The 44,289-nt window shown below is 38.7% G+C and carries 48 protein-coding genes; 2 read left to right on the forward strand and 46 right to left on the reverse strand.

Going from position 1 to position 44,289, the window contains the following annotated elements:
- The 15 genes from H027_RS18560 to H027_RS0116620 form a co-directional block, all read right to left on the reverse strand.
- Positions 1 to 614: restriction endonuclease (locus H027_RS18560; protein ID WP_161632475.1), on the reverse strand; the 614-nt coding region annotated here is incomplete at its 3' end.
- 557 nt (positions 615 to 1,171) lie between these two features.
- Positions 1,172 to 1,987: an HNH endonuclease gene (locus H027_RS18565; RefSeq protein WP_024873542.1), complete on the reverse strand. Its 816-nt coding sequence runs from the start codon at positions 1,985 to 1,987 to the stop codon at positions 1,172 to 1,174.
- A 164-nt stretch (positions 1,988 to 2,151) separates the two neighbouring features.
- Complete coding sequence (locus H027_RS0116555; protein ID WP_024873543.1) at positions 2,152 to 2,451, reverse strand: HigA family addiction module antitoxin; 300 nt, start codon at positions 2,449 to 2,451, stop codon at positions 2,152 to 2,154.
- Positions 2,451 to 2,729 (reverse strand): type II toxin-antitoxin system RelE/ParE family toxin, encoded by a 279-nt coding sequence (locus tag H027_RS0116560; protein WP_024873544.1) that lies wholly within the window; start codon positions 2,727 to 2,729, stop codon positions 2,451 to 2,453. Before H027_RS0116560 ends, H027_RS0116555 begins: the two co-directional genes overlap by 1 nt.
- A 93-nt stretch (positions 2,730 to 2,822) precedes the next feature.
- Positions 2,823 to 3,275 carry a hypothetical protein gene (locus H027_RS0116565; RefSeq protein ID WP_024873545.1) on the reverse strand — a complete coding sequence of 151 codons (453 nt, stop codon included), beginning with the start codon at positions 3,273 to 3,275 and terminating at the stop codon, positions 2,823 to 2,825.
- Between the two features lie 295 nt (positions 3,276 to 3,570).
- On the reverse strand, positions 3,571 to 4,002 hold the full coding sequence (locus H027_RS0116570) for a T6SS immunity protein Tdi1 domain-containing protein (RefSeq protein ID WP_202593507.1): 432 nt from the start codon (positions 4,000 to 4,002) through the stop codon (positions 3,571 to 3,573).
- A gap of 507 nt (positions 4,003 to 4,509) precedes the next feature.
- Complete coding sequence (locus H027_RS0116575; RefSeq protein WP_024873547.1) at positions 4,510 to 5,457, reverse strand: sce7725 family protein; 948 nt, start codon at positions 5,455 to 5,457, stop codon at positions 4,510 to 4,512.
- Positions 5,458 to 5,474: 17 nt separating this feature from the next.
- Positions 5,475 to 6,323 (reverse strand): sce7726 family protein, encoded by an 849-nt coding sequence (locus H027_RS0116580; RefSeq protein ID WP_024873548.1) that lies wholly within the window; start codon positions 6,321 to 6,323, stop codon positions 5,475 to 5,477.
- A 192-nt stretch (positions 6,324 to 6,515) separates the two neighbouring features.
- On the reverse strand, positions 6,516 to 7,232 hold the full coding sequence (locus H027_RS0116585) for a hypothetical protein (RefSeq protein ID WP_024873549.1): 717 nt from the start codon (positions 7,230 to 7,232) through the stop codon (positions 6,516 to 6,518).
- Between the two features lie 82 nt (positions 7,233 to 7,314).
- Positions 7,315 to 8,379 (reverse strand): TonB C-terminal domain-containing protein, encoded by a 1,065-nt coding sequence (locus H027_RS0116590; RefSeq protein ID WP_024873550.1) that lies wholly within the window; start codon positions 8,377 to 8,379, stop codon positions 7,315 to 7,317.
- Positions 8,380 to 8,530: 151 nt separating this feature from the next.
- Positions 8,531 to 8,821, reverse strand: a complete 291-nt coding sequence (locus tag H027_RS19040; protein WP_024873551.1) for an excalibur calcium-binding domain-containing protein — start codon at positions 8,819 to 8,821, stop codon at positions 8,531 to 8,533.
- Between the two features lie 22 nt (positions 8,822 to 8,843).
- Positions 8,844 to 9,260: a DUF3465 domain-containing protein gene (locus H027_RS0116600; protein WP_081741593.1), complete on the reverse strand. Its 417-nt coding sequence runs from the start codon at positions 9,258 to 9,260 to the stop codon at positions 8,844 to 8,846.
- Between the two features lie 305 nt (positions 9,261 to 9,565).
- Complete coding sequence (locus H027_RS0116610; protein WP_024873554.1) at positions 9,566 to 9,970, reverse strand: NUDIX hydrolase; 405 nt, start codon at positions 9,968 to 9,970, stop codon at positions 9,566 to 9,568.
- A gap of 76 nt (positions 9,971 to 10,046) precedes the next feature.
- Positions 10,047 to 10,523: a 2TM domain-containing protein gene (locus H027_RS0116615; RefSeq protein WP_024873555.1), complete on the reverse strand. Its 477-nt coding sequence runs from the start codon at positions 10,521 to 10,523 to the stop codon at positions 10,047 to 10,049.
- 1,681 nt (positions 10,524 to 12,204) lie between these two features.
- A complete protein-coding gene (locus tag H027_RS0116620) occupies positions 12,205 to 12,936 on the reverse strand; it encodes a sulfite exporter TauE/SafE family protein (protein WP_024873556.1) in 732 nt (243 codons plus the stop codon).
- 481 nt (positions 12,937 to 13,417) lie between these two features.
- Here H027_RS0116620 and H027_RS0116625 point away from each other — a divergent pair, with 481 nt between their 5' ends.
- Positions 13,418 to 13,669, forward strand: coding sequence for a hypothetical protein (locus H027_RS0116625; protein ID WP_024873557.1), 252 nt, complete (start codon positions 13,418 to 13,420; stop codon positions 13,667 to 13,669).
- Positions 13,670 to 14,099: 430 nt separating this feature from the next.
- On the opposite strand, the gene H027_RS0116630 is transcribed toward H027_RS0116625, so the two are convergent.
- The 14 genes from H027_RS0116630 to H027_RS0116700 all read right to left on the reverse strand — a co-directional run bounded on the left by H027_RS0116630 (position 14,100) and on the right by H027_RS0116700 (position 26,144).
- On the reverse strand, positions 14,100 to 14,504 hold the full coding sequence (locus tag H027_RS0116630; protein ID WP_024873558.1) for an NUDIX hydrolase: 405 nt from the start codon (positions 14,502 to 14,504) through the stop codon (positions 14,100 to 14,102).
- 66 nt (positions 14,505 to 14,570) lie between these two features.
- A complete protein-coding gene (locus H027_RS0116635; protein ID WP_024873559.1) occupies positions 14,571 to 15,203 on the reverse strand; it encodes an EcsC family protein in 633 nt (210 codons plus the stop codon).
- Positions 15,204 to 15,315: 112 nt separating this feature from the next.
- Positions 15,316 to 16,191 carry a hypothetical protein gene (locus H027_RS0116640; RefSeq protein WP_024873560.1) on the reverse strand — a complete coding sequence of 292 codons (876 nt, stop codon included), beginning with the start codon at positions 16,189 to 16,191 and terminating at the stop codon, positions 15,316 to 15,318.
- A 1,796-nt stretch (positions 16,192 to 17,987) separates the two neighbouring features.
- Positions 17,988 to 18,338 (reverse strand): DUF3147 family protein, encoded by a 351-nt coding sequence (locus tag H027_RS0116645; protein WP_024873561.1) that lies wholly within the window; start codon positions 18,336 to 18,338, stop codon positions 17,988 to 17,990.
- A gap of 77 nt (positions 18,339 to 18,415) precedes the next feature.
- Positions 18,416 to 18,811, reverse strand: coding sequence for a GFA family protein (locus tag H027_RS0116650; RefSeq protein ID WP_038150153.1), 396 nt, complete (start codon positions 18,809 to 18,811; stop codon positions 18,416 to 18,418).
- 99 nt (positions 18,812 to 18,910) lie between these two features.
- Positions 18,911 to 19,198, reverse strand: coding sequence for a type II toxin-antitoxin system RelE/ParE family toxin (locus tag H027_RS18145; protein WP_038150155.1), 288 nt, complete (start codon positions 19,196 to 19,198; stop codon positions 18,911 to 18,913).
- The gene (locus tag H027_RS0116660) at positions 19,198 to 19,467 is read right to left on the reverse strand and encodes a type II toxin-antitoxin system Phd/YefM family antitoxin (protein ID WP_024873563.1); all 270 of its coding nucleotides are present in this window, start codon (positions 19,465 to 19,467) and stop codon (positions 19,198 to 19,200) included. The genes H027_RS18145 and H027_RS0116660 overlap by 1 nt, the downstream gene beginning before the upstream one ends.
- A gap of 153 nt (positions 19,468 to 19,620) precedes the next feature.
- Positions 19,621 to 20,619 carry a hypothetical protein gene (locus H027_RS0116665; protein ID WP_024873564.1) on the reverse strand — a complete coding sequence of 333 codons (999 nt, stop codon included), beginning with the start codon at positions 20,617 to 20,619 and terminating at the stop codon, positions 19,621 to 19,623.
- 92 nt (positions 20,620 to 20,711) lie between these two features.
- Positions 20,712 to 21,173, reverse strand: a complete 462-nt coding sequence (locus H027_RS0116670) for a MarR family winged helix-turn-helix transcriptional regulator (protein WP_024873565.1) — start codon at positions 21,171 to 21,173, stop codon at positions 20,712 to 20,714.
- Positions 21,151 to 21,585, reverse strand: coding sequence for an SRPBCC domain-containing protein (locus H027_RS0116675; RefSeq protein WP_024873566.1), 435 nt, complete (start codon positions 21,583 to 21,585; stop codon positions 21,151 to 21,153). The genes H027_RS0116670 and H027_RS0116675 overlap by 23 nt, the downstream gene beginning before the upstream one ends.
- A 127-nt stretch (positions 21,586 to 21,712) precedes the next feature.
- Positions 21,713 to 23,221: an ATP-dependent nuclease gene (locus H027_RS0116680; RefSeq protein WP_024873567.1), complete on the reverse strand. Its 1,509-nt coding sequence runs from the start codon at positions 23,219 to 23,221 to the stop codon at positions 21,713 to 21,715.
- Between the two features lie 599 nt (positions 23,222 to 23,820).
- Positions 23,821 to 24,129: a hypothetical protein gene (locus tag H027_RS0116690; RefSeq protein WP_024873569.1), complete on the reverse strand. Its 309-nt coding sequence runs from the start codon at positions 24,127 to 24,129 to the stop codon at positions 23,821 to 23,823.
- A gap of 91 nt (positions 24,130 to 24,220) precedes the next feature.
- A complete protein-coding gene (locus H027_RS18150; RefSeq protein ID WP_024873545.1) occupies positions 24,221 to 24,673 on the reverse strand; it encodes a hypothetical protein in 453 nt (150 codons plus the stop codon).
- 556 nt (positions 24,674 to 25,229) lie between these two features.
- A complete protein-coding gene (locus H027_RS0116700; RefSeq protein WP_024873570.1) occupies positions 25,230 to 26,144 on the reverse strand; it encodes an AraC family transcriptional regulator in 915 nt (304 codons plus the stop codon).
- Between the two features lie 333 nt (positions 26,145 to 26,477).
- Here H027_RS0116700 and H027_RS0116705 point away from each other — a divergent pair, with 333 nt between their 5' ends.
- Positions 26,478 to 26,786: a copper-binding protein gene (locus H027_RS0116705; RefSeq protein ID WP_024873571.1), complete on the forward strand. Its 309-nt coding sequence runs from the start codon at positions 26,478 to 26,480 to the stop codon at positions 26,784 to 26,786.
- Between the two features lie 336 nt (positions 26,787 to 27,122).
- Here H027_RS0116705 and H027_RS18570 read toward each other — a convergent pair whose 3' ends face one another.
- The 17 genes from H027_RS18570 to H027_RS0116795 form a co-directional block, all read right to left on the reverse strand.
- Positions 27,123 to 27,956, reverse strand: coding sequence for a restriction endonuclease (locus H027_RS18570; RefSeq protein ID WP_024873572.1), 834 nt, complete (start codon positions 27,954 to 27,956; stop codon positions 27,123 to 27,125).
- A gap of 1,348 nt (positions 27,957 to 29,304) precedes the next feature.
- Positions 29,305 to 30,066, reverse strand: coding sequence for a DUF2971 domain-containing protein (locus tag H027_RS0116715; RefSeq protein WP_024873573.1), 762 nt, complete (start codon positions 30,064 to 30,066; stop codon positions 29,305 to 29,307).
- A gap of 481 nt (positions 30,067 to 30,547) precedes the next feature.
- Positions 30,548 to 31,354: a hypothetical protein gene (locus H027_RS0116720; protein WP_024873574.1), complete on the reverse strand. Its 807-nt coding sequence runs from the start codon at positions 31,352 to 31,354 to the stop codon at positions 30,548 to 30,550.
- Positions 31,355 to 32,038: 684 nt separating this feature from the next.
- A complete protein-coding gene (locus H027_RS0116730; protein WP_024873576.1) occupies positions 32,039 to 32,623 on the reverse strand; it encodes a hypothetical protein in 585 nt (194 codons plus the stop codon).
- Between the two features lie 552 nt (positions 32,624 to 33,175).
- Complete coding sequence (locus H027_RS0116735) at positions 33,176 to 33,628, reverse strand: hypothetical protein (RefSeq protein ID WP_024873545.1); 453 nt, start codon at positions 33,626 to 33,628, stop codon at positions 33,176 to 33,178.
- A 301-nt stretch (positions 33,629 to 33,929) separates the two neighbouring features.
- The gene (locus H027_RS0116740) at positions 33,930 to 34,334 is read right to left on the reverse strand and encodes an NUDIX hydrolase (protein ID WP_024873577.1); all 405 of its coding nucleotides are present in this window, start codon (positions 34,332 to 34,334) and stop codon (positions 33,930 to 33,932) included.
- A gap of 86 nt (positions 34,335 to 34,420) precedes the next feature.
- Complete coding sequence (locus H027_RS0116745; RefSeq protein ID WP_024873578.1) at positions 34,421 to 35,293, reverse strand: hypothetical protein; 873 nt, start codon at positions 35,291 to 35,293, stop codon at positions 34,421 to 34,423.
- Between the two features lie 79 nt (positions 35,294 to 35,372).
- Positions 35,373 to 35,849: a GNAT family N-acetyltransferase gene (locus tag H027_RS0116750; RefSeq protein WP_024873579.1), complete on the reverse strand. Its 477-nt coding sequence runs from the start codon at positions 35,847 to 35,849 to the stop codon at positions 35,373 to 35,375.
- A 1,089-nt stretch (positions 35,850 to 36,938) separates the two neighbouring features.
- Complete coding sequence (locus tag H027_RS0116755) at positions 36,939 to 37,598, reverse strand: hypothetical protein (RefSeq protein ID WP_024873580.1); 660 nt, start codon at positions 37,596 to 37,598, stop codon at positions 36,939 to 36,941.
- Positions 37,599 to 37,811: 213 nt separating this feature from the next.
- Positions 37,812 to 38,321: a hypothetical protein gene (locus H027_RS0116760; RefSeq protein WP_152536784.1), complete on the reverse strand. Its 510-nt coding sequence runs from the start codon at positions 38,319 to 38,321 to the stop codon at positions 37,812 to 37,814.
- Between the two features lie 73 nt (positions 38,322 to 38,394).
- Positions 38,395 to 39,033, reverse strand: a complete 639-nt coding sequence (locus H027_RS0116765; RefSeq protein WP_024873582.1) for an RDD family protein — start codon at positions 39,031 to 39,033, stop codon at positions 38,395 to 38,397.
- Positions 39,034 to 39,112: 79 nt separating this feature from the next.
- The gene (locus H027_RS0116770; RefSeq protein WP_024873583.1) at positions 39,113 to 39,655 is read right to left on the reverse strand and encodes a cysteine hydrolase family protein; all 543 of its coding nucleotides are present in this window, start codon (positions 39,653 to 39,655) and stop codon (positions 39,113 to 39,115) included.
- A 107-nt stretch (positions 39,656 to 39,762) separates the two neighbouring features.
- The gene (locus H027_RS0116775) at positions 39,763 to 40,026 is read right to left on the reverse strand and encodes a Txe/YoeB family addiction module toxin (protein WP_024873584.1); all 264 of its coding nucleotides are present in this window, start codon (positions 40,024 to 40,026) and stop codon (positions 39,763 to 39,765) included.
- Complete coding sequence (locus tag H027_RS0116780; RefSeq protein WP_024873585.1) at positions 40,019 to 40,273, reverse strand: type II toxin-antitoxin system Phd/YefM family antitoxin; 255 nt, start codon at positions 40,271 to 40,273, stop codon at positions 40,019 to 40,021. The genes H027_RS0116775 and H027_RS0116780 overlap by 8 nt, the downstream gene beginning before the upstream one ends.
- 1,010 nt (positions 40,274 to 41,283) lie before the next feature.
- Positions 41,284 to 41,952, reverse strand: coding sequence for a hypothetical protein (locus H027_RS0116785; protein ID WP_152536786.1), 669 nt, complete (start codon positions 41,950 to 41,952; stop codon positions 41,284 to 41,286).
- An 86-nt stretch (positions 41,953 to 42,038) separates the two neighbouring features.
- Complete coding sequence (locus H027_RS19045) at positions 42,039 to 42,329, reverse strand: excalibur calcium-binding domain-containing protein (protein WP_024873551.1); 291 nt, start codon at positions 42,327 to 42,329, stop codon at positions 42,039 to 42,041.
- Between the two features lie 22 nt (positions 42,330 to 42,351).
- The gene (locus H027_RS0116795) at positions 42,352 to 42,768 is read right to left on the reverse strand and encodes a DUF3465 domain-containing protein (protein WP_024873587.1); all 417 of its coding nucleotides are present in this window, start codon (positions 42,766 to 42,768) and stop codon (positions 42,352 to 42,354) included.
- Positions 42,769 to 44,289: the final 1,521 nt, after the last annotated feature.

The raw sequence follows: 44,289 nt of genomic DNA on the forward strand, positions 1-44,289 counted from the left end.
AATAAATTCACATTTTCAATGATGTTTTCACCTTCATTCTTTACGTGACTTCGTATTAGGTCTGCTATCTTAATGACAGGATTGTTATTTTCATCTAATAAAAAATCATTGCCGTTTATCATGTAGTTAAAATTTAATTCAGTAATATTGTTTCTTTTTAAGGCGCTAACGATGCTATCTCTGCTAAATTGGAATTGTAAATTATCAATGTTGCTTTGTGTCGGATTCATCGTTAAATGGATAGATTGTAATAAGTGGTTAACTGTAACTAACCTGATATTATTTTCTTTCGCTAAGAGTAAAGCTCCTTTTTGGAATGATGATGTTGTTGCAATTATGCCGTTTGCATTTCCAATGTCATTTAAAACTGACGCAAATGCTGCAACATGAAGTTTCTTAACTGAAGATGAGTAATTTTTACATTCCACACAAGTTCTATAAGTAGTACCTGCGGCTTTAAACTCCCAGAATACATCAATTTGATGTTTGGCTCCGCTTTTGCCGATTAGAGTGATATTGTGTTCAACTCGTAAATTGTCAAAGCCATCATAGTTGAGCATTCCTTGATGTATTGTGGCCACTAATTTTTCATATTCAGTATTTACATTCGTCAAATAGGTAACCTCTTTGAGCATAACTATAAGTTAAACGGCGGCACGCAGTGCCGTCCAGTGAGCAACGCGAACGTGTTTAAACGCCTTGTTAGGTAGGAGAACAAAAGAAATATCTTTTATTCATCACCACTGGACTGGCTAATTGGTACACAGACTTCAATGCTGCCACTGCACCCGCTTTAAACCACCGCTCGGAATTACCCACCGACAGATTTGAAACTGCCGGTTTACGTTATGTTTCACTGACATCATTCAGGAAACGGGCAGTGGTCGTTTCAAACCAAAACGCCCGGATGATGAGCCGCTCCAGGCGTACACACCGACGGCCTTGAAGGTTGCCGAAGACATAACCAGTGCGGATTTGAATTACACACTGTAGTGAGATCATGCGTTATGCAAGGCAACCATTTCACCGGAAGTGAGCCGCAAACAACATGGAACCCTCATACCAGCCGCTGTAAGGCTCGAATTTTCCGTAAAAAATTAAGAAAATTAATTACCTAACTTTTACTTATGGGGCGGTTGAAAACCGTCCCACATTAAGTTTTTGTTAGGCGTTACCCCTGAAATTTATATTTACGATGCCAATCGAGATACTCATGATGGCCAAGTTCTATTTTTTCTAATCGTAATGTATTGGTAAGATGCAAATGGGAAATCTGATCACTAATTTTTTCACTCAATAAGATAAAACCTGCCGCATCAAAACTGATATAACCTAATTCAAATAACAAGTCTAATGTTGGGTTTAATAATAGTCCATTATAGACATCTAAACGCTCAGTGTCAGTTGATTCACACCAAGGCTTTATATGTGATGCTCGTAATAATGATTGGTTGGTGACATTAGATACGGCGCATTTCCCCCAATAAGAAACTAATTTAGCTCTAAATACATCTTGACCAATTCTAGTGTTTTGTGTGGAACTACCTGTCGTATTTTTTGGATTATCACTTGTCGCTATATCTACATCACTATCACCGTTACCGGTTGAATTGCTTGCCAGATAATTTATCAGGTCATTTAACGATTTTTCATGAGATATATTTATGTTAATGCCAAATTCTATATCCTTTTTTCCTTTTCGAGATCTCAATTCAAAACCTTTAAGGTTAGAATTATGATAAAAATTATCCCAATCAATTTCAATGCCAGAAATTTTATCTAAATCATGCTTTAGAGATTGATAATTTGAGTGAATAACAAGAGGTGATTTGGCTACAAAACCTTGTTTTGATTTTTTATCTGGAGTTTTTGTGTAAATTGGGTGTTTGATGTTTTTTATTTTAAAACCATTTATTCTTTCGTGTTTTATATGTTGTGTAAAACCATATTTTATTAATAACTTTTCTATTTCTATTGAGTTTAGCATGTTAAGTCTTCTATGAAGTGTTTAGGTCACAGTAAGATAAAATCTGTATTTAGGCTTTTCTAGCGTTTTCGTTGGCTATTTGTCGAAAAAGATGAAACTAGTGGTTTAGCGCCTAACTATTACTTATGGGGCAGCACGTAGTGCTGTCCGCCATTAAGTTTTTGTTAAGCTGTAAGCGAGGTAAGATTCAGCGGATGAACATTTGAAAGATTCAGTGTTTGACGGGCTTGCCATAATTCATAGTTATCTTGCATAGCAAGCCAGCTTTCAGGTGTACGACCTAGCACTTTAGATAACCGCAATGCCATTTCTGGTGTGACTGAACTTTGACCTTTAAGAATACGGCTCAATGTTGATGCGGCAACGCCAAGGTGAGAGGCAAGATTGCGGCAACTGATGCCATATGGTTCTAAATAAATAGATTCAATAAACTCACCTGGGTGAGGGGGATTATACATAGCCATTAGTGGTAATCCTCATAGTTAAGGATGTACGCATTACCATCCTGAAACTCAAATGTGACTCGCCAGTTTCCATTAACTGATATCGACCAAGTGCCAGCTCGCTCTCCTTTTAGAGGATGAAGATCAAAGCCGGGAAGATCGACGTCATCAATGACCTGCGCCGTATCGATTGCAGCCAACTGCATTCTCAGTTTCTTTGTGTGTTTTGGCTGAATACCTGCGGTATTGCCATCTTCAAAGAATTGCCTGAGGCCTTTATGTTTGAATGATTTGATCATGATGAAAGTGTAGCGTGTTGCGCAACAACTGACAAGAGCTTAACTTCAACTTGTGGGGTTGCGTAGCAATCCCACACCAAGTTTTTGTTATGCCTAGAACCATACTGGATCGTTATACCCAGTATCATTCGGCATAGTTTTCATTTTAATAAAGACTGCGAATCTATAGCCTAATTGAGCTTTAAAAGCTTGAAGTTTTAGATAATCAAAATCATCAGGAATGTTGCTTGTGGTCTTTTTCATTTCAACCACTAATAGATTGTTTTGTTCACCTCTTCGATGAACAATAATGTCAGGAAAAACAGTTTTACCATTTGTGTCTGTAGATTCACTGTCAATTTCTTCTATATTTAATCGTTTAGGATTTTCGATAGCACGATTATATTCACAGTCAACATGCCAATTAGGGAATTCATTTTCTAGATAAACTGCCAATCGATGTGAAATAGAGCGTTCATTAACATTGTTACTTAATAAGAAAACATCATTTTGAACAAGAACATCTAATGCTCGAATTAGCTTTTCTCTAATTTCACGTTCTTCCATATTACCTCTATAGGGCATAACTATTACTTATGGGGCAGCACGTAGTGCTGTCCGCCATTAAGTTTTTGTTATTTGGCTTATTAGTATTTGGCGGTGAAACAACCACCAGAGAAAAAGTCAGTAACTTGATTTTATTACCAAAGTGTTTCATTTTACGGTTCTTTTACGCGTAACATGACATAAAACGTTCGTTTTCAGCCTCGAATAGTTGAATATCACTTCACCAAAAAAGAACAAAAACAGTGAAAAACAATTCATATCATTGTTAGCGATGCCAGCTGTTCGTTATGTGATTTCATGGAACCACCTTGAGTTGAATTTGTGCGCCGTCTGGAAGTTCTTCAATTTGCTTACCGAGATCACCAGAACATCTGATAATTTCAACATGAGGGGCAACCTTAACATTTTTACCACCATACTCGCCGCCTAAAACGCCAGGAATTACCATGTGGTATTTATGCCCTGGCTCTAGTGCGCCTAGATTTTTTTCGGCTTCTGCGACCATCGCAGACATGAACCAATCTTCAAGGAATTTTTCATTCTTGATGAGCACGTTGTACTCTTCGATTGACTCGGCTACAACCTTACAATAAACATCTTCTGGGCATAAACGCCAAAATTTGTCATTTAGATCTTTGATAATAAGATTTCCAAATTCGTTCACTATTACTATTTCTTGCGGTTCGATGCCAACCCAACCCCAAGAATCTTTGATTTCTTTTAGCATGTTCATCTCATTTTTTATGTATAAAATACAATATCACTTATTTAAACATTCTAATTATCAAAGCCAAAATAACTTCAAGTTAACGGGCTGGGCATAGCGAAGCGGAGACCAGTCCAGTGAGCAACGCGAACGGCGTTGAACGCCTTGTTATGCAGTATTGAAAAAATGAACCCGAATTCATCTCGGAAGTAACGATTGGTTTCTCGGACTAGCGTTCAACACTGTAAACAGAAAAAATGGTTGTAAGGAATTACCCGCTGACGGCGTTAATGTGCAGAAGCTCATAATCGCCGCATCGAAATTGCTGAAGCCCGCGGTGAAAATGTTTGGCGTATTATGAGCGGGCACCACTCTCGGTAGTGAGCCGTAAACAACACTGAACTTGCAGCCAACACCGCTTTAAAACTTGAATTTTCCGCAAAACTATCAGCAAATTAAAACTGCATAACTTTTACTTAAGGGGCGGCACGTAGTGCCGTCCAACTTAAAGTTTTTGTTAAGCTGCGATTATTTTAACACTTCGACCATGAGCTCTAGGTGATGCTTTATAGATAGTTTTTTGGTAAGCCCCAGATTCGTTATTCTACCTTCATTATGTATTTTAATGTATTCGGAAACGGCTGTTGAAAAATCGAAATAAGGTTTGTTTTTTTCTACAAAAGCGACTAAATCAGGTAGGGCTTCATGAATTAATTTGGCTTGATCTGATGTCGGATAGTCATAGACCTCAGATAGAAAGTGCTTAACCCAAATTTCATTATCATCTCGTTCTTCATGTGTTAAATGCAATGCTGCTGTATAAGGTTGAAAACCACCTTCTTTGAATTTTTCTGGTAGGATTGTATAATCACCAAATCCAAATAAACCATCATCGCTAAAATTTAAATGGTCATCAGTATAGAATTCATGATCAGGGTCTGAATATTCAGCATTTTTCTTAACTTCTCTAAAGTTATTTTTTATGGCAACACAATTGAACGATGAAAATTGTTTTTTATATCTTCTACTTACTGCGGACTCTGTGAATATGTGATATCTAAAATTATCTGAAGTTGAAGATGAAATTAACAAAGATGGATTTTCATAAGCAGTCATATGAATAAATGAAAAGTTTCTATCTTTTGTTTCTTCTAAAAATTCATGTATCTCAGCTGTTGTTGTGTTATTTGTGACAATGTAGGCAAACTCGGTGCTCGGAATCTTTTTTATTATTTCTGAAGCTAGTTTTTTCATTTCACTAGGTCTTTTAGAGAAATGACCATTGAGCGAGTTGTAAACAACAATGTGACTTATATTTTTCTCGTTAAGACACTTTAAACAAGAAAATAATGGATTAGAACCTTTAGTCACTGGTTCTATTATTGGGATGATTTTTTTGCTTGTTGTTAATTTATCCGAGCATTCTCTCAAAGCTAACAACTCATTTTGTTTTCCGCGCAAAAAAGGGAAATACATGAAAACTCCTTAATATTTTAAGCAATAACCTCATTTAAGTTGTATATGAGTTTCTCATATTTTTTTTCTGAAAAATTAGAAGTGAATAGCAAAGATAATAGTGAACTTGGTATTTTGTATGCACTTTCTTTGTGCTTCAAAATTTCATGTCTTGATTTCAAAGCTAATCTAAATTCATCGTTTATTGTGCTTTTAGGTAGTTGTGAAAAAAGTTTTCGACATTCACCTCGAACAAAGGCTGGTTGCACATTGGGTAGAAAACCAAAGTGCTTCAGTGTCAAATTGTATATTTCATTTTTGTTTAGGCAGTCAAAGACTATTTCATGTTCAAGATTGTCAATGTTTGATGTTGGTTCTCTAACTACATTTAAGGTATATTTTTTTGTTAATGATAAAACCCCAATATCATCACTTATTTCTATTAATAATTTTTTGACATCATTTTCTGGAACAACAACATATACTTTTTCGAATGCATTTTTATAAAAGCTAAGTTGATTCTGGAGTCTATTGTATGTATCAAATTCAGTTTTTATTTCATAAGCGGAAGTGCTGCCGTTCACAACTACACAATCAGCAATAACTTTTCTCACTCTAAATTCAGTGAAATATGATACATTCGCCATTTTGTGGCGACCTTTGATTATTTTTTCAGCAATAGCATTTTTGAATACATACTCATTTCTGTAGCCAGTCATCATCATTTTATAAATGCTATTGTAGGCATCAAATAGGGCTCTATAGTTAACATCAAGATGCTTTAAGATATTGTTAGCAACTTGAATGTGCCCATCATTTTCCGTTAGCAACTCCAATGTTGCTTTAGAAAAAAGATTTGATATCAAGTATTTATCTGAAATTCTCATCACTTTCTCTTAAAGTAAAATCCTAATGCTGTATTTAAAATAAGCAATAATCATCTGGTATGCGGAAAATTCTAGCATCTATATAACATCAGGTCATCGAAGGAAGCAGCTTAACTTCTATTTGTGTGGCGGCGAAGCCGTCCAACACTAAATTTTTGTTAGATTTTGATTGCCACCGAACTTTAGCTAATCTCAATAATTTGTTTTTATGTTTTTCCTAAATCTATAAACACCATTAAATGTTGTATTAACAGCACCACACATTGATCCTTCAGGGGAAGACACAAACAAATAATCGCCCAAATATTTAAAGTTGAGTTCACAATTGTTTTCTTTGGTTTTAGGGATATGAAGAAAGTCTCTTTCAGGAGATGCAGTGAAGCTGAAATCTGCAAAGTGAGGCATATCAGAAAATTTGCCGACCCAGATGGCATTACCTATGAATTTAAAAGTGTTATCGCCTGTCTTTGCTATTTTTATTTTTGCACTATCATTTTGCCATACCCCTTCCCATTTATAAGATTCCTGCTGTGGTTGGGGTGATAACAGCCATACATCCTTCGGAACCCAACCTGTCAAGACTTCAATTGGGCGTTTTCCAGGCACACCCACACAAACCCAATCACCATTTCTGTTCAGTTCTACACCCTTAAGATTGGAATACACCTGGTTGAAATATTTAGATTGTTCACCGTCTTTGGGTATGTCGCGTAATAACTGGATGGCCTTTTGTTTATGAACGAAATGGCCTTCAACAGTTGATTTAACCCAATCTACTGCGGCCATATGGTTGTCGCTATACATATCAGAACAGCCAGAGTTCTCTGCTGAATAACAATAGAGAGGGAATGTAGCTAAACTAATAGTATAAAAAATAATGGATTTTTTAATTGTATTGATCGATAACATTATCCTGAGCTCCAGTTTCCACGATTAGTTCGATAAAAAATCTAACTATTACTTATGGGGCAGCACGTAGTGCTGTCCGCCATTAAGTTTTTGTTATGTGTGTGAGGTCAAATGTTATAGTTATTGTTTTAAAATATTTATTGAAAATGTTTGAGGGAAGACTGGTTAATTCTGGAAAGGGTGATGATTTTTGAATTGCGTCTGTTGCTGCATTGTCGATAACACGATCACCACTAGATTTGATTAGTTCTATATGTTGAACAGTTGCAGCTTCATCCAGATGAATTTTGAACACAGGATTTGTTTTGGTTTGTTTATTTGGGCTAATGGAAAAGTTGTTAGCCAAGATATCTGTGATTAAATTTGCACATATTTCGATGTTATCGCATTTCTTATATTTCCTGTTTTCGTTGAAAATGAAGCCGAATGTTTTGCTAGCATCTAGATTAATAAGTTGGAGTTTGCTGTTTTTGATGGGGTATACATTCGAAAATCTAATACTATTGCTTGCTCTTTTTGAAAAGAGATCTAAGTATAGTTTATCGCTGTCATTTAGAATGGCATTATTTAATTTTGTTGGGTCTATATCAATATCTTCTGCGTAACAAATTCTAAATAAATATTGATTGTTATATCCAAAACGACGACTAGCCGTTCTAATAAGGAAGGAGCTTGGTAGTATGTAACCTTTGCTGGTGAATAGTTTTCGTTGCGTGTCATTACATGCAAAGTTGGCTATGGTCGTTCCTGCTTGATAGGATTCACCTAAGTAATTTAATGTTTCTAGATTTATTTTTGGATTCATCCATTCGGTTGTATCTTGCTTGTATTCACCAAAATCTATTTTCTTGGTTTCAATCGTGATTATTTTTGATATTTCTTTGTTCTTGTTGTCTTCAACAAAATAGTACGAATCAATGTTGTGATAAGACCCGCCACTTCCATCCGTATATGGGAAGTATTTGTTTTCATGAAGATGGCCAAAATACGAAAATTCTCTGCTTATGCTTACACTAAGTGCTGGTGTATTTTTAGAAAAAAAGACATTGTCAGTTGTTACGCCTTGAATGTTTTCTTCCTGTTTTTTTGAAAAGCTAGAGCAACCAGCAATTATTAAAAATAAAGTATATAAAAATTTGTTTTTCATACATCTAAATCCAGTTTTATTTTGCATAAGCATTACTTATGGCCTAAGTATTTGTTTATTTCTAAATTCAATGATTAACACACATAACTTCGTTTTATGCGGTGGCACGTAGTGCCATCCGACATTAAAATTTTGTTAAGTGCTTTTGCCTTTATTGACCGAACTGACGCTCGCAAGGGATGCCATCATTATCGCCATCGACTTTCATGCCTGGACAATTATCTAAGTAAAATTTGGCTTCTGCATATGAGTTCATTTCTGAACAATGCGTTTTCCCTTGGCATGAAAATACCGAAGATGACGAATTCATTTCAACCGTAGGCGAGGGCGTCGAGTCGTCTATTATTGAACTAATTGATGATGTTGGTGCGGCCGCATCAGATTTATAAAAATGCTGGAATGCGGCGACACACAATGCAATCAGGATAAAAAATTTTCTCAAGGTAAACTCCCTGTACCTTCGTTTATTGGTAGGTTTGACCGTTGTGCTTCAACCAACCGGAAACATGGCGATTTTGCGGATCATGATGCGTCCAGTGAATAACCCCACCTTTTTCATTCCACTCGTATTCACCGTAGAACTCAACGGTGTCACCTTCGTTCAGACTTTCAACTCTTGGTGCTAAGTCGATGTTATGGGCAACAAGTAATGTCTGACCAGTTGAAAGTTTTAGAATAAAACGTTGGTGCTGAGAACCCCGAGTATCATCAGGCAGCACTTTGACAACAATACCATCACCTTGGATTTGCAAATTACTTTGCTGGTTTTGATATGCCTGAGATAACGCGGCATCTGATTCGCCAGCATAAGTAAATGTGATTGGAATTAATAATGAAAGCCCAAACAGGAACGCAAAATATAGCGAGTTATGTATTTTCATAAGAGCTCTCGATTGGAAGAACTTAACTATTACTTATGGGGCAGCACGCAGTGCTGTCCGCCATTAAGTTTTTGTTATGTGATTTTGGCTGCAGCAAAAGACGGTTTTTTGAGAGCAAAAGCTACCGCACTGACTATCGACAATCAGATGCCCAACACCCGTGTTCTGCTCTTGATTTACTCATATGAACATGATGCCGAATGGTACTGAAAGAGACAAATGAAATCGGGACTCAATTAATGAAAACTGAGCTATATCAATGCTGTGCATCATATCTGTGCAAGGTAATGATAGATTGATCAGCATTAGAATTTAGCACTGGTAACAACACCCGAAAAATTAAGACAGTCAGATATGCGCTGTTGTTGGACAGCACTGAGTTCTGAAATTGAGGCATAACGAAATTCAGAATGTTCGTGGCTGAGGATGATTTTAGAAGGTGAAGCCAGTTCGCAACGGAAAATGAAAGCCTGTGAATTATAGGTAGAATGGAAATACACACCGCTGAGATAATGGATAAGAATTTCAGACCCGAGTTCTTCACGGCACTCGCGGATCAACGCTTCGTGAATGGTTTCGCCGGGCTCTAATGCACCACCAGGAAGCCCCCAGGATTTGGAACCGTAATCGGCTTTTAAAAGTAAAACGTGCCCTTCGGAATTAAGAATAACCGCATGACTACTCAGTCTGAATTTATCATCAAAAGCCATGACAACCCCTTAATCACATAACTTCGAATTATGGGGCCACGAAGTGGTCCCACATTAATTTTTTGTTATGTGATTTTTATAGTTTTCTGCCAAGGCGTTTTTCGATTTGACGCCTTTCCCAATCTGGGCTGAAGAAATGAAACACTTCAAACACATTCAATCCATGTGATAAAACACCAATGCCCCAGCCAAGCATCGGCCACCAAGCCCAGATATAGCTACGGTCGGTAGTGAAATTGATGATAAACAAGATGGAAATAACAACGACGTATTTTATGACATGGGAATAAAACCCTTTAATGTCACGCACGTATTCAATTGCTTTCTGTTCTGTCTCATCAAGTTGAGTTGTCTGATTTTCTTGAGTCATGTCATTCTCCATTTGTAGTTCAGTGACATGAACATCAAAAACAGCCGCCAGTGATTTTAATGAATCAAGACCTGGAGTTTGACCGCGTTCAATTCGCTGAATAGTGCGAATGCTTAAGCCACTCAGTTGAGCAAGTTGATCTTGAGACCAACCACGTTGAAGTCTTAATTTACGAACAATCATTGTTATCCCTCTGTCTCTGGTGTTCGACTGAAACTATGAGACAAAACAAGAAGCTGGTGTGACGACATCTTTACGACATGAACATGACAAATTAAGAAAATCAGATAGTTATAAATATGAAATTGCTTTTTACGTGGTAGCGCTGGCACACCAATATTGAATTAACTAATCACATAACTATAAGTTAAACGGCGGCACGTAGTGCCGTCCAGTGAGCAACGCGAACGTGTTTAAACGCCTTGTTAGGTAGGAGAATAAAGGAAATATCTTTTATTCATCACCGCTGGACTGGCTAATTGGTACACAGACTTCAATGTTGCCACTGCACCGGCTTCAAACCACCGCTCGGAATTACCCACCGACAGATTTGAAACTGCCGGTTTACTTTGTGTTTCACTGACATCATTCAGGAAACGGGGAGTGGTCGCCTCAAACTATGTGCCCGGATGATGAGCCGCTCCAGGCGTACACACCGACGGACTTGAAGGTTGCCGAAGACATAACCAGTGCGAGATTGAATTACATACCGGCAGTGTGATCATGAGTTATGCAAGGCAACCATTTCACCGGAAGTGAGCCGCTAACAACACGGAACCATCATACCAGCCGCTTTAAGGCTTGAATTTACCGCAAAAAAAATTAAGAAAATTAATTACCTAACTATAAGTTAAACGGCGGCACGTAGTGCCGTCCAGTGAGCAAAGCGAACGTGTTTAAACGCCTTGTTAGGTAGGAGAACAAAGGAAATATCTTTTATTCATCACCACTGGACTTGCTAATTGGTACACGGACTTCAATGTTGTCACTGCACCCACTTTAAACCACCGCTCGGAATTACCCGCCGGCAGGCTTGAAACAGCCAGTTTACTTCACGTTTCGTTGAAATTATTCAGGAAACGGGGAGTGGTTGCCCCAACGACAGCGCCCGGATGATGAGCCGCTTCAGGCGTACACACGACAGCGCTGAAGGGTTGCTGGAGACATAATGCCTCACAAAACCGAGTTAACCACACGAATGCTGAAAACTGTTATGCGTAAGCAACCCTAGACACCGGAAGTGAGCCGCAAAAACCACTGGACCATCTGCACAGCCGCTTTAAGGCTAAAATTCACCGCCAACAATTAAAGCCGCTTTTATTACCTAACTATAAGTTAAACGGCGGCACGCAGTGCCGTCCAGTGAGCAAAGCGAACGTGTTTAAATGCCTTGTTAGGTAGGAGAATAAAGGAAATATCTTTTATTCATCACCACTGTACTGGCTAATTGGTACACAGACTTCAATGCTGCCACTGCACCCGCTTTAAACCACCGCTCGGAATTACCTGCCGACAGATTTGAAACTGCCGGTTTACGTTATGTTTCACTGACATCATTCAGAAAACGGGAAGTGGTCGTTTCAAACCAAAACGCCCGGATGATGAGCCGCTCCAGGCGTACACACCGACGGACTTGAAGGTTGCCGAAGACATAACCAGTGCAAGATTGAATTCCGCACAGGAAGTGAGATCATGAGTTATGCAAGGCAACCACTTCACCGGAAGTGAGCCGCAAACAACACGGAACCCTCATACCAGCCGCTTTAAGGATCGAATTTACCGCAAAAAAATTAAGAAAATTAATTACCTAACTTCGAATTATGGGGCCACGAAGTGGTCCCACATTAATTTTTTGTTAGAATTTTTATATAAGTGCTTTTAGTGAGCCATAAGTGGTTAACACTCCTGAGCTCAAAATTAAGACAAGAGTGATTTTTTTGAACCAAATGTTGTTGATGTATTGTATCGATTTAGCACCGATTATAGTGCCGATAATCATGCTTGGTAATAGCCAAGCAATATGTTGTATTAGCGTTGGGCTAACTAAGCCGGATGAAAAATACGTGATGATTGTGACTATATTTAATATAAATCCAAAAGCGGTGATATTAGCTCGAAAAACTTCTTTCGAAACGCCTTGGTTGGATAAAAACAGAGCAACAGGTGGTCCACTCATTGATATGCTGCCATTAAGAAGACCACTCATAAACCCAACAGGAAAATAGGCGACTCGGTCATTTCTTATTGGAAATGTATGATTTGTAATAAGCAATAATGAAAAGCTTACGATAATAAAACCAGCTATTAGTTTTAGAATATTGGGGGCCATATATATCAATAAGAAAGTGCCGATAGGTGCTGCGATAAGGCTGGCGAATATCAGTAAAGATATCTTTTTTAATTCTATATGTCGCCATGTTTGCACAAGACGGATTGTGTTGGTGAAAAAACTCAAGATCACAACCAATGGTACAGCTTCAGTAAGAGGCATCATTTTTACGAGAATAGGCATTGAAATTAGAGCAAACCCAAAGCTAGTTAAACCTTGAGTAAAACCGGCGAATAATATCGTGAATATAGATATGTACAATATCATCTTTGAATTACCTAGTTTGCTATGAATAAATTCTAACTTCAAGTTAACGGGCTGGGCGTAGCGAAGCGGAGACCAGTCCAGTGAGCAACGCGAACGGCGTTGAACGCCTTGTTATGCAGTATTGAAAAAATGAACCCAAGTTCATCGCTGAAGTTGCGATTGGTTTCTCGGACTAGCGTTCAACACTGTAAACAGAAAAAATGGTTGTAAGGAATTACCCACGGCGGCGTTGATGTGCAGAAGCTCATAACCGCGTCGAATTTCTTGATGCATAACGGCGAACTAAGTTGACGTGTTATGAGCGGGCACTACTCTCGATAGTGAGCTGTAAACAACACAGGACTTGCAGCCAACACCGCTTTAAAGCTCGAATTACCCGCAAAACTATCAGCGAAATAAAACTGCATAACTTTTAATTAAACGGCGGCACGCAGTGCCGTCCAGTGAGCGATAGCGAACGGGTTTGAATTAGTTGTTAGGTATGAACAAAGAAAAATATATTCATCATCAACAACAAAACTGGCTAAGTGGAACCACAGGCTGCAATGTTGCAACTGGGCCAGCTTTAAACAACCGCTTGGAATTACTCGCCGACAATATCGATGCAGCGAAATTTGCTGAAACATCGACTGACTTATTCAGTGAGCGGGAGTGGTTGCTAAAAACACTGTGCCGCGATGATGAGCCGCTTAGGCGTTACACACTGACAGCGCTGATGGTTGCCGACACGTAACCCGCGCAGGCTTTCAGTTTGCCACTTCACGTGAATTCATGTGTTGCGCGAGGCAACCCACGCTCAGATAGTGAGCCGTAAAAACCACTAGACCATCTGCACAGCCGCTTTAGGGCTTGAATTCACAGCAAGCAATGAAGCTGCTTTTATTACCTAACTTCGTTTTATGCGGTGGCACGTAGTGCCATCCGACATTAAAATTTTGTTATGTGATTTTGTCTTGCAGCAAACAAGTCGATTTTGAGAGGCATGGCTACCGCACTGATTAATGACAGATCAGATGCCCAACACCGATTTTCTGCTTTTGATTTGCTCATAGAAACATGATGCCGAATGGTGCTAACAGAGACAAATGAAATCGAGGACTCAATTAAGTAAAACTGAGCTATATCAAGGTTATGAGCTGATTTAGCAGGATAAACGAATTGCGTTAAAACTTGGCACTGACGACAACTCCAGAATAATTAAGACAGTCAGAAATGCGCTGTTGTTGGACGCCACTGAGTTCTGAAATTGCGGCATAACGAAATTCAGAATGTTCGTTGCTGAGGATGATGTTAGAAGGTGAGGGCAGTTCACAGCGAAAAATGAAAGCCTGTGAATTGTAGGCTGAATGGAAATACACACCGCTGAGATAATTGATGAGAACGTCAGAACCCAGTTCTTCACGGCACTCTCGGAGCAAGGCTTCGTGAATGGTTTCGCCAGGTTCTAATGCACCACCAGGAAGCCCCCAAGATTTAGCGCCATAATCAGCTTTTAAGAGCAAAACTTCGCCGACAGAATTGAGAATAACAGCGTGACTGCTGAGTCTGAATTTATCATCAAAGGCCATGACTACCTCTAATCACATAACTTTTACTTATGGGGCGGCTGAAAGCCGTCCGCCATTAAGTTTTTGTTAAACTTTTGCAACAAACGTATCTCTCGCAATATTTCCTATTGTATTTGTTGCTACTGAATCAAAAGTGGCGCCGATTAATCCGCCTATAATAGGAACAGCTTTGCCAAGATTTATGGCTCCTGTTTGTCCAAATTTTGTTATGAGTCTAAAACCGACAGCTTGATTTATCTTCACAATAACTTCTTGCGATATATTTTTAATTGCCTGCTGAGTAAGTTTAGTGCCTACTGTAATACCAATATCTTTAATAATGTCCTTAGCTGCATTACCACACAAACATGTATAAACAAGAGTTTTAATTCTGTCGTCTTTCAAATTATGCCCCCCCATATGGGCAATCGCAGCTATCATTCTAACTTGAACATACATCACAGAAGTTATATTTGCTGGGATTGTTACTGGCATAAGAGCAAAACCACCTAGTCCATTTATAAAGCCTGATGTGCCTGCTTTTGTGTTTTGCCATCTAATTAATGAATTAACTTTATCTGTAATTGTACCGTCGCTATTAATATAGTCATCTGCTAGTTCAATTGCTGAATCTAAACCAGGAATTCCACCTTCTACGGCCTTCTCGTATGTCCAGTCAAGAGCAGCCATTATTTTATTTTGAGTCACTTTCTCAGTCATTATTGTTTCCTTTAAATAAAATCAAAATGTTTCTGTTTAATCGGGGGCTAACTAAAGTTTAACTTCAACTTGTGGGGTTGCGTAGCAATCCCACACCAAGTTTTTGTTAGATTTATCTTGAAAATCTCAAAAAGTAATTTGCTTTAGGAGTGAGTTTTAACTGGAAATCTTCAGTGTAAGTTAACTTATGTTTTTCACAGTATATTCTAGCTTTTGAAACTTCTGGGTCGGCATCAAAACTAGATTTTCCATAGTGAGGGGATGCTTTAATATTTCTGATATTTTTTATTGCTTCATCTTTATCTATAAGACCTGATGTTAATTCATTCAGCCATGTTTTTTCAAGGCGTGAACCATAGTTGAATATGAACGTATTCTCATAATTTTCATCTGAATTCTTACTTATGTTGTTTGCAATCCATACCGTAAATATAGCTATTGATGTATAAATAACCAGTGATAAATTTGATGAAGATGATGCAAACTTAGATAACTCATTGATGGTTGATAATGGGGTGAATTTTGATAAATATAATAAAACGTAAAGTATGCTCATTATGAATATGAATAGTGAGTTTTTCCTAAGCAGCTCAATTTTTTCTAATCTAAATTTTTCATTTTCATAATGTTTATATGCGGCAGAGTTCGATTCTATTATGGCTGAATCTCTAAGTTCGGTCAAAGAAACCAAATAATTACTTGCGCGAGATGAATTCATGCTGTTTTTTTTGTAAAATTTATCGAAAGCTTTAAGTGATAGTGGTAAAAATAGGGCATGGATAAATAGGAATATTAGCATGTATTCAATCATTGATCGAACGTCAATATATTGTTGATTTGATAAACTGACCAAGCTAAGTGTTTCATTGTTGTATTTTAATGAAAAATATATGTCAGAATACATTATCAACCCGAGTATGAATAAGAATCCGTTTGTATTGGTAAATCTCTCAATGAAGAGGATGTTTTTTGTTTGATTTTCAACCATGTCTTTATCCAATAATCTAACTTCAAGTTAACGGGCTGGGCGTAGCGAAGCGAAGACCAGTCCAGTGAGCAAAGCGAACGGCGTTGAACGCCTTGTTATGCAGTATTGAAAAAACGAACCCGATTTCATCTCGAAAGTAACGACTGGTTTCTCGGGCTAGCGTTCAACTCCGCAAATAGAAAAAGTGGTTGTAAGGAATTACTCACGACGGCGCTGATGTGCAGAAGCTCATAATCGCCGAGCCAAATTTGCTGCAGCTCACGGCTAACTTTGTTTGGCGTATTATGAGCGGGCACTACGCTTCGGTAGTGAGCCGTAAATAACACTGAACTTGCAGGCAACACTGCTTTAAAACTCGAATTACACGCAAAACTACCAGCGAAATAAAACTGCATAACTTCAAGTTAACGGGCTGGGCGTAGCGAAGCGGAGACCAGTCCAGTGAGCAACGCGAACGGCGTTGAACGCCTTGTTATGCAGTATTGAAAAAACGAACTCGAGTTCGCCTCGGAAGTAACGACTGGTTTCTCGGGCTAGCGTTCAACACTGTAAACAGAAAAAATGGTTGTAAGGAATTACCCACGACGGCGTTGATGTGCAGAAGCGCATAATCGCCGTATCGAATTTGCTGAAGCTCACGACTGATATTGTTTGGCGTATTATGAGCGGGCACTACTCTCGGTAGTGAGCCGTAAACAACGCAAGGCTTGCAGCCAACGCCGCTTTAAAACTCGAATTCCCCGCAAAACTACCAGCGAAATAAAACTGCATAACTATAAGTTAAACGGCGGCACGCAGTGCCGTCCAGTGAGCAAAGCGAACGTGTTTAAACGCCTTGTTAGGTAGGAGAATAAAGGAAATATTTTTTATTCATTACCACTGGACTGGCTAATTGGTACACAGACTTCAATGTTGCCACTGCACCCGCTTTAAACCACCGCTCGGAATTACCCGCCGACGGGCTTGAAACTGCCTGCTGGTTTTATGTTTCACTGTCATTATTCAGGAAACGGGGAGTGGTAGCCTCAAACTATGTGCCCGGATGATGAACCGCTCCAGGCGTACACTCCGACGGACTTGAAGGTTGCCGAAGACATAACCAGTGCAAGATCGAATTCCACACAGGAAGTGAGATCATGAGTTATGCAAAGCAATCACTTCACTGGAAGTGAGCCGCAAACAACACGGAACCCACATACCCACCGCTTTAAGGCTCGAATTTACCGCAAAAAAATTAAGAAAATTAATTACCTAACTATAAGTTAAACGGCGGCACGCGTGCCGTCCAGTGAGCAAAGCGAACGTGTTTAAACGCCTTGTTAGGTAGGAGAACAAAAGAAATATCTTTTATTCATCACCACTGGACTGGCTAATTGGGACACAGACTTCAATGCTGCCACTGCGCCCGCTTTAAACCACCGCTCGGAATTACCCGCCGACAGATTTGAAACTGCCGGTTTACTTTGTGTTCCACGGACATCATTCAGGAAACGGGGAGTGGTCGTTTCAAACCAAAACGCCCTGATGATGAGCCGCTCCAGGCGTACACACCGACGGACTTGAAGGTTGCCGAAGACATAACCAGTGCAAAATAGAATTTCACACTGGAAGTGAGATCATGAGTTATGCAAGGCAACCATTTCACCGGAAGTGAGCCGTAAACAACACGGAACCCTCATACCAGCCGCTTTAAGGCTCGAAGTTTCCACAAAATAATTAAGAAAATTAATTACCTAACTTTTACTTATGGGGCGGCTGAAAGCCGTCCGCCATTAAGTTTTTGTTAGCTGCGCTTTTTACATCAGATTTATGCCAAATCGTTTAACAAACGCAGCAAATAAAACAAATGTCACGATGGTCAACACAATGCTTATCACTAATGTCATCACAAAACCAAATCGAGACATGAAATAAGGAAACAAGATAAACATTGGCAGCGTTGGGATCACATACCAAAACGTATAATAAGCATGGTTGCTGATCTTTGTTTCCGATTGGCCTTCGACAAACAGCCAAATCAACGTCAGGATAGTGACCAAGGGTAGTGATGCAACTAATGCTCCGATGCGGTCACTTTTCTTGGCTAGTTCAGAGATCAAAACCACCATGCCAGCGGTGATCAGATATTTGGATATCAGGTAAAGCATAGGTTCCTTGGCCGTCTCGTTATCGGATCAACGTATTGCAAACCGTAACGATATCAGAACCTATGAATAAACCAACACTATGGGCGTTCATCATATTGTGGAATGTCATCATGGATTTCATCCCAAGCGGCTTTTGAACCGACAAAAATATGAGCCAAGGGTTTAACGTCAACGGGTGTATCTAAGCTGCCAATTCTGAGTCGGAGGATATCGGGTTGCGATGGGCGTCGGCTGAAAAGCGGTGTGCCACAGCATTTGCAAAAAGCACGGAAAACGCCCGGTGTGGATTCAAATTCAGAAACGAACTCTTTGCCTTTCACAAAATGGAATTCTTCTGCTTTAACTGCTGAATTGACAGCAAAAGCGGAACCGTTAGCTTTTCGGCACTTGGAGCAATGACACATCATGGTTGGCCCCAGTTCACCATGAATTTCATACTGAATGGAATTACACAAGCAACTACCTTTAAGCATCGGAATTCTCCTAAGCAGCTAACTTTTACTTAAATGGCAGCACGTAGTGCTGTCCAGTTTCAAGTTTTTGTTAAGTTCGTTTTTTGATGTTGTCGTTGATTACATCAGCTTTAAAAGCCGTTCACTTCGCCAGATTCTAATTATTTGAACTTCATCTGTTTTCAGCAGATAAACAATTCGATAGGGCGGGTGAATGAGTTCTCGGATAGACGTTAAACCGTATTCAGGAACAATGCGCCCCATTTGCGGATGCTCTGACAGATTTTCAATGTGTTCAAAAATATCAGTTACATGTTTTTCACCAATGTGCTCGACGCCTTCGAGTATATAGTGTTCTTTAATATCGATTAGATCTTCGTAAGCCGAATCAGTGATCGTAATTTTCATTAGCGCAAACCCAGTTTCTTTTTGGCATCATCAAGAGACATTGTTCTGCCTTCTTGAGCATCCGTAAGACCCTGAGCAATAGCTTTAAGAAAAGCGCACTCTTCTTCACGAGTTTCGTATTCAGCTAATGACTGAACCACAGCAACACCCCGACCTCTGCTGGTAAGAAGGATAGGGCGTTGAGTTTCAACAGTTTGATTAACAATTTTGCCTGGGTTCACTTTGAGATCTGACAATGGAACAACATCTTCAGAGAATTTCACTTGCATTTTGATGTCTCGGTTGTGACTTGTAGACCTGATTATAGCACCAGTTAACAGGTCATCAATGTTTCATCGAGGCTTGCGATGACAAACTAAGAACTTAACTTCGAATTATGGGGCCACGAAGTGGTCCCACATTAATTTTTTGTTAAACAGTTTTTACTTAATAAAATCGTTTTCAACTAAATACTTGCGTCCTCTATCTGTTATAGTATATGTTCTCTTGGAGTTATAATCATCGACAATACTTATATAGTTGACATCGTATAGAGAACTTAATATTACCCTAACTAAATCATTATTCATTACTGTGGTTCTGGATATATCCTCTGCACTTAGTTCAGCTCTGTTATTTTGCAAAAATTGGTTCAGTACGGACTCTTCTTCGGAGTTTAATAGGTTTTCGAACTTATCTGATTTTAATATGTATATTTCATTTTTCATTCTCAAATGTTTTATTTTTCTCGACTTGACTCTATCTGTAAATAATTTTTCAATTTCATTGAAAGCTTTTTCATCAGAGATCAACCCATTTGCCTTTGTCGAATTGACTATATCGTAGAATGCATACTCACCATTTTGTAGTTTCTCTGATTTGTCTATTAAATACTCGATAGTGTCAAATATTGAAGTGTTTTTGTTGGATATCGTTGAAGGGTTTTTGTCAGCCTCACTTTTCAAGGCATTGAGTTGTTCAGTAACAGCCGATAATTCTAATCTATGTTGTAGTGATAGCTCTTGATTTTCATTTTTTAATTTTGAAATTTGAAGTATTAGCTCTCTAGATTCTGCTACGCTAAGTAGTCTGTTGTCATCGTTTTTTTGTTTAATTTCTCTAAGTCTTTTTTGTCTTTGCAAACTATATTCATATACTGGAACTGCCAGCATAGGATATATATAAATATATAGCACTGTTAAAAAAGCTGGGCAGATGAATCCATCAATCAATCTGTGTGATATTGTGAATGAATACAATGCATAATGTTGATCATATATTTCACTTATCAGTGAAATTTTCACTTGAGGTTTTACATCCGATATTGCAATGATAAAAAACTTATAATTGCTGATAATCCAAGAAATGATGTAGGCTCCAAATAATGGGCTCGAACTTCTATCATATAAAAATGCTTTAATTGATTTAATAATATCTTCCATGTAATTGAACTCTCCAAAACTGTTTAACTTTTAATTAAACGGCGGCACGTAGTGCCGTCCAGTGAGCGAAGCGAACGTGTTTGAATTATTTGTTATAAGTCGTTTTGAGTAATGATTTGTTCGGTAAGATTTTTATACGAACAGAGATTTGTCTCATTTAGAACACCAAAAAACTCTTCATCAGCATTTTCAACCGCAATAATTGCATCAGCAATAATGTTATTGCCTTGAGCTGTTAACTGAACATTGACTGCTCGTTTGTCATGTTCATCAGGTGTTCTTACGACTAGACCGAATGACTCTAGCTGTCTAATTGCTTTTGACAGCGTCATTTTTTCAATTTTTGTGTGCGTAACAAGTGCTGCTTGAGTAGATAGTTGTTGGTGCTCCTGAAACCAACGCAAAGAGGCAAGAATGGCATATTGTGTTTGTGTGATTTCAAACACAGAAAGCGCTTGCGATAATCTGGCTTGCCAGAGCCCCATGAGTTTCCATAATAGAAATCCTGGACTGGCATCTGCAACATCATATTTAAAAGGGCTGTTTTCTGACATCGCGCACTTTCTTAAGTAGATTTTCAGTCTGAGTCGGTAAGCTTTCAACAATGCCTTTTGCGATAAGTCGTTTCCATAAAAAAGCCAAAGGCCCGCAAATGCGGATAGTTGATTTTAGTTCAATACAGTCAGCATGAGATATAATTTCATGTTTATCATACATTTTGGCTAGAGGTAGTTTAGTTAAGTCTGTGAAGAGACTATTTTCAACTACTTCGGTGATTTCAATTGAGAAGGTCGGCGCACCTTTGGGTTTAAATTTAAAAACGGAGCCAACCTTAAAATTAACATCTAATCGAGCAAATTCAATGTCATCTTGCCAAGTATGCCATTGATTAACATCTGTCCAGACATTCCATACTTCTTCGACGGTAACGTCCGACACCATCTGACTATAACTTTGCTGCCACATAACTAACGCCTCATGCTGTTGTGTTATTAATATGGTAAACCAGTTTACTATATACAACAACGCGTGAAGACTTATAACTTTTACTTGTGGGGCTGCGTAGCAGTCCCACACTAAGTTTTTGTTATACTTATCTTGAATTAATAATGGGTCCGAATAACTGATGTAGTTCATTAAAATTAGTTGCGTATTTTTTTAAACAATATTTTTTGTATAAATGACGATATATTTCAGTAGTATCTAAGCCTGTTGTTTGATTGATTTTATTTACAGCATATTTTACTCTGTTTTTTGCTTTATCTCTGTTGTTTTGGCCGTTGAGGATTGTATATTCATTGCTTTGTACAATTCTATCTATATGGATATGATGTCCAGAAAATAATGTTGATAACTCTTGAATTAATCTTGCATCTGTCGATTCAATCATCTCCATGAGTCCAACTTCTGGTGTGCATGGTAAAAAATTAACTTTCCCGCTAGACTGATTAAATAGATCAAGCACTCTTTGGTTATGTTCGGCTCTGGCTTTTCTTAAGGTCTCAGATTTTACGTCTTCATCTAAAAACGAGTATTTTTTTACAAAGCTGGGGAATATTTGACTTGATATGTTTAATAATTCTAAGACTTGAACAAAACCACCAATTGGTACAATTTTAAATAATGGTTGGTAAAATATATCGGGTCTGCAATGTTGAAAATAAGACCCAATCATTTGTTCTAATAATATTTTAGCTTGTTTGTCTTCCACTAAGAAAACATAGTCAGCATTCAATTCATCATCATATGCTATTTCACTAAGAACTTGAGCAGGATAAACGTTTGTTTGGCTCTCATAATGACGAGCGTTTGTTTCTTTAATAAAAATTATATTTTTTCTTTTTATGTTTTTTATTAGTGTTGCTGAGTGTGTTGAAAATAAAATTGTTAAATTTTTATCTTTGGCTATTCTCTGAATTCTTTCTAATAGTCTAACTTGAGCTTGAGGATGTAGTGCCATTTCAATTTCATCTATCAAGACAAGACTATTTTCTTCAATGTTGCTTAATTTAGATGATAATTTGAGCACGCATAGTTCACCTAAACTAAAGTTCTTTTCGGAATAATAATAAGTTGCACCTTGTGAGGTGTATGGAATCAAATATGCCTGACTTCCTTGACCTCGTTGTGTGTTAACGTATTTTAAATTTCGCCATTTTTGATCATTCAATACATGTTCTAAAAACTCTTTAATTGAGTCATCAGCAGAACGAACAGATCTTGGTCTGATATCATCTGCAACTGGTTCAACGCGTTCTCCATTGGCTTCAATAAATTTAACAGCTACGTATGGATATTCATTAAATAGATTTGAATTGCTTTGTGGCGTAGCTCGCCATCTCTGTCCACCATATTTGTAGGTTACGGATTTGTTGTTTATTTCATAGGTGATTTTTGATTCACTAAATGAGTCAAGTCTATTTTCAAACTTACTTGTCCTGTAGTAACGTTGAAAGGCATAACTTGACCCAATTCGATATAAAGCTGCGAGTAAGCTTGTTTTGCCTGAACCATTTAGTCCGGTAACGAGCCAAACACCTTTCCCTGGAATGGAGAATTCAAGTTTTTTTATTTTCTTTATCTTTTCAAGTGTGATTTTCATATAAATATATCTAAGTTGGATAAGTATAACTATTACTTATGGGGCAGCACGTAGTGCTGTCCACCATTAAGTTTTTGTTATGTTTTGGGTGATAACGACAAATTAACTGCCATTTTTGGATATATCTATAATTATCTTGTTCGCGGATAAATTAGAACAAAGTGTCCAGCCAAAGTTATACATTTTATCTCTTAGAAAGCATGACCAGTTGTTCTGATTGTGCTGCTTAAACAAAACATAAACCATTTGGTTTTTCATCAATGTTAGCTTAGGAATGATGTTATTTCGTTGACTTACAATCTCATTACCGACTTCCGAAATTGAATTGTAGATCGGGGTTGGATCAATCGTTTGAGCAACCCAAGCATAGCCAAAATAAAGGTATAGCTTAGAACTGATAGCAGCCAGCATGATTAGTGGGATAGATAAGTAAAATAATTTTTTTATTATCTTCTTCATACGGTACATGTTTCAGGAACTGAGGTTAATTAAGTATAGTTCATGCTTGAGTAATGTATGTTTTTGCTATGCATCATGGATTAAAGTTATTATATTTCAATCTGTTGCCAAGTTGGCTAAAGATTGAGTCTGTCATTTTTCTAATCAATGGGCATGTTTAACATGTGAAAAGCACTAATTCGAGCTAATTTATTCATTTCCACAATATCGATAAATAATTGAAGTCTGTTATCGACAACCGTATCAATGTCAGCCTGAGTCATATCATGGAATATTGAACACGACATGATAAGTTGTCGGATTTTCGGTATATCGAGTAAAAAACCGTGGTCAGACATGTATTGTTCAAGGAAATCAAAAGCTAAAAGGAGTTGGCTTTCATTGGAAGATGCATCTTCTGCTGCAATCCAGCGTAACAACTTTTCAGTAGATTTTTCGGATAGAGCCATATGATAAATCGAAATAAAGTGAGGACGTCATAAAAACATAACTTCAACTTGTGGGGTTGCGTAGCAATCCCACACCAAGTTTTTGTTATGCCTAGAACCATACTGGATCGTTATACCCAGTATCATTCGGCATAGTTTTCATTTTAATAAAGACTGCGAATCTATAGCCTAATTGAGCTTTAAAAGCTTGAAGTTTTAGATAATCAAAATCATCAGGAATGTTGCTTGTGGTCTTTTTCATTTCAACCACTAATAGATTGTTTTGTTCACCTCTTCGATGAACAATAATGTCAGGAAAAACAGTTTTACCATTTGTGTCTGTAGATTCACTGTCAATTTCTTCTATATTTAATCGTTTAGGATTTTCGATAGCACGATTATATTCACAGTCAACATGCCAATTAGGGAATTCATTTTCTAGATAAACTGCCAATCGATGTGAAATAGAGCGTTCATTAACATTGTTACTTAATAAGAAAACATCATTTTGAACAAGAACATCTAATGCTCGAATTAGCTTTTCTCTAATTTCACGTTCTTCCATATTACCTCTATAGGGCATAACTTCGTTTTATGCGGTGGCACGGAGTGCCATCCGACATTAAAATTTTGTTAGATATGAACAAATAAAAGTTGTTTATTATCAACCCAAAAGCTGGCTAATTGGTGCCACGGACTTTCAATTTTCACTGCGCCAGCTTCAAACAACCGCTTGGAATTACTCGCTGGCAATATTGGATCAGCGAAATTTGCTGAATTCTCAAATTAGCTCATTTAATGAACGTGCAGTGGTTGCTAAAAACACAGTGCCCCTATGATGAGCCGCTTAGGCGTTACACACTGACGGCGCTGAAGGTTGCCGAAGACGTAACCCGCGCAGGCTTTCAGTTTGCCGAATCAACGTGAATTCATGTGTTGCGCGAGGCAACCCACGCACAGATAGTGAGCCGTAAACACCACTGGACCCTCTGCACAGCCGCTTTAAGGCTTGAATTCACCGCCAACAATGAAGCCGTTTTTATTATCTAACTATTACTTATGGGGCGGTTGAAAACCGTCCCACATTAAGTTTTTGTTAGCTTTCTGAATTGGAACAGTCGTCATAGTTTTTTTAACTTAACCAAAATTTCCATTTCAATATATCCATCCTGTCTAACATCATTCAGGTAATGTTCAAGCATTGGGAAATTGTCTGGTTCAAAACCACTTTGGGGAAACCAATCTGAATAAATGCCTAATTGAGCTTTTATTGTGTCCTCTGGTTTACCTTTGAAATATAGTACAGCGTATTTCCCTTTTGGAATTTTTGATAATGAGAATGGCGATTTAACTTGTACAGTTTCATCAATCACAATAGATGCTTCATAGCGGCATTTATCAATTGGTGTGACTGTTGGATTGTCAAAGCAAAAAGCAAAGCGCTGTTGGGTATTAGTTTGAATACCATTTGCTATGGCCCATTGAATCAATCTATCCCATGCATTAAAGATGGCTTCTGGCTGGTAACCAGCTTCAGATGGCAATGTGCATACCTGTTGTTCTTCGAGATCTTTTATCTCAACATTCATATTTGTATCTCCTATAAAGATCACATTATTTGTGATGTGATTAGGATACAAATCGACGGGGTTGAAATCTTTTCCATACTTGCTAAAAACTTTTCCAATCTTGCTATCTTTTATTTTTTGAGGATTTCTAATTTCAGATGGGGTAAAGCCAAAATGTATTTTGACAGCTTTTGAGAAATTTGCATTTGAAGAAAAACCACATGCTAAGGCAATTTCTGTGATAGAAGTTTTAGGCTTGAAAACTAGCATGTTGATTGCTTTTTCGATTCTCCTGCGTGCTATGTAATCATTCACCGTTTCACCAACAATTGCTCTAAAAATGCGATGAAAATGAAATTCAGAAAAATAGCTAACTTTGGCAACATCACTGAGTGACAATTTTTGGTTAATGTTATCTTCAATAAACCGGATTGTTCGATTAACACGCTCTTTATATTCTGAATTCATAATGACTGCTGTGATGTTTATAAACTAGCGAAGAAAGCTAACTATTACTTATGGGGCAGCACGCAGTGCTGTCCGCCATTAAGTTTTTGTTAATTGGTTGGAATGAACACCAAAGGTGATTCAACCTCTTCTGTGACTTGTTAGTTCAGCCAGATAAAACGCCACCACAACGATTGTTCCATTTCTTGATATAGTCAATTCACGAAAGCGTGGTTTATCTACTCACTGTGTAGTCGTATTCTTTGCTCAACGAAACGTGATGCGTTTCACAAAAACAAAAAGACGAACACGGCCAAGCCGGTTCAACAAATGACTATCTGTGGAGTAAAGAACATGAAAAATACCTTCGTACGTTTTGCTGCTGTTGCTGCATTATCACTGGCTGCACTGTCATCTCAGGCTGCGGTAGACACTTATAAAGCACACGGTTCAGTATTGGCTGTCAATGCAGCAGACCAGACCGTAACTGTAAAACAAGATGCGGTTACGGAACTGGGCTGGCCAGCACGTACCGTCACTTACAATGCCGACGGTAGCAATGTGCTGAAAGGGGTGACTGTGGGTCAGACCGTCGATGTCCAATTTACCTCATCCAATGCTTTCAATGCAGATGCACACTTTGTAACGCCAGTTTCTCAATAATGAGACAGTAACAATCATAATGTCCAAGGGGTTATAAAACATAACTCCTTTTGTTTTTCTAAATTCTGCCTTCTCAGAGTGAAAAGTGAGTGTGCCATTTTCGTTTTAACGCCTCGATATTTGTTTAATTAATCGAGCGTACAGCAACACTGATTTTCAACTCCACGTTCCCCCAGTAATGGAGGCTTTTTGACAGAACAAACCAGCAAACCAAACCTAAATTAAATCCATTCGTATAGTTACAACCGAAAATCTTAAGCAACCAATTAACTTTTAGTTAAACGGCGGCACGTAGTGCCGTCCAGTGAGCGAATGCGAACGGGTTTGAACTTTTTGTTATGCTCTATTATCTGATGGTGCAGACACGCTACCATCATCGTGTAGGTAATATATATTATTCTCAACAATATCTTCTATAACGGCTTTTGCTGTTGTTGGCAGAGAAATAGTACTTTCTATTGTTGGTAATTGTACTTTAGTCAATCTAAATGAGAGAGAACTAATTTTTAGTAAACCTACCGTTTCAAAGTTGAAAAATAAATTCACATTTTCAATGATGTTTTCACCTTCATTCTTTACGTGACTTCGTATTAGGTCTGCTATCTTAATGACAGGGTTGTTATTTTCATCTAATAAAAAATCATTGCCGTTTATCATGTAGTTAAAATTTAATTCAGTAATATTGTTTCTTTTTAAGGCGCTAACGATGCTATCTCTGCTAAATTGGAATTGTAAATTATCAATGTTGCTTTGTGTCGGATTCATCGTTAAATGGATAGATTGTAATAAGTGGTTAACTGTAACTAACCTGATATTATTTTCTTTCGCTAAGAGTAAAGCTCCTTTTTGGAATGATGATGTTGTTGCAATTATGCCGTTTGCATTTCCAATGTCATTTAAAACTGACGCAAATGCTGCAACATGAAGTTTCTTAACTGAAGATGAGTAATTTTTACATTCCACACAAGTTCTATAAGTAGTACCTGCGGCTTTAAACTCCCAGAATACATCAATTTGATGTTTGGCTCCGCTTTTGCCGATTAGAGTGATATTGTGTTCAACTCGTAAATTGTCAAAGCCATCATAGTTGAGCATTCCTTGATGTATTGTGGCCACTAATTTTTCATATTCAGTATTTACATTCGTCAAATAGGTAACCTCTTTGAGCATAACTTCTAACTTGTGGGGCGCGAAAGCGTCCCACACTAAGTTTTTGTTAACTGGTCGTTGAGTTGAAATTGTTTAAAGCACGACGGCATTTTGCGAACCACCGGTGTCGTCGATAAACATTTTCATGTTCGGCCAGACTTGAATTTTCGAAAGTGTTCACTATTTTCACGACTCAAACAGTGCGCTGATTTTGAATTTACCCGCTGAACTTGCTTTCACTGAAACCGAATTCAACGCAAATCTTGCTGTGCCCAGAAGTGCAGGGAGCGGCACTGAAATTTTCGATGAACTTTCTACACCAGCGAAAAACAAAACACGCAACTAACGAAACCAGTTAACTATAAGTTAAACGGCGGCACGCAGTGCCGTCCAGTGAGCAACGCGAACGTGTTTAAACGCCTTGTTAGGTAGGAGAATAGAGGAAATATCTTTTATTCATCACCACTGGAGTTTCTAATTGGTACACAGACTGCAATGCTGCCACTGTGCCCGCTTCAAATCACCGCTCGGAATTACCCGGCGACAGGTTTGAAACTGCCTGCAGGTTTTATGTTTCACTGAAATTAAGCAGGAAACGGGTAGTGGTCGTTTCAAACCAAAACGCCCAGATGATGAGCCGCTTCAGGCGTACACACTGACAGCCTTGAAGGTTGCCGAAGACATAACCAGTGCGAAATTGAATTACACACAAGAAGTGAGATCATGAGTTATGCAAGGCAACCATTTCACCGGACGTGAGTCGCAAATAACACGGAACCCTCATACCAGCCGCTTTAAGGCTCGAATTCACCGCAAAAAAATTAAGAAAATTAATTACCTAACTATAAGTTAAACGGCGGCACACAGTGCCGTCCAGTGAGCAAAGCGAACGTGTTTAAACGCCTTGTTAGGTAGGAGAATAAAGGAAATATCTTTTATTCATCACCACTGTACTGGCTAATTGGTACACATACTTCAATGCTGCCACTGAACCGACTTCAAACCACCACTCGGAATTACCCGCTGACAGATTTGAAACAGCCAATTTGCTTTATGTTTCACTGAAATTATTCAGGAAACGGGCAGTGGTCGTTTCAAACCAAAACGCCCGGATGATGAGCCGCTTCAGGCGTACACACCGACGGCCTTGAAGGTTGCCGAAGACATAACCAGTGCGGAGTCGAATTACACATCGGCAGTGAGATCATGAGTTATGCAAGGCAACCACTTCACCGGTAGTGAGCCGCAAATAACACGGAACCCTCATACCAGCCGCTTTAAGATTCAAATTTACCGCAAAAAAATTAAGAAAATTAATTACCTAACTTCGAATTATGGGGCCACGAAGTGGTCCCACATTAATTTTTTGTTATATTGGTGTGATGTACAGTTCAGAATTAATAATCTTGCATTTCTTGAAATTAACTCTGAATGGAATATTTTCTGCAACATATGTAACAACGTTAACAGGGCAGCGAACACCAAAAATTATGGATTTAATCCAAGTAGAATCAGCTTTGGTGACACTAATTTTGTTATCTTTAAAAGTAACTAGCTGTTTCATTTCGTGACTAAGTTTAACTCTATACTCATTTTCATAAGACCAATAATCCAGTTTTGTTCGTAGAGCTGCCCAGAGGTCATCCCCCATTTTTTCTTGACTAATAAGGCCCATATTTGACCGAGTAATGTCTAATAAATCGATGCTCGCAATTTGTTCAGAATAAATGACTTTATCGGCATTCATTTTATCCGCATCCCACTCGATACAAAAACCATGATGGCTATTCGCGTAATGCGACCACATCAGATTGTTAAGTGGATTTGTGGTTAAACAGTAAAAATAGTAAGAATCAATTAAGGTATTTGTTTGTTGTTTTAATTTTTGAAAAAAATCAGTGTTTCCAGGAGTAAAGGAATCAAATACTTCTCTTTGTGATTTTGAAAGTGAGCCGCGAAATTTTCTTAATCTTTCTCTGCGTGGAATGATAAAGTTAACTTTTGAATCGAATAGATCGTTAAAATTTTGTCTAGCAGAAAACACAACGGTGGCTTCAAATAAATTTTGAATTGATTTATTTTTAGCTGGAGGAACTGAAGGATCGATACTTTGATATTTATATAAATTCATATTTAAAGAAATTCAGTTACCAATATAACTTCAAGTTAACGGGCTGGGCGTAGCGAAGCGGAGACCAGTCCAGTGAGCAACGCGAACGGCGTTGAACGCCTTGTTATGCAGTATTGAAAAAACGAACTCGAGTTCGCCTCGGAAGTAACGACTGGTTTCTCGGGCTAGCGTTCAACACTGTAAACAGAAAAAATGGTTGTAAGGAATTACCCACGACGGCGTTGATGTGCAGAAGCGCATAATCGCCGTATCGAATTTGCTGAAGCTCACGACTGATATTGTTTGGCGTATTATGAGCGGGCACTACTCTCGGTAGTGAGCCGTAAACAACGCAAGGCTTGCAGCCAACGCCGCTTTAAAACTCGAATTCCCCGCAAAACTACCAGCGAAATAAAACTGCATAACTTTTACTTGTGGGGTTGCGTAGCAATCCCACACCAAGTTTTTGTTAGGTAATTTTTTACATGTTGATGATATTCAATCATAGAACTGGTTGTAGATATTCGCTGTTCAGATAAGGCGTGTAGTCGATATACCAGCCGTAGCCCGCGGCGTTTATATCGAGCGTGATTTGGGCAGATGAATCTGTACCGGTAGTATCGCCGAGAGAATAGCCGGAGAAATCAGCAAACTGAACCATAGTGTTAGCTTGTCCCAAACCTTTGAACGTTTGATTCTCTGAAATTTTCCACGAATCATGATCATGCCAATAACTTTCACTTTTACCGCAAAGTTTTTCTTGTAATTTAGCAGACTGACCTTCTTCAACAATCTGGTGTAACTTTTGTCTTGGCAGTACATTGATAAAATATTTCAATGTCAGGGCAATTGAGCGACCACGCTCATCCTTACCCTCCACTAGTACAGCAACGCGATCTTTGCCTAAATAGTCCCTATTAGGAAGGTACTGTAAGTCATGAAATTTTGGATCATTTCGTAAATTCACAAATTTCCCATGTGCTGGTTGCTGTAAAATAGAGACTTTAAAGCTTTCCAACCACTCCCCGTACCATTCCCAATCTATTCCGCCAGAACCTCGGGATTCGAGAAGGATTTTCATTTCCGCCGGCAAAAAATTATTCATATAAGTCGTCGGGTGTAATGAGTTAACGCTTGAATCATCCTCCTCTGAAATATCATCCTCAGTTGCAATGGATAGTTCACATACGCCATAAGTCATCGATCTAATTGATGAGGCAGATGAAGCAGAATCAGAGGCCGCAGCTAAAACAATTGATTCCTGAGGAACTGCTTGTGGCATGACGTCAGGCGTTGCAATAAAGACCATACCTATTCCTTTTGTCTCAAGTCAAAAATCTGTTTGCAGTTGTTCAACGGCTACTGTTGAAATTTATTTTGTAAATGATGATTCTCGGAGCACTGATGAAACAGAGGAACTTTCTTAATTACCTAACTATAAGTTAAACGGCGGCACGCAGTGCCGTCCAGTGAGCAAAGCGAACGTGTTTAAACGCCTTGTTAGGTAGGAGAATAAAGGAAATATCTTTTATTCATCACCTCTGGACTTGCTAACTGGTACACCGACTTCAATGCGGCCACTGCACCGGCTTCAAACCACCGCTCGGAATTACCTGCCGACAGATTTGAAACTGCCGGTTTACTTTGTGTTTCACTGACATTATTCAGGAAACGGGGAGTGGGCATCTCAAATCAAACGCCCGGATGATGAGCCGCTCCAGGCGTACACACGGACTGAGTTGAAGGTTGCCGAAGACATAACCAGTGCGGAATTGGATTACACACCGGAAGTGAGATCATGAGTTATGCAAGGCAACCACTTCACCGGAAGTGAGCCGGAAACAACACGGAACCCTCATACCAGCCGCTTTAAGGCTCGAATTTTACGTAAAAAAATTAAGAAAATTAATTACCTAACTTCGAATTGTGCGGTGGCTGAAAGCCATCCGACACTAATTTTTTGTTAGGCGATGTATATTGTTATTTTTTGATGTTAGTTTAGCTTTTTACTAGAAATCGGAAAGGAATTCATTTGTAAGGCTTTGACTTGTTGAATTTTTTCTTCAGCCTCTCTGGTGTTCATTGCTTCCTCTTCCACAAGCCATCTAAATTTTTCTATTTCGTTTTCAAATGTGTTATCTGGGTTTATTTCTCTATGCCACTCAAGAAGTTGAGCCTTTTTTCTTTTATTTATTTCATTAATTATCTGATTATGATATTTATCTTGGATAATAGGAATAATGCCATTTTCTGTTCGAAAAACAGAGTATTTTGTTTTTGATAAGTATGCCAAGAGGATGCAAGTAATACCGCTAAGTATCCAGATTCCTTGACCTGATGCTGGTGCGTTATAATAAAGTGCATTGCCCAGGTTATATATTCCAGCTATCGTCCATACGTAACCTACATTTTTAAGCCATTCATGTTGCTCAATACGAATTGAGCATTTTTTGGGGAAGTAGGCATAATTTATATTTTTATCGCCAGAGCCTGACTGAGTGTCATATGATAAATTAAAATAATCATCATATAATGTAAATGTATATTTATTTCCTTTCTTTTTTTGTTCGAATTTCATTTTATTTCTCTTTTTTTATCAAGGACTATTTTCGCCTAACTTCGTTTTATGCGGTGGCACGGAGTGCCATCCGACATTAAAATTTTGTTAGATATGAACAAATAAAAGTTGCTTATTATCAACCCAAAAGCTGGCTAATTGGTGCCACGGACTTTCAATTTTCACTGCGCCAGCTTCAAACAACCGCTTGGAATTACTCGCCGGCAATATGGGATCAGCGAAATTTGCTGAATTTCAAATAAGCTCATTTAATGAGCGTGCAGTGGTTGCTAAAAACACAGTGCCCCGATGATGAGCCGCTTAGGCGTTACACACTGACGGCGCTGAAGGTTGCCGAAGACGTAACCCGCGCAGGCTTTCAGTTTGCGACTTCACGTGAATTCATGTGTTGCGCGAGGCAACCCACGCACAGGTAGTGAGCCGTAAACACCACTGGACCATCTGACTAGCCGCTTTAAGGCTTGAATTCACCGCCAACAATAAAGTCGTTTTTATTATCTAACTTCAACTTGTGGGGTTGCGTAGCAATCCCACACCAAGTTTTTGTTATGCCTAGAACCATACTGGATCGTTATACCCAGTATCATTCGGCATAGTTTTCATTTTAATAAAGACTGCGAATCTATAGCCTAATTGAGCTTTAAAAGCTTGAAGTTTTAGATAATCAAAATCATCAGGAATGTTGCTTGTGGTCTTTTTCATTTCAACCACTAATAGATTGTTTTGTTCACCTCTTCGATGAACAATAATGTCAGGAAAAACAGTTTTACCATTTGTGTCTGTAGATTCACTGTCAATTTCTTCTATATTTAATCGTTTAGGATTTTCGATAGCACGATTATATTCACAGTCAACATGCCAATTAGGGAATTCATTTTCTAGATAAACTGCCAATCGATGTGAAATAGAGCGTTCATTAACATTGTTACTTAATAAGAAAACATCATTTTGAACAAGAACATCTAATGCTCGAATTAGCTTTTCTCTAATTTCACGTTCTTCCATATTACCTCTATAGGGCATAACTATTACTTATGGGGCAGCACGCAGTGCTGTCCGCCATTAAGTTTTTGTTATGTGATTTTGGCTGCAGCAAAAGACGGTTTTTTTGAGAGCAAAAGCTACCGCACTGACTATCGACAATCAGATGCCCAACAACCGTGTTCTGCTCTTGATTTACTCATATGAACATGATGCCGAATGGTACTGAAAGAGACAAATGAAATTGGGGACTCAATTAATGAAAACTGAGCTATATCAATGCTGTGCATCATATCTGTGCAAGGTGATGATAGATTAATCAGCATTAGAATTTAGCACTGGTAACAACACCCGAAAAATTAAGGCAGTCAGATATGCGCTGTTGCTGGACAGCACTGAGTTCTGAAATTGAGGCATAACGAAATTCAGAATGTTCATGACTGAGAATGATGTTAGAAGGCGAGGGCAGTTCGCAACGGAAAATGAAAGCCTGTGAATTATAGGCAGAATGGAAATACACACCGCTGAGATAATGGATAAGAATTTCAGACCCGAGTTCTTCTCGGCACTCGCGGATCAACGCTTCGTGAATGGTTTCACCGGGCTCTAATGCACCACCAGGAAGCCCCCAGGATTTGGAACCGTAATCGGCTTTTAAGAGTAAAACTTGCCCTTCGGAATTAAGAATGACCGCATGACTGCTGAGCCTGAATTTATCATCAAAATCCATGACAACCCCTTAATCACATAACTTTAAGCTAAACGGCGGCACATAGTGCCGTCCAGTGAGCAACGCGAACGGGTTTGAGCGCCTTGTTAGCTCGGTGATGTATTATTTTTGATATGCTCTTTAATTGCTTCAGCTATAATTTGTTTCTGGCTTATACGTCTACCTGGTAATAGTTGCCATATCGTAATTAGAACAGAAAATACGAATGCTGCTATCGATATATATAAACTAAGATTACTACTGTTGAGGTATTGATTGATTAGATCGTTTTTATTTTTAATTGATGAAGTTAAACTGCTTAAGTCATCGCTTATTAATGTGTAATTATCGGCGGATAATTTCGAGTAAATATTTTTAAGGTCTCGCTTGTCTTGTTCATTTAAACCATCTAGTGGGTTTAATTTTGTATATTCCTGTATGTATTGATTTATTTTTGTAAGTAGAAAGCCGTCTTCTTTTGATGTGATTTCTTTTTGCGTAATTATATCAATCTTTATGTCTTGCAATACATCATTTAAATTGGTTTTGTTTTTATCATAAAAGTATTGAGGCTTAAGTAATACCCATATTGAATTTGCTATATTATCGGTTGATTTTGAATAAACCAACTTTAAGTCATCGAGGGATATATCTTTGTTAAGCGCATTATGTAACGCTGTTTTTGTGTCTGCCTTAGAGATAAACTTGTTATTTCCTTGGATTAATAAAAAAGAAAAGCTGATTGTGGTAACTAGAATTGATAGCAACATGAATAACTTTAGAGGGGCAAATAATCTGGTTTTTTTTGAGGCGGCTCTGATTTTTAATTCTTTTTCAATGTCTTTTGCTATTTTCTCAATCATATTATCATCAACATCAGTGACATTTTGTTCATCTAACTGCCTTCTAATCTCTTCAATAATCTCATCATGACTTTTATTGAACCAAGTTTTTTTTGCTTTAATGCTAAATTCAGCCATTTTTATTTCCGTATAGTGATTTTTAACAATTTAGATAGAGCTAACTTCGACTTATGGGGCGGTTGAAAACCGTCCCACATTAAGTTTTTGTTAACTGGCTGTTTTGCATTAGAAAATTAGTAAACAGCTCATTACGTAATTCAACAGTTTGTTCTTTAATAACAACAAACCCAAATCGCTCAAAAAACGGTTTGGCTGTTTTGCTCACATTGGCATGTAGTGAAACCAGATCACGTTCATTTGCTGCATCAATTATGTGTTGCATCAGAGCGTTACCGACACCTTGTTTTTGGAATGCGTGATGAACAAAAAAGTGATCAATTAAACCATCTTGTTGAAGATCAGCATAACCAACTATTGTGCTGTTCATTAGAGCAACAAAGGGGGCATTTTGAATTAACATTGATTGCCAAATTGCCGGATCGATAGAATCAGAAGCCCACGCTTGAACTTGTGCTAATGAATAATCCTGAATGTTGACCATGCGAACGGTGTTATAAAAAATAGACCACAACGCACCGGTATCTGACACTTCATAGTTTCGAATAGAAATCATTAAATATTAATGCCTGAGTGAAGTTTACACCGTGAAATCAGGAAGCCAGTTAACTTTTAATTAAACGGCGGCACGCAGTGCCGTCCAGTGAGCAAAGCGAACGGGTTTGAATTAGTTGTTAGGTATGAACAAAGAAAAGTCAGTAATTAACAAAAATAGAACTGGCTAATTGTGACCACGGACTTTCAATTTTCACTGCACTTGATTCAAACAACCGCTTGGAATTACTCGCCGACAATGCTGATGTAGCGAAATATTCTGAACGTTCACACATTTTCATTTATCGAACGGACAGTGGGCGTAATCGCCACTACGGCCAGATGATGAGCCGCTCAGGCGTTACACACTGACGGAGTTGAAGGTTGCCGAAGACGTAACCCGCGCAGGCTTTCAGTTTGCCAGTTCACGTGAATTCATGTGTTGCGCGAGACAACCCACTCGCAGATAGTGAGCCATAAACACCACTGGACCATCTGCACAGCCGCTTTAAGGCTTGAATTCATCATCAACAATGAAGCTGTTTTTATTACCTAACTATAAGTTAAACGGCGGCACGTGTGCCGTCCAGTGAGCAAAGCGAACGTGTTTAAACGCCTTGTTAGGTAGGAGAATAAAGGAAATATCTTTTATTCATCACCGCTGGACTGGCTAATTGGTGCACAGACTTCAATGTTGCCATTGCACCCGCTTTAAACCACCGCTCGGAATTACACGCCGACGGGCTTGAAACGGCCCCTTTGCGTTATGTTTCACTGACATTATTCAGGAAACGGGGAGTGGTCGTTTCAAACCAAAAAGCCCGGATGATGAGCCGCTTCAGGCGTACACCCCGACGGACTTGAAGGTTGCCGAAGACATAACCAGTGCGGATTTGAATTACACACTGAAAGTGAGATCATGAGTTATGCAAGGCAACCACTTCACCGGTAGTGAGCCGCAAATAACACGGAACCCTCATACCAGCCGCTTTAAGGCTCGAATTTTCCGCAAAAAAATTAAGAAAATTAATTACCTAACTTTTACTTGTGGGGTTGCGTAGCAATCCCACACCAAGTTTTTGTTATGTGTCGAAGTAATTTTGGAAAGCAGCTATATAAGATTAGCTTGTTGTTGTAATTCATTAATAAAACTATTTAACGATTTATTAAACATTGGAATTGTTTCACCAATAAATTCCCAGTCGAAAGTAAACAAAGCATTACTCCAGCCAAGGTGGTAAACGAGGCCATTTTCATTTGGTTGTTTATTGCCATGTGTCATATTGAAACTTTCATGATCAAAGTGAGCTGCTTGCTTGTTACGGTATTCTTTAGCAGCTTCGATAAATTGATAAAAACGATCCTTAACGTCTTCAGAGAATGCATCTAAGATAATTTTGTCAAGAATTGGCAGCCAGAATGTTTTTTTATTATCAGCAATAAGACCAGCTTTACCATTACCCATATTTATTATAGTACAAAATTTGATGATTATTTCTTCAGCTATTAGTTCGTTTATAAGTTGAATATCATGAATGTCGGGAAACAAAGAACCATGTTTTTCTTCAAAGTTATCCAATGCTTCACTTTCAAGTCTTAGTCTGATTCCCAGCCTTTCACGCTCATTATCATATAATTCGGTGATTTTTTGCGGTCTACCCGTATTGTAGAAACGGTCTATACGTTGTCTAAGAGCAAGAAGTTCAATAATTCGATTAAGCGCTAATTCCCACAAATATAACCTGCCGAGAGTTTCTTTATCTTGTGACATTTATATATCCAAAAAATGCATGAAATATGAGGGATGTTGGTGTTCTAGCTAGACACATAACTTTTAATTGTGGGGCCACGAAGTGGTCCCGCACTAATTTTTTGTTAGGCCAAACTACTTGTCTAATTGGCACAAAAATAAATATCAGCAATATCGTTTTTAGGGGATAAATTACTATTTATTTAAGATAAGCGCAGAGCATGTATCTGAGCACTATCCACCTCGGTAATATGTAATAGCGATATCTGTTTTTTGCCCGTTTTTTTCTATGAGCAAAGTGCCCTCGTAATCATCACCACAGCAACTTTCTGTATCAATAGAACAAGAAGTCTGAACAACATGACTGTTAAGTATGACCTTAGTTAATTTGTCCTGAGAAAGAAAGCTATAAGTGTAGCTGTTGCCCAGTGTAGGTTTATTCTTATTTTTGTGACCACTAATATAATTATATTGAGTTCGAATAATGGTTATGAGTTGTCCATTTAACGAAATTATTGCTTTTGCTTCCTCAGCGCTACTATCACTATGTGATTCGGGCTCAACAAACTCCAAGACACACTTTGGGTTGTTGGGAGAACTACCTGCTCGCATTATTAACGAGTTCCAGTCTTCGCCACAATGTTCATTAGGTAAATCACTAATAGGAAGTGGATGCGCCACCGATAAAATCGGTGTAGCTATTAGGATGAAACTAACAAATATTTTTAAAAATCGAAAAATCATAATTAGGGCCTAACTATTACTTATGGGGCAGCACGGAGTGCTGTCCGCCATTAAGTTTTTGTTAGCTTTTGCCCTAATTTGTGACTAAATTTAATTCAGGTGTAAATTGCTGGATAAGCAGATTTATGATGAACAATGTCAATAATATCACTTTAATTTTGTTTTTATGTTTTGTTTCTTCGAATTTTATAACGACTGTATCTGCGATAAAATCATGAATTGATCTGCGTTTTGTATTACACATCATCGTTATAAACTCAAGCAGCGACAAAAATAAAATCGGTGATCCGAATAGCATTAGCGTAAAATGATTACCTAATGCTCTATTGGCTAGCATGCCATGAGATAAGTTAAATAATTGTATAGTTAAAAATATTAAACTAAAGCTAGAAAATAAAATTTGACGAAGGACCGCATGTTTGGGGCCAACCTCACACTCATTAGATGTTAGTATCTTAATTCCGGAAGCCATTTTTCCTGGTGTTTGGCCAAATCGTGCAACGAAATAGTAATAGTAGTAAATGATGACTGCAGTATAAAAAACGCTCCAAATCTGAAGTGTCAGTGGATTTGATATTGAATTCCATAGATATTTATCAAACCATGCAAAAGGAGCCAATGCAGCGGAATCAAGACATGCTGCTATTATTCGTCGTTTTAAAGTACAAAATTTATCTGGAACATAATTATCATTTTCTATTGTGCTTTCCATGATTTATTACCCATGCATTTATAATAAAAAAGCTAACTTCGACTTGTGGGGCGCGTTAGCGTCCCACACCAAGTTTTTGTTAACTAGCAAATTCGACTAGTTCAGATTGCTCAGTTTTAATTGTCACGCCGAAACTTTTAATATTTGGCAATGTAGCATTATGATGTTGAATGATGAATTCAGCAGGTGCGTGTTGTTTATCATGTGTTGTATGAGTATCACTCACTAACGTGATTTCAAAACCCTTTGCCGCTGCACTTCGAATCGTTGTATCTACACAAAATTCAGTTGCGTAGCCACAGACTACCAATTCAGAAACAGTTTGGTTTGTTAAAATTTGAAGCAAGTCGGTTTTTAAAAAAGAGTCAGGCGTGGTTTTGCGAACATAAAAATCTGATTCAGCCTGATTCAAATTATTAGGCAATTCCCAGCCATCACTCTGAAATTTCAGAATTTCATGGTTTGGTGTTTCATGTTGTATCCATATGACAGGCGCATTAGACGCTCGTGCCTTATCAGCAAGTTTATTGATATTAGAAATCACTTCATCAGATTTGTAAGGCGATGGTTTTGGTTCAAATAAGCCAACTTGGACGTCAATAATTAATAATGCTTTTGTCATTTGAATATGTGCTCAGAGTTGTAATTGCTAGTTAACTTCGTTTTATGCGGTGGCACGTAGTGCCATCCGACATTAAAATTTTGTTATCTATCGTTTAATTTCAGCCTTTATTCATAGTGATAACGACAGGAAATGATCGTGAAACGGTTATCTTCTACTGCATAAACAAGGCGATTTGTGTCATCAATACGGCGAGACCAAAAACCTGATAGATTCATTTTTAAAGGTTCTGGTTTTCCAATACCTTCAAATGGAGATCGTTTGATATCTTCGATAATTTTATTGATGCGTTTTAGCGTTTTTTTGTCTTGGTTTTGCCAATAAAGATAATCATCCCAAGCTTCGTCAGTCCAAGTCAGTAATCTACTCATCAATCAGATCTCGCTCTTGAGTCTGATTATTACGGTATTGCGCGATTGATTTTGCCAAATGAGCAGCATTAGCTGGCGATTTTAATAGATGAACGGTTTCCATGAGGCTGTTGTAATAATCAAGTGACATCACTACAGCATCTTCAGCATCTCGACGAGTGATAATGGTGCAGTCGGCATCATTAACCACTTGATCTAAGACTGATTTAAGATTGTTGCGTGCTTCTGTAAATGAAACGACTTGCATAAAGACTCCGTTAACTGTGCAACTTATGGTACAAGTATAGCTCAGTCAACGAAATGTACAATTGGTTGTACAACTAAAACTTTCAAAAGATAGATAACTATAAGTTAAACGGCGGCACGCAGTGCCGTCCAGTGAGCAAAGCGAACGTGTTTAAACGCCTTGTTAGGTAGGAGAATAAAGGATATATCTTTTATTCATCACCACTGAACTGGCTAATTGGTACACGGACTTCAATGCGGCCACTGCACCTGCTTTAAACCACCGCTCGGAATTACCCACCGACAGAGTTGAAACTGCCGGTTTACTTTGTGTTTCACTGACATCATTCAGGAAATGGGGAGTGGGCATCTCAAATCGAAACGCCCGGATGATGAGCCGCTCCAGGCATACACACCGACGGCCTAGAAGGTTGCCGAAGACATAACCAGTGCGGAATCGAATTACACACCGGAAGTGAGATCATGAGTTATGCAAGGCAACCATTTCACCGGAAGTGAGCCGCAAACAACACGGAACCCTCATACCAGCCGCTTTAAGGCTCGAATTTACCGCAAAAAATTAAGAAAATTAATTACCTAACTTCAAGTTAACGGGCTGGGCGCAGCGAAGCGGAGACCAGTCCAGTGAGCAAAGCGAACGGCGTTGAACGCCTTGTTATGCAGTATTGAAAAAATGAACCCGATTTCATCTTGGAAGTAACGACTGGTTTCTCGGGCTAGCGTTCAACACCGTAAACAGAAAAAATGGTTGTAAAGAATTACCCGCGACGGCGTTGATGTGCAGAAGCTCATAATCGCCACGCCAAATTTACTGAAGCTCACGATTAACTTTATTTGGCGTATTATGAGCGGGCACCACGCGGCGATAGTGAACCGTAGATAACACAGGACTTGCAGCCAACACCGCTTTAAAACGTGAATTCCCCGCAAAACTTTCAGCAAATTAAAACTGCATAACTTTTACTTGTGGGGTTGCGAAGCAATCCCACACCAAGTTTTTGTTAACTGCATTTAACTCGGGAATATGGCAATGAACTTTAAGTCTTTATAAAAAACAAGCCTAATTACAACTTCATTACTGGATTTATGAGCTTGATAATAAAACACATCTTGATTTTCACCATGTGTTTCTGTCGATTTTAAGTGTGAATTATATTTTTCGGTAATTATTCGTTGGTTTTTATTAAATGATGGCAATTCTGTTTTCATTCCAGTAGCTACAATTATTTTTGGTTTATTCGCTGCTCTTGTTTTGTAATGATGAAAGTGAATACCATATGCAACGTGTATAATCTGTTCAACAACTCTGGAGTAATCGAGATTGTATTTATAAGTAGATATTATAGAATTATCTTTAAATACATTTACTGGCTGTCTATTTTTTAGTATTTCATATATAACATGTGGTGTCCGTTTGTTAATTCTTAATAACTTATTAAGTTGAGCATCTTTTGCGTAGTTAGTTGTACACCATGCGATTGAAAATGCGATTAAAAGATATTCATCATTTTTTGATTTGCTAAGATTATGCTCATCACAAGAGGGGACTTTTATTAAATTTTTTCTATAATCGTTCTTATTCAGAACGTCTTTAGTTTCAGGAAATAGGCATTTTGGTGGAACATGCTCTTCCGATGTGGCAATGCAGTCACACATATAACAATGCTGTTTTTTTTTCATATAATGCTTAACATGCAGTTAACTTCGTTTTATGCGGTGGCACGTAGTGCCATCCGACATTAAAATTTTGTTAAGTGCTTTTGCTTTTATTGACCAAACTGACGTTCGCAAGGGATGCCATCATTATCACCATCGACTTTCATGCCTGGACAATTATCTAAGTAAAATTTGGCTTCTGCATATGAGTTCATTTCTGAACAATGCGTTTTCCCTTGGCATGAAAATACCGAAGATGATGAATTCATTTCAACCGTAGGCGAGGGCGTCGAGTCGTCTATTATTGAACTAATTGATGATGTTGGTGCGGCCGCATCAGATTTATAAAAATGCTGGAATGCGGCGACACACAATGCAATCAGGATAAAAAATTTTCTCAAGGTAAACTCCCTGTACCTTCGTTTATTGGTAGGTTTGACCGTTGTGCTTCAACCAACCGGAAACATGGCGATTTTGCGGATCATGATGCGTCCAGTGAATAACCCCACCTTTTTCATTCCACTCGTATTCACCGTAGAACTCAACGGTGTCACCTTCGTTCAGACTTTCAATTCTTGGTGCTAAGTCGATGTTATGGGCAACAAGCAATGTCTGACCTGTTGAAAGTTTTAGAATAAAACGTTGGTGCTGAGAACCCCGAGTATCATCAGGCAGCACTTTAACAACAATACCATCACCTTGAATTTGTAAATTACTTTGCTGGTTTTGATATGCCTGAGATAACGCGGCATCTGATTCGCCAGCATGAGTAAATGTGATTGGAATTAATAATGAAAGCCCAAACAGGAACGCAAAATATAGCGAGTTATGTATTTTCATAAGAGAGAGCTCTCGATTGGAAGAACTTAACTTTTAATTAAACGGCGGCACGTAGTGCCGTCCAGTGAGCAGCGTAGCGCGAACGTGTTTGAATTTGTTGTTAGGTATGAACAAAGACAAGTCATTTATTATCAACAACACGGCTGGCTAACTGGTGCCACGGACTTTCAGTTTTCATTGGGGCAGCTTCAAACAACCGCTTGGAATTACTCGCCGACAATATCGATGCAGCGAAGTTTGCTGAACATTCACACATTTTCATTTAGTGAGTGGGCAGTGGGCGTAATTGCCACTACGGCTAGATGATGAGCCGCTTAGGCGTTACACACTGACAATGCTGATGGTTGCCGACACGTAACCCGCGCAGGCTATCAATTTGCAACTTCACGTGAATTCATGTGTTGCGCGAGGCAACCCACTCGCAGGTAGTGAGCTGCACAAACCACTGGACCATCTGCACAGCCGCTTTAGGGCTCGAATTCACCGCCAACAACAAAGCCGTTTTTATTACCTAACTATAAGTTAAACGGCGGCACGTGTGCCGTCCAGTGAGCAAAGCGAACGTGTTTAAACGCCTTGTTAGGTAGGAGAATAAAGGAAATATCTTTTATTCATCACCGCTGGACTGGCTAATTGGTGCACAGACTTCAATGTTGCCATTGCACCCGCTTTAAACCACCGCTCGGAATTACACGCCGACGGGCTTGAAACGGCCCCTTTGCGTTATGTTTCACTGACATTATTCAGGAAACGGGGAGTGGTCGTTTCAAACCAAAAAGCCCGGATGATGAGCCGCTTCAGGCGTACACCCCGACGGACTTGAAGGTTGCCGAAGACATAACCAGTGCGGATTTGAATTACACACTGAAAGTGAGATCATGAGTTATGCAAGGCAACCACTTCACCGGTAGTGAGCCGCAAATAACACGGAACCCTCATACCAGCCGCTTTAAGGCTCGAATTTTCCGCAAAAAAATTAAGAAAATTAATTACCTAACTATAAGTTAAACGGCGGCACGCGTGCCGTCCAGTGAGCAAAGCGAACGTGTTTAAACGCCTTGTTAGGTAGGAGAACAAAAGAAATATCTTTTATTCATCACCACTGGACTGGCTAATTGGGACACAGACTTCAATGCTGCCACTGCGCCCGCTTTAAACCACCGCTCGGAATTACCCGCCGACAGATTTGAAACTGCCGGTTTACTTTGTGTTCCACGGACATCATTCAGGAAACGGGGAGTGGTCGTTTCAAACCAAAACGCCCTGATGATGAGCCGCTTCAGGTGTACACACCGACGGACTTGAAGGTTGCCGAAGACATAACCAGTGCAGACTAGAGTTCCACACTGGCAGTGAGATCATGAGTTATGCAAGGCAACCACTTCACCGGAAGTGAGCCGCAAATAACACGGAACCCTCATACCAGCCGCTTTAAGGCTTGAATTTACCGCAAAAAAATTAAGAAAATTAATTACCTAACTATTACTTATGGGGCAGCACGCAGTGCTGTCCGCCATTAAG

This window comes from Tolumonas lignilytica, from assembly GCF_000527035.1.
GTDB lineage: Bacteria > Pseudomonadota > Gammaproteobacteria > Enterobacterales > Aeromonadaceae > Tolumonas > Tolumonas lignilytica.

Excerpts from the sequence above, each read along its gene's own strand:
- H027_RS0116560 (WP_024873544.1), bottom strand. The coding sequence starts at position 2,729 with ATGATCAAATCATTCAAACATAAAGGCCTCAGGCAATTCTTTGAAGAT.
- H027_RS0116565 (WP_024873545.1), bottom strand. The coding sequence starts at position 3,275 with ATGGAAGAACGTGAAATTAGAGAAAAGCTAATTCGAGCATTAGATGTT.
- H027_RS0116665 (WP_024873564.1), bottom strand. The coding sequence starts at position 20,619 with ATGGAAGATATTATTAAATCAATTAAAGCATTTTTATATGATAGAAGT.
- H027_RS0116585 (WP_024873549.1), bottom strand. The coding sequence starts at position 7,232 with ATGTTATCGATCAATACAATTAAAAAATCCATTATTTTTTATACTATT.
- H027_RS18145 (WP_038150155.1), bottom strand. The coding sequence starts at position 19,198 with ATGAAAATTACGATCACTGATTCGGCTTACGAAGATCTAATCGATATT.
- H027_RS0116730 (WP_024873576.1), bottom strand. The coding sequence starts at position 32,623 with ATGAAATTCGAACAAAAAAAGAAAGGAAATAAATATACATTTACATTA.
- H027_RS0116610 (WP_024873554.1), bottom strand. The coding sequence starts at position 9,970 with ATGGCTTTTGATGATAAATTCAGACTGAGTAGTCATGCGGTTATTCTT.
- H027_RS18565 (WP_024873542.1), bottom strand. The coding sequence starts at position 1,987 with ATGCTAAACTCAATAGAAATAGAAAAGTTATTAATAAAATATGGTTTT.
- H027_RS0116745 (WP_024873578.1), bottom strand. The coding sequence starts at position 35,293 with ATGGCTGAATTTAGCATTAAAGCAAAAAAAACTTGGTTCAATAAAAGT.
- H027_RS0116600 (WP_081741593.1), bottom strand. The coding sequence starts at position 9,260 with ATGAAAATACATAACTCGCTATATTTTGCGTTCCTGTTTGGGCTTTCA.
- H027_RS0116625 (WP_024873557.1), top strand. The coding sequence starts at position 13,418 with ATGAACAAAGAAAAATATATTCATCATCAACAACAAAACTGGCTAAGT.
- H027_RS0116765 (WP_024873582.1), bottom strand. The coding sequence starts at position 39,033 with ATGGAAAGCACAATAGAAAATGATAATTATGTTCCAGATAAATTTTGT.
- H027_RS0116705 (WP_024873571.1), top strand. The coding sequence starts at position 26,478 with ATGAAAAATACCTTCGTACGTTTTGCTGCTGTTGCTGCATTATCACTG.
- H027_RS0116660 (WP_024873563.1), bottom strand. The coding sequence starts at position 19,467 with ATGCAAGTGAAATTCTCTGAAGATGTTGTTCCATTGTCAGATCTCAAA.
- H027_RS0116755 (WP_024873580.1), bottom strand. The coding sequence starts at position 37,598 with ATGTCACAAGATAAAGAAACTCTCGGCAGGTTATATTTGTGGGAATTA.
- H027_RS18570 (WP_024873572.1), bottom strand. The coding sequence starts at position 27,956 with ATGCTCAAAGAGGTTACCTATTTGACGAATGTAAATACTGAATATGAA.
- H027_RS0116700 (WP_024873570.1), bottom strand. The coding sequence starts at position 26,144 with ATGAATTCAGAATATAAAGAGCGTGTTAATCGAACAATCCGGTTTATT.
- H027_RS0116735 (WP_024873545.1), bottom strand. The coding sequence starts at position 33,628 with ATGGAAGAACGTGAAATTAGAGAAAAGCTAATTCGAGCATTAGATGTT.
- H027_RS0116650 (WP_038150153.1), bottom strand. The coding sequence starts at position 18,811 with ATGCTTAAAGGTAGTTGCTTGTGTAATTCCATTCAGTATGAAATTCAT.
- H027_RS0116795 (WP_024873587.1), bottom strand. The coding sequence starts at position 42,768 with ATGAAAATACATAACTCGCTATATTTTGCGTTCCTGTTTGGGCTTTCA.
- H027_RS0116720 (WP_024873574.1), bottom strand. The coding sequence starts at position 31,354 with ATGGTCTTTATTGCAACGCCTGACGTCATGCCACAAGCAGTTCCTCAG.
- H027_RS0116760 (WP_152536784.1), bottom strand. The coding sequence starts at position 38,321 with ATGATTTTTCGATTTTTAAAAATATTTGTTAGTTTCATCCTAATAGCT.
- H027_RS0116780 (WP_024873585.1), bottom strand. The coding sequence starts at position 40,273 with ATGCAAGTCGTTTCATTTACAGAAGCACGCAACAATCTTAAATCAGTC.
- H027_RS0116630 (WP_024873558.1), bottom strand. The coding sequence starts at position 14,504 with ATGGCCTTTGATGATAAATTCAGACTCAGCAGTCACGCTGTTATTCTC.
- H027_RS0116675 (WP_024873566.1), bottom strand. The coding sequence starts at position 21,585 with ATGTGGCAGCAAAGTTATAGTCAGATGGTGTCGGACGTTACCGTCGAA.
- H027_RS0116620 (WP_024873556.1), bottom strand. The coding sequence starts at position 12,936 with ATGATATTGTACATATCTATATTCACGATATTATTCGCCGGTTTTACT.
- H027_RS0116670 (WP_024873565.1), bottom strand. The coding sequence starts at position 21,173 with ATGTCAGAAAACAGCCCTTTTAAATATGATGTTGCAGATGCCAGTCCA.
- H027_RS0116635 (WP_024873559.1), bottom strand. The coding sequence starts at position 15,203 with ATGACTGAGAAAGTGACTCAAAATAAAATAATGGCTGCTCTTGACTGG.
- H027_RS0116640 (WP_024873560.1), bottom strand. The coding sequence starts at position 16,191 with ATGGTTGAAAATCAAACAAAAAACATCCTCTTCATTGAGAGATTTACC.
- H027_RS0116645 (WP_024873561.1), bottom strand. The coding sequence starts at position 18,338 with ATGCTTTACCTGATATCCAAATATCTGATCACCGCTGGCATGGTGGTT.
- H027_RS18150 (WP_024873545.1), bottom strand. The coding sequence starts at position 24,673 with ATGGAAGAACGTGAAATTAGAGAAAAGCTAATTCGAGCATTAGATGTT.
- H027_RS0116690 (WP_024873569.1), bottom strand. The coding sequence starts at position 24,129 with ATGGCTCTATCCGAAAAATCTACTGAAAAGTTGTTACGCTGGATTGCA.
- H027_RS0116785 (WP_152536786.1), bottom strand. The coding sequence starts at position 41,952 with ATGAAAAAAAAACAGCATTGTTATATGTGTGACTGCATTGCCACATCG.
- H027_RS0116615 (WP_024873555.1), bottom strand. The coding sequence starts at position 10,523 with ATGATTGTTCGTAAATTAAGACTTCAACGTGGTTGGTCTCAAGATCAA.
- H027_RS0116680 (WP_024873567.1), bottom strand. The coding sequence starts at position 23,221 with ATGAAAATCACACTTGAAAAGATAAAGAAAATAAAAAAACTTGAATTC.
- H027_RS0116775 (WP_024873584.1), bottom strand. The coding sequence starts at position 40,026 with ATGAGTAGATTACTGACTTGGACTGACGAAGCTTGGGATGATTATCTT.
- H027_RS0116740 (WP_024873577.1), bottom strand. The coding sequence starts at position 34,334 with ATGGATTTTGATGATAAATTCAGGCTCAGCAGTCATGCGGTCATTCTT.
- H027_RS0116750 (WP_024873579.1), bottom strand. The coding sequence starts at position 35,849 with ATGATTTCTATTCGAAACTATGAAGTGTCAGATACCGGTGCGTTGTGG.
- H027_RS0116715 (WP_024873573.1), bottom strand. The coding sequence starts at position 30,066 with ATGAATTTATATAAATATCAAAGTATCGATCCTTCAGTTCCTCCAGCT.
- H027_RS0116555 (WP_024873543.1), bottom strand. The coding sequence starts at position 2,451 with ATGGCTATGTATAATCCCCCTCACCCAGGTGAGTTTATTGAATCTATT.
- H027_RS0116580 (WP_024873548.1), bottom strand. The coding sequence starts at position 6,323 with ATGAGAATTTCAGATAAATACTTGATATCAAATCTTTTTTCTAAAGCA.
- H027_RS0116575 (WP_024873547.1), bottom strand. The coding sequence starts at position 5,457 with ATGTATTTCCCTTTTTTGCGCGGAAAACAAAATGAGTTGTTAGCTTTG.
- H027_RS0116590 (WP_024873550.1), bottom strand. The coding sequence starts at position 8,379 with ATGAAAAACAAATTTTTATATACTTTATTTTTAATAATTGCTGGTTGC.
- H027_RS0116770 (WP_024873583.1), bottom strand. The coding sequence starts at position 39,655 with ATGACAAAAGCATTATTAATTATTGACGTCCAAGTTGGCTTATTTGAA.
- H027_RS0116570 (WP_202593507.1), bottom strand. The coding sequence starts at position 4,002 with ATGCTAAAAGAAATCAAAGATTCTTGGGGTTGGGTTGGCATCGAACCG.